The sequence below is a fragment of the Algoriphagus litoralis genome (genome assembly GCF_003259255.1).
GTDB lineage: Bacteria > Bacteroidota > Bacteroidia > Cytophagales > Cyclobacteriaceae > Algoriphagus > Algoriphagus litoralis.
The window spans coordinates 688930-746600 of record NZ_QGOL01000002.1; the positions used below are offsets into that span (position 1 = coordinate 688930).

At 43.8% G+C, this 57671-nt stretch carries 54 protein-coding genes (1 of these 54 running past the window's edge); 34 read left to right on the plus strand and 20 right to left on the minus strand.

The window, feature by feature from the left end; all coding sequences use genetic code 11:
• Positions 1-43: 43 nt before the first annotated feature.
• Both DK188_RS02935 and DK188_RS02940 read right to left on the minus strand, forming a co-directional pair.
• Entirely contained in the window at positions 44-283 is a 240-nt protein-coding gene (locus DK188_RS02935) for a hypothetical protein (RefSeq protein WP_111669273.1), read from the minus strand.
• Positions 284-486: 203 nt separating this feature from the next.
• Positions 487-1833, minus strand: a complete 1347-nt coding sequence (locus DK188_RS02940) for an MBL fold metallo-hydrolase (protein WP_111669274.1) — start codon at positions 1831-1833, stop codon at positions 487-489.
• A gap of 139 nt (positions 1834-1972) precedes the next feature.
• On the opposite strand from DK188_RS02940, the gene DK188_RS02945 reads away from it, so the two are divergent.
• Positions 1973-2482 carry a C40 family peptidase gene (locus tag DK188_RS02945; RefSeq protein WP_232825644.1) on the plus strand — a complete coding sequence of 170 codons (510 nt, stop codon included), beginning with the start codon at positions 1973-1975 and terminating at the stop codon, positions 2480-2482.
• A gap of 55 nt (positions 2483-2537) precedes the next feature.
• Here the strand turns inward: DK188_RS02945 and DK188_RS02950 are convergent, their stop codons facing one another.
• From DK188_RS02950 to DK188_RS02975, 6 genes are read right to left on the minus strand one after another with little or no spacing between them, the layout of a single operon-like run.
• Positions 2538-3143, minus strand: coding sequence for an HmuY family protein (locus tag DK188_RS02950; RefSeq protein ID WP_111669275.1), 606 nt, complete (start codon positions 3141-3143; stop codon positions 2538-2540).
• A gap of 5 nt (positions 3144-3148) precedes the next feature.
• Positions 3149-5452 (minus strand): TonB-dependent receptor, encoded by a 2304-nt coding sequence (locus tag DK188_RS02955; RefSeq protein ID WP_111669276.1) that lies wholly within the window; start codon positions 5450-5452, stop codon positions 3149-3151.
• A gap of 42 nt (positions 5453-5494) precedes the next feature.
• Positions 5495-6541, minus strand: coding sequence for a hemin-degrading factor (locus DK188_RS02960; RefSeq protein ID WP_111669277.1), 1047 nt, complete (start codon positions 6539-6541; stop codon positions 5495-5497).
• A gap of 1 nt (position 6542) precedes the next feature.
• Complete coding sequence (locus DK188_RS02965; RefSeq protein ID WP_111669278.1) at positions 6543-7346, minus strand: heme ABC transporter ATP-binding protein; 804 nt, start codon at positions 7344-7346, stop codon at positions 6543-6545.
• The gene (locus DK188_RS02970; RefSeq protein ID WP_111669279.1) at positions 7346-8404 is read right to left on the minus strand and encodes a FecCD family ABC transporter permease; all 1059 of its coding nucleotides are present in this window, start codon (positions 8402-8404) and stop codon (positions 7346-7348) included. The genes DK188_RS02965 and DK188_RS02970 overlap by 1 nt, the downstream gene beginning before the upstream one ends.
• A gap of 3 nt (positions 8405-8407) precedes the next feature.
• Positions 8408-9259, minus strand: coding sequence for a heme/hemin ABC transporter substrate-binding protein (locus DK188_RS02975; protein WP_111669280.1), 852 nt, complete (start codon positions 9257-9259; stop codon positions 8408-8410).
• A 288-nt stretch (positions 9260-9547) separates the two neighbouring features.
• Here DK188_RS02975 and atpD point away from each other — a divergent pair, with 288 nt between their 5' ends.
• Together atpD and atpC are read left to right on the plus strand one after the other, a co-directional pair.
• Positions 9548-11050 carry a F0F1 ATP synthase subunit beta gene (gene atpD, locus DK188_RS02980; protein ID WP_111669281.1) on the plus strand — a complete coding sequence of 501 codons (1503 nt, stop codon included), beginning with the start codon at positions 9548-9550 and terminating at the stop codon, positions 11048-11050.
• An 85-nt stretch (positions 11051-11135) separates the two neighbouring features.
• Positions 11136-11381 carry an ATP synthase F1 subunit epsilon gene (atpC, locus tag DK188_RS02985; protein WP_111669282.1) on the plus strand — a complete coding sequence of 82 codons (246 nt, stop codon included), beginning with the start codon at positions 11136-11138 and terminating at the stop codon, positions 11379-11381.
• Between the two features lie 109 nt (positions 11382-11490).
• On the opposite strand, the gene DK188_RS02990 is transcribed toward atpC, so the two are convergent.
• Both DK188_RS02990 and DK188_RS02995 read right to left on the minus strand, forming a co-directional pair.
• Positions 11491-12540 (minus strand): hypothetical protein, encoded by a 1050-nt coding sequence (locus DK188_RS02990; protein ID WP_157963151.1) that lies wholly within the window; start codon positions 12538-12540, stop codon positions 11491-11493.
• A 95-nt stretch (positions 12541-12635) separates the two neighbouring features.
• Positions 12636-12830, minus strand: coding sequence for a hypothetical protein (locus tag DK188_RS02995; protein WP_111669284.1), 195 nt, complete (start codon positions 12828-12830; stop codon positions 12636-12638).
• Between the two features lie 297 nt (positions 12831-13127).
• Here DK188_RS02995 and rpsU point away from each other — a divergent pair, with 297 nt between their 5' ends.
• From rpsU to DK188_RS03050, 11 genes are all read left to right on the plus strand, one after another.
• A complete protein-coding gene (gene rpsU, locus DK188_RS03000; RefSeq protein ID WP_111669285.1) occupies positions 13128-13322 on the plus strand; it encodes a 30S ribosomal protein S21 in 195 nt (64 codons plus the stop codon).
• 115 nt (positions 13323-13437) lie between these two features.
• On the plus strand, positions 13438-14322 hold the full coding sequence (locus DK188_RS03005; RefSeq protein ID WP_111669286.1) for a tyrosine-type recombinase/integrase: 885 nt from the start codon (positions 13438-13440) through the stop codon (positions 14320-14322).
• Positions 14323-14359: 37 nt separating this feature from the next.
• Positions 14360-14665, plus strand: coding sequence for a ribosome hibernation-promoting factor, HPF/YfiA family (gene hpf / locus DK188_RS03010; RefSeq protein ID WP_111669287.1), 306 nt, complete (start codon positions 14360-14362; stop codon positions 14663-14665).
• A gap of 61 nt (positions 14666-14726) precedes the next feature.
• The gene (locus DK188_RS03015; protein ID WP_111669288.1) at positions 14727-16241 is read left to right on the plus strand and encodes an ArnT family glycosyltransferase; all 1515 of its coding nucleotides are present in this window, start codon (positions 14727-14729) and stop codon (positions 16239-16241) included.
• A gap of 93 nt (positions 16242-16334) precedes the next feature.
• Positions 16335-17309, plus strand: a complete 975-nt coding sequence (locus DK188_RS03020; RefSeq protein WP_111669289.1) for a glycosyltransferase family 2 protein — start codon at positions 16335-16337, stop codon at positions 17307-17309.
• A gap of 127 nt (positions 17310-17436) precedes the next feature.
• Positions 17437-18309: a lysylphosphatidylglycerol synthase transmembrane domain-containing protein gene (locus DK188_RS03025; RefSeq protein ID WP_232825645.1), complete on the plus strand. Its 873-nt coding sequence runs from the start codon at positions 17437-17439 to the stop codon at positions 18307-18309.
• A 114-nt stretch (positions 18310-18423) separates the two neighbouring features.
• Entirely contained in the window at positions 18424-19239 is an 816-nt protein-coding gene (pyrF, locus tag DK188_RS03030; protein WP_111669290.1) for an orotidine-5'-phosphate decarboxylase, read from the plus strand.
• Between the two features lie 109 nt (positions 19240-19348).
• Complete coding sequence (locus DK188_RS03035) at positions 19349-20647, plus strand: DUF2851 family protein (RefSeq protein WP_232825646.1); 1299 nt, start codon at positions 19349-19351, stop codon at positions 20645-20647.
• A 56-nt stretch (positions 20648-20703) separates the two neighbouring features.
• Complete coding sequence (locus tag DK188_RS03040) at positions 20704-21339, plus strand: acetyltransferase (protein ID WP_111669292.1); 636 nt, start codon at positions 20704-20706, stop codon at positions 21337-21339.
• 189 nt (positions 21340-21528) lie between these two features.
• The gene (gene trhO, locus DK188_RS03045) at positions 21529-22539 is read left to right on the plus strand and encodes an oxygen-dependent tRNA uridine(34) hydroxylase TrhO (protein ID WP_111669293.1); all 1011 of its coding nucleotides are present in this window, start codon (positions 21529-21531) and stop codon (positions 22537-22539) included.
• Positions 22511-23371, plus strand: coding sequence for a nucleoside phosphorylase (locus DK188_RS03050; protein ID WP_111669294.1), 861 nt, complete (start codon positions 22511-22513; stop codon positions 23369-23371). The genes trhO and DK188_RS03050 overlap by 29 nt, the downstream gene beginning before the upstream one ends.
• Positions 23372-23382: 11 nt before the next feature.
• Here the strand turns inward: DK188_RS03050 and DK188_RS03055 are convergent, their stop codons facing one another.
• The 3 genes from DK188_RS03055 to DK188_RS03065 all read right to left on the minus strand — a co-directional run bounded on the left by DK188_RS03055 (position 23383) and on the right by DK188_RS03065 (position 26406).
• Positions 23383-23658, minus strand: coding sequence for a hypothetical protein (locus DK188_RS03055; RefSeq protein ID WP_111669295.1), 276 nt, complete (start codon positions 23656-23658; stop codon positions 23383-23385).
• A 104-nt stretch (positions 23659-23762) separates the two neighbouring features.
• The gene (locus DK188_RS03060; RefSeq protein WP_111669296.1) at positions 23763-24395 is read right to left on the minus strand and encodes a response regulator; all 633 of its coding nucleotides are present in this window, start codon (positions 24393-24395) and stop codon (positions 23763-23765) included.
• The gene (locus DK188_RS03065; protein ID WP_111669297.1) at positions 24388-26406 is read right to left on the minus strand and encodes an ATP-binding protein; all 2019 of its coding nucleotides are present in this window, start codon (positions 26404-26406) and stop codon (positions 24388-24390) included. The genes DK188_RS03060 and DK188_RS03065 overlap by 8 nt, the downstream gene beginning before the upstream one ends.
• Before the next feature lie 97 nt (positions 26407-26503).
• On the opposite strand from DK188_RS03065, the gene DK188_RS03070 reads away from it, so the two are divergent.
• Positions 26504-27220, plus strand: coding sequence for a DNA alkylation repair protein (locus DK188_RS03070; protein ID WP_111669298.1), 717 nt, complete (start codon positions 26504-26506; stop codon positions 27218-27220).
• A 109-nt stretch (positions 27221-27329) separates the two neighbouring features.
• Positions 27330-27704 (plus strand): GxxExxY protein, encoded by a 375-nt coding sequence (locus tag DK188_RS03075; protein WP_111669299.1) that lies wholly within the window; start codon positions 27330-27332, stop codon positions 27702-27704.
• Positions 27705-27893: 189 nt separating this feature from the next.
• Here the strand turns inward: DK188_RS03075 and DK188_RS03085 are convergent, their stop codons facing one another.
• Positions 27894-29807, minus strand: coding sequence for an ABC-F family ATP-binding cassette domain-containing protein (locus tag DK188_RS03085; protein ID WP_111669301.1), 1914 nt, complete (start codon positions 29805-29807; stop codon positions 27894-27896).
• Between the two features lie 227 nt (positions 29808-30034).
• On the opposite strand from DK188_RS03085, the gene DK188_RS03090 reads away from it, so the two are divergent.
• Together DK188_RS03090 and DK188_RS03095 are read left to right on the plus strand one after the other, a co-directional pair.
• Complete coding sequence (locus tag DK188_RS03090) at positions 30035-30520, plus strand: peptide deformylase (RefSeq protein ID WP_111669302.1); 486 nt, start codon at positions 30035-30037, stop codon at positions 30518-30520.
• A gap of 225 nt (positions 30521-30745) precedes the next feature.
• Entirely contained in the window at positions 30746-31690 is a 945-nt protein-coding gene (locus DK188_RS03095; RefSeq protein WP_111669303.1) for a pyridoxal-phosphate dependent enzyme, read from the plus strand.
• Here DK188_RS03095 and DK188_RS03100 read toward each other — a convergent pair.
• Positions 31687-32067, minus strand: a complete 381-nt coding sequence (locus tag DK188_RS03100; RefSeq protein WP_111669304.1) for a hypothetical protein — start codon at positions 32065-32067, stop codon at positions 31687-31689. The two genes, DK188_RS03095 and DK188_RS03100, sit on opposite strands and share 4 nt — an antisense overlap.
• A 181-nt stretch (positions 32068-32248) precedes the next feature.
• On the opposite strand from DK188_RS03100, the gene DK188_RS03105 reads away from it, so the two are divergent.
• Entirely contained in the window at positions 32249-33373 is a 1125-nt protein-coding gene (locus tag DK188_RS03105; protein WP_111669305.1) for an App1 family protein, read from the plus strand.
• A gap of 98 nt (positions 33374-33471) precedes the next feature.
• Here DK188_RS03105 and DK188_RS03110 read toward each other — a convergent pair whose 3' ends face one another.
• Positions 33472-33996 carry a hypothetical protein gene (locus DK188_RS03110; RefSeq protein ID WP_111669306.1) on the minus strand — a complete coding sequence of 175 codons (525 nt, stop codon included), beginning with the start codon at positions 33994-33996 and terminating at the stop codon, positions 33472-33474.
• A gap of 251 nt (positions 33997-34247) precedes the next feature.
• On the opposite strand from DK188_RS03110, the gene gltX reads away from it, so the two are divergent.
• The 7 genes from gltX (at position 34248) to DK188_RS03145 (ending at position 43856) form a co-directional block, all read left to right on the plus strand.
• On the plus strand, positions 34248-35786 hold the full coding sequence (gene gltX / locus DK188_RS03115; protein ID WP_111669307.1) for a glutamate--tRNA ligase: 1539 nt from the start codon (positions 34248-34250) through the stop codon (positions 35784-35786).
• Position 35787: 1 nt separating this feature from the next.
• The gene (locus DK188_RS03120; protein ID WP_111669308.1) at positions 35788-35976 is read left to right on the plus strand and encodes a hypothetical protein; all 189 of its coding nucleotides are present in this window, start codon (positions 35788-35790) and stop codon (positions 35974-35976) included.
• 83 nt (positions 35977-36059) lie between these two features.
• Positions 36060-38699, plus strand: a complete 2640-nt coding sequence (locus DK188_RS03125) for a carboxypeptidase regulatory-like domain-containing protein (protein WP_157963152.1) — start codon at positions 36060-36062, stop codon at positions 38697-38699.
• Positions 38700-38744: 45 nt separating this feature from the next.
• Positions 38745-41498: a TonB-dependent receptor gene (locus DK188_RS03130; RefSeq protein WP_111669310.1), complete on the plus strand. Its 2754-nt coding sequence runs from the start codon at positions 38745-38747 to the stop codon at positions 41496-41498.
• A gap of 32 nt (positions 41499-41530) precedes the next feature.
• Positions 41531-42181, plus strand: a complete 651-nt coding sequence (locus DK188_RS03135) for an outer membrane beta-barrel protein (RefSeq protein WP_111669311.1) — start codon at positions 41531-41533, stop codon at positions 42179-42181.
• 188 nt (positions 42182-42369) lie between these two features.
• The gene (gene aroQ, locus DK188_RS03140; protein WP_111669312.1) at positions 42370-42798 is read left to right on the plus strand and encodes a type II 3-dehydroquinate dehydratase; all 429 of its coding nucleotides are present in this window, start codon (positions 42370-42372) and stop codon (positions 42796-42798) included.
• On the plus strand, positions 42795-43856 hold the full coding sequence (locus tag DK188_RS03145; protein WP_111669313.1) for an aminotransferase class V-fold PLP-dependent enzyme: 1062 nt from the start codon (positions 42795-42797) through the stop codon (positions 43854-43856). Before aroQ ends, DK188_RS03145 begins: the two co-directional genes overlap by 4 nt.
• Before the next feature lie 129 nt (positions 43857-43985).
• On the opposite strand, the gene DK188_RS03150 is transcribed toward DK188_RS03145, so the two are convergent.
• The 4 genes from DK188_RS03150 to DK188_RS03165 form a co-directional block, all read right to left on the minus strand.
• Positions 43986-44567 (minus strand): flavodoxin family protein, encoded by a 582-nt coding sequence (locus DK188_RS03150; protein ID WP_111669314.1) that lies wholly within the window; start codon positions 44565-44567, stop codon positions 43986-43988.
• Between the two features lie 6 nt (positions 44568-44573).
• The gene (locus DK188_RS03155; RefSeq protein ID WP_111669315.1) at positions 44574-45365 is read right to left on the minus strand and encodes an SDR family NAD(P)-dependent oxidoreductase; all 792 of its coding nucleotides are present in this window, start codon (positions 45363-45365) and stop codon (positions 44574-44576) included.
• Positions 45366-45635: 270 nt separating this feature from the next.
• Positions 45636-47381: a M14 family metallopeptidase gene (locus DK188_RS03160; protein ID WP_111669316.1), complete on the minus strand. Its 1746-nt coding sequence runs from the start codon at positions 47379-47381 to the stop codon at positions 45636-45638.
• Between the two features lie 3 nt (positions 47382-47384).
• The gene (locus DK188_RS03165; RefSeq protein ID WP_111669395.1) at positions 47385-48971 is read right to left on the minus strand and encodes a M14 family metallopeptidase; all 1587 of its coding nucleotides are present in this window, start codon (positions 48969-48971) and stop codon (positions 47385-47387) included.
• A gap of 292 nt (positions 48972-49263) precedes the next feature.
• On the opposite strand from DK188_RS03165, the gene DK188_RS03170 reads away from it, so the two are divergent.
• The 8 genes from DK188_RS03170 to DK188_RS03205 form a co-directional block, all read left to right on the plus strand.
• Positions 49264-50094, plus strand: coding sequence for a universal stress protein (locus DK188_RS03170; RefSeq protein ID WP_111669396.1), 831 nt, complete (start codon positions 49264-49266; stop codon positions 50092-50094).
• 7 nt (positions 50095-50101) lie between these two features.
• Positions 50102-51352, plus strand: a complete 1251-nt coding sequence (locus tag DK188_RS03175; RefSeq protein ID WP_111669317.1) for a cation:proton antiporter — start codon at positions 50102-50104, stop codon at positions 51350-51352.
• Between the two features lie 78 nt (positions 51353-51430).
• Positions 51431-52462 (plus strand): ferrochelatase, encoded by a 1032-nt coding sequence (gene hemH, locus DK188_RS03180; protein WP_111669318.1) that lies wholly within the window; start codon positions 51431-51433, stop codon positions 52460-52462.
• Between the two features lie 153 nt (positions 52463-52615).
• A complete protein-coding gene (locus tag DK188_RS03185; protein ID WP_111669319.1) occupies positions 52616-53785 on the plus strand; it encodes a CynX/NimT family MFS transporter in 1170 nt (389 codons plus the stop codon).
• A gap of 76 nt (positions 53786-53861) precedes the next feature.
• Positions 53862-54464, plus strand: coding sequence for a DUF2179 domain-containing protein (locus DK188_RS03190; protein WP_111669320.1), 603 nt, complete (start codon positions 53862-53864; stop codon positions 54462-54464).
• Positions 54464-55171 carry a tRNA1(Val) (adenine(37)-N6)-methyltransferase gene (locus DK188_RS03195; protein ID WP_111669321.1) on the plus strand — a complete coding sequence of 236 codons (708 nt, stop codon included), beginning with the start codon at positions 54464-54466 and terminating at the stop codon, positions 55169-55171. The genes DK188_RS03190 and DK188_RS03195 overlap by 1 nt, the downstream gene beginning before the upstream one ends.
• Positions 55172-55285: 114 nt before the next feature.
• Complete coding sequence (locus DK188_RS03200) at positions 55286-56749, plus strand: IPT/TIG domain-containing protein (RefSeq protein WP_157963153.1); 1464 nt, start codon at positions 55286-55288, stop codon at positions 56747-56749.
• A 125-nt stretch (positions 56750-56874) separates the two neighbouring features.
• On the plus strand, positions 56875-57671 hold the 5' end (the start) of the coding sequence (locus tag DK188_RS03205; RefSeq protein WP_111669323.1) for a TonB-dependent receptor. Its footprint extends 1606 nt past the window's final position; only the first 797 of its 2403 coding nucleotides appear in the window; it begins with the start codon at positions 56875-56877; its stop codon lies off the right edge, out of view.

The window sequence follows — 57671 nt, forward strand, 5'->3', positions numbered from 1 at the left end:
GAAAAATGAGAAACCCGCAGAGTAAAAACTACTGCGGGTTTTTTTATGCAATCTTGATCTGATCCAAATAGAACTTCATACGGCTATGATCCCGCTCCAGGTATTCGATGCGGTCTATTTTGTCCAGCTTGTGATTGTAAAAAACCTCCACGTATTCATTGTCGAGCAAGTAGAGATTGATCTTGTGCCGATAATAGCGAATGCCCACCACAAAAGTACCCTCGATAAAGAGGGTTCTGATTTTTTGGTGGATTGGTAAAACGCTAAACTCTTCTCGACTCATATCTTTTCTATTGCTTCACTAAGACCTCAATTTAGCCAAATTGGTTCAGCTTTTTGATCGTAAAATGGATAAAAAAGTCAAGACAAAGACTTCCTCTGCGCAGCGAAGCAATTTTCAATTCGCGCTAATCACCCTATCGCGGTAAACAAAAAACCTCCGGTTTTAGCCGGAGGTTGGGTGAAGCAACTTTTTTCAGTTCCTTATCAATGTGCTACCAATTGAAATTCTTTGATCGCCTCGCTGAAGTCCAAGACTTCATTTTCTTCCAATTCTGCCGCTACGATACTAGAGCCTGCAGCAGATCGGTATCCTCCCGCACAGTGAACGACCACAGGTTTTTCTGTCGGAATCTCTTTTGCCCGCTCCCGCAATTCCTGAAGCGGAATATTGATCGAATCTTCGAATATCGGAGCGGTGGCATGTTCCTCTCTGCTACGAATATCAACGATGGTAAAGCGTTCTTTATTGGCTTTGAAGGCTTCCAAGTCGAATGAATCCCCTTTTTCAGTCATTCCGGCTGGATTTACCACTGCGCCTTTGATTAATTGTTCGTATCCGATCTTTGCAGCTTTTGTTATCAAAATCTCCAGCTCAGCTGCTGAATTTGCGATCAAGAAGAATTGCTCTTCCGGTCCGACGATCGAGCCAAGCCAAGTTTCAAATTTGCCCCCATTCATGATATTGATGGCTCCGGCAATATGTCCAGCAGCGAAATCAACATTATTTCTGGTGTCGATAACCAAGGCATCCTCTGGCAAAGTTGATCCCTCTGGCCAAATGCCCACTTGAGTAATGGATCGCTGATAGGCAGGGGCACCTTTTTTGTTCATATCGACATCGTAGCCAAAGTATTTTGGGATGTATGGTTGACCTTGAAGCAAAGAGTCCACAAATGTTTTTTCATCCAGATCGCTGAAAGCCCAGTTTGTTGCGCGCTGTTCGCCGATCGTAGACTGACGTGCATCGCTGAGGTTTTTGCCACAAAGCGAACCTGCACCATGTGCCGGGAAAACCAAGACTTCATCAGCCAAAGGCTTCAGTTTATCCTGGACGGTGTGATACATCATCTTCGCCAATTCCTCTCGCTGAGCCATCATATTTCCTGCCTTTTCTCTCAGGTCAGGCCGACCCACATCACCGATGAAAAGTGTATCACCGGAGAAAAGCGCGTGGTCTTTTCCATTTTCATCTCTCAGCAAAATGCTGATCGAATCGGGCGAATGACCCGGAGTGTGCAAGGAATGGAAAGTTACTTTTCTCATTTCGAATGAATCTCCTTCATCAAATCCAACATGTGGATATTCTGCTCCGACCAACTTGGATACATAGATCGTAGCATCCTCATTTTTATGAAATTCCAAGTGCGAACTCACAAAGTCAGCATGGGGGTGAGTTTCAATTACAGCAACGATTTTGGCATTGTTAGCTTGAGCAAAATCAGAATATTGTTGAGGATTCCGTCCAGGATCAACCAAAGCGATTTTTCCTTCGCTCAGGATGGCGTAGCTCGCATGGGCTAATCCTTCGTCATAAAACTGCTGAATATTCATAGGTATTTATTATTGATTCTAGATTTTGATACAAATGTAAAATGTCTGGCACTTGATTTCTGTGACGATCATCACTTTGGAAAAAGATCACTAGGCATTATACGGATTGCCTTGGTAAAACCAATCGTACCACTTAAACTTGGAAAACCAAAAAAGTATTCCATTGCTATCCCAAAAAGCATTTTTAAAATTCCTCCCATTTTTTCTCCTCTTGGGAATTACCATTACCCAGAGTTGTAAGTCCAAGAAGGTAGCCAAGGACAATCCTGCTTTTACTGTAATCGAAACTGCCAAAACCTACCGTGGGACTCCCTACCGATTTGGAGGAACAACGCGCGCAGGAATCGATTGCTCGGCTTTGGTTTTTCACTCCTACTACGCAGTCGGAATTAATCTTCCCAGAATGTCTGCAGATCAAAGTAAGCTGGGGCAAAAGGTAAATCTTAATCAGGTGCAGCCTGGGGATCTCTTGTTTTTTGCCACAGGCAAAAAGAAAAATCAAGTCACCCACTCCGGCATTGTCACCGAGGTGAGCAAAGGTGAGGTCCGATTTATTCATGCTTCCACTTCACTTGGAGTGACTGAAGATTACCTGAGCAATCGCTACTGGTCAGGCGCCTTTCTCTTTGCGAAGCGAATACTGGAATAAAAAAAGAGCGCCGAAGCGCTCCCTTTTACCCAGCTTAAAAAATTATCCAATGCTTTTAGAATGTTGTCGTTCCGTTAGGCTGAAGGATGTATCTAAACGTGTAATGTGCACTTGGTGTAGTCATAGGATTGAGCTCAGCTGCAGGAGGATTTCCTTTGTAGTAGCTCAGGATTTCAATTTTAGAATAGTTTCCGTCTGTAGTTTTGACTAGGATAACTCGACCGGGGATCGGTGTCACCGTGAATGTGGCTGAATTGTAATTGTACCAACCATTGCCACTTCCGGTAGGAATAGCAAACGATTCCCCTGAGTCTGTTGCGAAACTTGCCGATGCAGGGACTTCGGCTATTTCGTTAAAGATTCCTGTGACTACTGCTGCGGTCACATTTTTTGAGGCATTAACCCGGATCGTGGTTCCTTTGAAAGCCAGGTCCCAGTCTTCGTTTTCGGCTACAAGCGCATTCTCTTCCAAGCTGAAAAATTGGAATGGTTTCACTTCGGTCACTTGTCCTGTAGTGCGGTCAATGACATCATTTGGAGCTGCAAGGTCCTCCACCAAAATGGCTTCAAGAGGTACCACAGGTTCTGGAGTATCTTCTGTGCAGGCAAATGCTGAAGTGGCTAATAGTGCAATTAGGCTGAATTTGAAGGTAGTTTTCATTTATATTACTTAGTTTGAATTAGGTTTGCAAAAGGAATTTTTAGTCCGGCAAACAATACTCTGCCGGGATTAGTAGGTTCAAAGGTGGTTTGGACATTGAATAAATTGGTGGCTCCAACTTCGAGGAAAATCCCGTTTTTGAGAGTTTTGGAAGCAGTGAGGTTCACACTCACCCAACCGGGAGCGTATTCGCTTTCATCATCCAGGATGAGATTGCCGTTTAGGTCGGCAAAGCCAAACTTCCCACGATAGATTGCGCGCAGCGCGAAGTCAATTCCCGTCCACTGGTCTTGATAGTTTATTTTGATGTTGCCGCTATGTTGGCTGCGGTTGAAGAGTCCGCCATAGTCACTTCTGACTACGCGTCTGGTTCTGTTTTGAGCGTCTCTTTTGAACAGTTCCCCTGCATCAATCCGGTCCAATACTTCTGCGTCTTGGGTGTCCAAGAAGGCATATCCGACACTTAGCTGTAGGTTTCCAGTAGCTTGATAACTCAGGTCAGTTTCGATCCCTTGGGTGATTACCTGCGAAATATTGAAATACGAAAAGGCATTTTGTCCGGTGACTAACTGGGCAATGGGTGCAGTCTCGATCAGGTCATTGATGTGGTTTCGATAGGCATTTCCGACCCAGAGAAATTTGGGATTGACTTTCCAGCGGAAGCCGGTATTTAGCGCCCAAGAAGATTCAGCTTTCAGGTCCCCCAGATTAGCAGGATCCAAGAGGATTCGGGCTATGAGCCCTTCATTTTGAAGTTTTTCGATTCCCTCTTGGGCGAGAGTAGAGCCAAAGACATAATATCCAGCTGCGGCGTTGTTGAAATTCAGCAGGAGTTGCCTGAAGTCAGGTGCTTTGAAACCAGCGCCTACTGAGGCTTGCCAACTGAAATTTTCTGTAAGGCGATATTGTCCCGAGATTTTGGGACTGAGTCGGTTTCCATATTGACTATGAAAATCTGCTCTCAGACCTGAGATGATGTTCGTCTTTTTCCCCGGGTCCCACTGATGCTGGAGAAAGAGGTATCCCGCATCAAATCGATTGGTACCTTCGTATCGGGTGGCTTCTACTGTTTCGATCAGATGACCAATTCCAAGGGTTAGCAATTGATTTTCTTTGATCTGGAAATCGGTTTGCAACTCGGTACGGTGGTAGAATTGATTGAAATCCTGAAAGTCAAATATTCCACCATCCGAGTTGAATCGAGTGTCAGCAACTGTCGAAAACCAAGAACTCATCCCTCGAAGTGTCATCAGGATTTTGGAATTCGGAGTAAAACGGAGTGTAGGATTGAAGTTGAAATCTCGTCTGGAGTTGTCCAGATTTAAGAGTTCGCTTCCTGAAGTGCCTGAGGTTTCCAGCTCACCCGTCGAGTTTTCCAAGTAGCCACGGCCAAAGAGGCCGACATCCCAATTGGGATGAAGTTTTCCGTTGATTTTTAATTGAATCGTCTGAGCCTGGTAGGGGTTTTGCGTTTGACCAATTAGCTCGGGTGTCAAGTCATAACCTTCGGTACTCATGTAATCATAGAAGAGTTTGGTGCTCCATTTACCTTTGGAAAAACCAAGGTCTGCGTAGGGATTCCAGGAGTTGAAGGAGCGATGACGAAGTCCGAGATCAAGCCTAGTCTCTTCTTCAGTGGATTTAGTGATGATATTGACCACACCGGCCATGGCCTCACTGCCATAAATGGCGCTCGAGGGACCCCGCAGAATCTCTATTCGCTCGATATTGGATACTGAAATCCGGTCGAGATCAAAAGTTCCAGCAGTCCTACCAATGAGCGGCTCTCCATCAAGCAAGATCAGAATATAGTCTGAATCCAAACCTTGCATCTGCAATCCAGTGCCATGATCTCCAGAGATTTGAAGACCCGTTTGTTCGCGAAGGATCTCAGAAAGTCGAATGCCACCGGTTTCCTGAATTGATTTTTCATTCAAAACATTGACAGGTAGTGGAAGGTCTTCGACAGTACGATCAGTCCTTGTAGCAGCTACGACTACCTCCTGAAGGGAACCTGCTTTCTCCTTAAGAACAAAAATGTCCTGAGCAATCCAGTCCTCCCATGAAATTTGGAGGGGTTCGTACCCCAAAGCAAAAATCAAGATTGATTCACTTTCTGCGAGTTCAGTTTGAATTTTCCCATCTTTATCCACTACTATAGCTGGAGAGCCTTTTGCCTGCACAGTAGCATGAGGAATAGGCGAGCCCTTTTCATCCCGAATCTGCTTGACAATATCTGACCCTGCAAAAACGGAGTGAACTGTAAGAGAAAATAAGAGAATGATTTTATTAAGATTAATTCTAAACATGAGGTTAAAATTTTTGCGGGACAGGATGCCCCGCAAGGGAATTTAATTCAGACTATCTAGCAGCGCTTTCCACTCAGCCTTCTGAGGCAATCCTGGCTTTCTCAGTCCAAAAAACTGAGCTACCATTTCACCTTTCTTGTCAAAAAGTTCCAAAGCGGAGACCAAACCGTCCTCGGTATTTTTGTGAACTACGAAGGCAGAATCCACCACATTCTCATTCAGGTGCATGTTGAAATCCGGATCGAGTACATTCAACCAATCGCCCATTTGACGGACAGTGCGCACTTTCCCCTGATGGATTTGGATGTTTCCTTTATTTCCTGCGAAAATCATAATCGGCAATTGGGTTTCTGCGGCCTTTTCGACTACAGTTCTTGCGGAAAGCCGATCTACAGCATAAGCCCATTTGTCATCGATCCACTTCACGGCATCAAGTCTATTAAGTTTGTATTTGCGCAGCATACCAAAGAAATCATGCGTGTCTTTCATATTTTCCCAGTCCGACCTGAAACCCTCAAAGTCCAATCCTTCGCGGGTGGTGTACTCAGGGGATGGGAATGATTCTAGCGCCAATTCAGAACTTTGTTCTGAAGCGGTATAGGTGTTGACAAAAGCTTCATAAACATCGTCTTTGGACGAATCTTGAGGGTATATCTTTAAAATGGCTTCGCCTTCTTTGTCAAAATACTGGAGACTTTTCAGGGTCCCTCTCGGAGTTTCTGTCGTCACAGCAAAACCAAACTTCCATCCCGCAAAAAACACCCGCTGCTCAATCGGACCGATCACAGTGGCAATTTTATTTGGGCCTGCCTGATGCATTTCGATTTTCTGAAATGGTCCTTTATGTTCCAAAACACAGCCCTCGCTGCGGGTCAGGGACATGACTCGGCCAAGTTTTGGGAATTCCAAAAACTGGTCTTCAAAGTTTTCACTTAGGCGAATTACATTTTCACCGATTCCTGTAGCGAGGAGTTCCGCTTCGCTTACTTCAAGTTTGGCAGCGGCATCACGGATTCGGAGTGAAGGCTCAGCAATTTTCAGCTGATTCCATGCTTCTTTGAGCGTATTAATTTGTTGTAGGATTTCCATTTCAGGCAAGTTTAGATGTGGCTAATGAAGAATAAAATGGTGCCGCAGAAGCGACGAATAATCTCCCTGTGTTGGGGTTTTTGAGAAGTTGGATCGGATGGTCGAAGGCTCTCTCCAGAGTTTTTTCGTCCAAAACCTCTTCCACAGTTCCGATTTTGGTGATCGCGCCATTTTTGATTAGGGCGATTTTGTCTGCGTATTGAGCAGCTAGGTTGAGTTCGTGGAGGATGACCAAGATTCCGATATTTCGTGATTTGAGCTTTTGAAGAATACTTAGGACAGCATGCTGCTGCGCGATGTCCAGACTTGATGACGGTTCGTCTAGCAGGAGGTATCTAGGAAAAGGCTTTGACTCCCAGATTTGAACCAAGGCTCTTGCCAGCTGAACACGCTGTTTTTCTCCACCCGAAAGGCTGTTGAATATTCGGTCTTTCAGATGATCCGTGTTGGTCGCATTCAGGACTTCATTGATCAATTGGGAAGAGTTTTTGGTTTGCGTGCTGATCAATCCCAATTCCACCACTTCCTGAACGGTGAATGGGAAATTGACCTGAGAATGCTGAGGCATAACCGCCCGGACCGAAGCGAGATCTTTGGCCTTTAGGCTAGTGATGGTCTTCCCATTGTATTTTACAGATCCGTGTTTACAGCTGATATCGCCTGACAGAATCTTGAAAAAAGTGGATTTCCCAGCACCGTTTGGTCCGAGTATAGCCAAAATTTCACCCGGATTTACTTCCAAGCTGATCTGTTCTACGATCGGTCGTTGTTTGATACAGAAGTGTACCTTCGAGGCTTGTAACATCAGTTAGTGGATTTATTTAGGTTGAAAATGAGCCAAATGAAAAAGGGTGCACCGATCAAAGCTGTGATGACACCGATGGGCATTTCGGCAGGAATGACAATGATTCTGGAGATCAAATCCGCAAAATTCAGCAGAATAGCGCCAAGAAGAAATGATCCTGGCAGGACGAGTCGATGATCCGATCCGAATAAAATCCGGATCAAATGAGGGACAACTAATCCGACAAAACCGATCATTCCCACCATGGATACACCTGCGCCTACGATCAGCGCACTGAAAAGCAACAATTGGATTTTGACCCGCTGCACATTGACCCCCATGTGAAAAGCTTCCTGCTCACCCAAGGCAATGGCGTTAAGTTGTCTGGTATTTAGTAGTAAAAGGAGAGAAGGTATTGCAATCAGTACTATTGTTACTGGCATTTTGCTCCAATTGGCGCCTGCCAAATCACCCAAACTCCAAAAGGTGAAATTTCGCAAAGCAGAATCATCTGCAAAGAATAAGACCAATCCAATCAATGCTCCTGCTAAAGCATTGATGGCGACTCCTGCCAGAATCAAGGTGGCAGCATCATTTCTTCCTTGGGATTTGGAAAGTCTGTAAACTGCAAGTACGCAGATCAGCCCTCCGACAAATGCAAAAAGGGGCAAGCCTATCGGCTTGATCCAAGCCAAAGAAGCAGATACCGGTACCAAGACGATGAAAATTACCGCAAACAGTGCCGCGCCGCTGCTTACTCCGATCAGACCGGGCTCCACAAGAGGATTTCTAAACATCCCCTGCAAGGCGGCTCCCGCTATCCCCAATCCACCTCCGACGAGCATTGCCATCAAAATACGCGGTACTCGGATCTGGAGCAGGACATTTGCCTGCTGGACTTGGAAGTCGCCAACATTGAGTCCAATGAGGTCAAACAAAATCGCCAATGTCTGTGGCAAAGATATGCGATAGGCTCCCAAGGAAAGGGAAGCTAACAGCACCACAAGCAATGCAAGCCCAAATCCTGCAAGGATTAAGTTTTGACGCTGGGTTTTTGTATGACTCAATGAGGCGATCATCTCTTAGTTACGTACTGCTTTGGCAAGTTCCAATGCGGCTTTGCCTACTCTCGGGCCAAAACCGGATAGATACTGTCCGTCTAAGGCTACAATTTGGTCTTCCTTGAATGCGGTGGTTTGGTCTATGCCTTGGATTTTCGTAAGTCCTTCCTTTCCGCCAAGGCTTTGGATTCCTGACTCGAAAAAGACCAAGTATTCAGGATTCATGCTGACCAAAGATTCTGGCGTCAAGGGAGCAAACTCGTCAAATCCCGTGGCCACAGTCTCAATTTTCACCATGTCAAACATCTCCCTTGCAAAAGTTTTGTCCCCGGCAATGAAAACCGTTTCAGGTCCTCTGGCCATGACAAAGACTGCTTTTGGCCTGTCCTCCTGGGAGGACAGATAGGCATTTAATTCTAGGATGTCTTTTTCTATAGCGGCATTGACTTCTTCCCCTTTTTCATTGACTTCAAAAAAAGCCGCTAGATCTGTTACCAGTTTTTTGGCACCGGCTACAGAGACTGGTTTTGGGAAGCTGTGGATCTCTACTTGTGCAGCTTTGAGCTGCTCGACCACATCAGGACTGAGGTATCCTTCTTCAATCAGTACCAAATCCGGTCCAAGTGCAAGGATGCCTTCTGCTTTGATTTGGTTTCTATAGCCTATCGATGGTAGCTGTTGCATGGAAGCAGGAAAAGTGGAGGTAATATCAGTGGCGATGATTTGATCTCCGAATCCCAACTCATTGACCACTTCAGTAATTGTCCCACCCGCGGTGATGATTTTGCGTGATTCTACGCTGGTTTTTTGGGAAGTGGGAGCTTGGCAGCCCCAGAATGCTAAAGTTATAACTAGAAGAAAAGCTCTTATCATTATTTAGATTGATTATGAATTACACGGCAAATGTATTCTTATTTGGATTGAATCCAAATAAAGAATCGAAGTTTTTCAATTTGATTTTTTTATGGAAGGCTAAAAAAATTCTTGTAGCCCGATTAAGTCATGTGGTCAAATTTGGTCTGGGGAGAAAAAAATGACCTTAATTTAAAAATTGGGAGGGGCTCAGGATTAATTATCCAAATATCCTTTGGGATTAGGCTTTTCTGCTTAATTTTGCGCTCGAATTAAAAAAGCGGATCCTTTTTACATTTCAAGCAAAAAATGGCAAATATTGGAAAGATAACTCAGGTAATCGGCCCCGTGGTGGACGTTTCCTTTGAAGGCGGTAAGCTTCCTAACATCCTTGACGCACTCGAAGTGACCAAAGAAGATGGTCAGGTAGTCGTAATGGAAGTACAGCAACACCTTGGCGAAGACAGAGTAAGAACCATCGCAATGGACGCATCCGAAGGGATGGTACGTGGCATGGAGGTAAGAGACTTGGGTCAACCGATCTCCGTACCGACTGGCGAAGCTATCAAAGGAAGACTTTTTAACGTAGTAGGAGAGGCAATCGACGGCCTTCCTCAAGTGCCAGCCGGCAAAAGACTTCCAATTCACAGATCCGCGCCTCGTTTTGAGGACCTTTCTACTTCAACCGAAGTACTTTACACGGGTATCAAAGTAATTGACTTGATCGAGCCTTATGCAAAAGGTGGTAAAATCGGTCTTTTCGGTGGTGCCGGTGTGGGTAAGACGGTATTGATTCAAGAATTGATCAACAACATCGCAAAAGCATATTCAGGTTTGTCTGTATTTGCAGGTGTGGGTGAAAGAACAAGAGAAGGAAATGACCTTCTTCGGGAAATGATCGAGTCAGGCATCGTGACTTACGGTGAAGACTTCGTGCACTCTTTGGAAACTGAAGGTGGATGGGATCTATCTAAAGTTGATCTGAAAGAACTTGAAAACTCTAAAGCAACCTTCGTGTTTGGACAAATGAATGAGCCTCCTGGAGCCCGTGCTCGAGTGGCTTTGACAGGTCTGACACTTGCTGAATATTACCGTGATGGTGATGGCACTGGACAGGGAAAAGACATTCTATTCTTTATTGATAATATCTTCCGATTCACGCAGGCAGGTTCTGAAGTGTCCGCACTTCTTGGCCGTATGCCATCTGCGGTAGGTTACCAGCCTACGTTGGCTACCGAAATGGGTACCATGCAGGAGCGAATCACTTCTACTAAAAATGGTTCGATCACTTCCGTACAGGCCGTTTACGTACCTGCGGATGACTTGACTGACCCTGCCCCAGCGACGACTTTCGCTCACTTGGATGCTACAACTGTACTTTCCCGTAAGATTGCCGAATTGGGTATTTACCCTGCGGTGGATCCATTGGATTCTACATCACGAATTCTTTCTCCAGACATCTTGGGCGAAGAGCACTACGGTTGTGCGCAGCGTGTGAAAGAGATTCTTCAGCGTTACAAGGAATTGCAGGATATCATTGCGATCTTGGGTATGGAAGAACTTTCTGACGAGGATAAGCAAGTCGTACACCGTGCAAGACGAGTACAGCGTTTCCTTTCCCAGCCTTTCCACGTAGCAGAGCAGTTTACAGGCTTGAAGGGTGTATTGGTTGATATCAAAGATACCATCAAGGGCTTCAACATGATCATGGATGGGGAATTGGATCACCTGCCGGAAGGAGCATTCAACTTGGTAGGAAGCATCGATGATGCCATTGCTAAGGGTGAGAAAATGCTAGCTGAAGTAAGATAATTAGTTACTGGTTATTAGTTATTGGTGGTCTAAGGATTTCAACCTAATAACTCAATAACTTTTCACTTAATAACTAAACAAAGAAATGCAGTTAGAAATCGTCACACCTGAGAAGAAAGTATTTCAGGGAGAAGTATCAGAGGCCAGTTTTCCTGGTGCTGACGGATCCTTTCAGGTGTTGAATAATCACGCTCCGATCGTATCGGCCTTGGCCAATGGTGCGGTTTCATTTACTACGCCATCAGGCAAGCAGGCCATCCTGATAGATGGAGGAGTAGTAGAAGTAAAAGACAATGTAATTGTGGTATTGGCCGAGAAAGTAATCGGTTAAACTCCAATTCAACAATAAAAAGAAAGTCCAACTCGCAAGGGTTGGACTTTACTGGTTTTAGGGGTATAAATTTCCAAAGTTGGAAACTTTGGAAAATTTTAGAATTCTATCAATCTTCAATTTGTTTGAGAACCGCTCGCTTGATGTATTTTTCATCGTGCTTCATGAGGCTTCCTTCGTAAAAATAGAGGGTGTCATTTATGACTCCCGCTAGCATTCCGATGTCTAGGATATTCCTTGGATTTGAGGTTTCATACCACTTGTTTTTATCTTTATGATAAACTAACAGGTTTGAATAAGTGAGATTATTTGGATAATCCTCATTGTTGTTCATCCAAGTAGTGATAAATATTTTATTTCCTTTCTCGATAATTTTGTTGAAGTAATGATTACTGGGGATTTTTGTAGTTGAACCTTCACCGGAATTAAAAATATCCTGAAAAGAGATAATCTGATCCGCACTTAAAAGTTGATACTTAAAATATTTACTCTGTGGTAATGGAATCTCTTCAATAAGCTTACCGAAATTTTCTTTTTCGAACCGTTTTATAGTTCGATCATGCGGAAAGGTAAATAGCATTGAATTATCTGTAGTTGCAAATTGTAGGTAATTTAAAGGTTTTAATGAACCTTTTAACTCTTTAAAGACCTTCGGGTACTCAAGAAACGATTTGGGCTGAACTTTTCCTTCATTGTCAAATAGATAAATTAATTGTTCACTTTTATTATAGTAATTAGGATCTAGATTATCAAATAAAGAAGATGCTAATTCTATCATATATCCAGATTCCAATTTAAGAAACTTAGATCCTACAAATTTTACTTGCATATTTTCCGGAAAATTTATCCGGATTTTTCTAAGAAATTCTTGTTTTTCAACATCAAAAATTAAGATTGATTCACTTTTCATATCCAATAAATAAATTATTGGATATTGTGAAGCGTCAAAATTTGAGGGTTGAAAAGATCCTATTGGGTAATCTCCAGATGCGATCCATTTTCTTTGTTCTCCTGAAACTTTGAAAAAACTAACAGCGGGAGACTTAATTGAAGAAACAGCAATTATGCTATCACCCACCATTTTCACATCCATTTGACCATTTATAAAGTAATCTAATTCCTTAACAAGGACAGAGTCAAATATTTGGATTTCAATCAATTCAGGTATGGCGTTCTTTTCTACAGAATGCTTACAGCATGTAAGAAAAAAGAACGCCAATAAATATTTACAACGTTGTAACACTTAAGCAGGAATTATTCAGTACATAAAACTTCAGTTGGACCTCCGGGACATTGCCATGCTAAACAAGCACCACAGAGAGCATAACTACATCCGTAATCATCCCCAAAATACTCGCAGTTACTTTGTGCCATCACCGGCTGAACCACAGCAAAACTCCCCAAGACCATACCCAGTACGGCCAAAGCTAAAAACATCGTTTTTTTCATTTCATTTTTTGTTTAAATAAAAGATTGATTAAAAAGCTAGCTTAGTTAAAACTAGGAAAGCAGGAAGTATTGACCAAAAAATCAACTAAAAAATTTGCCAAAAATCTGTTAATCGGTCAAATTCTAATTGGGGGGGAGGGGGTAAAGAATTAGTTTGAGTGGTGATATGCAATATATCTATAGGTGCTGCATTTAATTTTTTAAAACTCCATACAGGCTCCTCAATTTTAAAATCTTTCAATCTTCCAATTTTTGAATAATTCTCTTACCTTTGCCCCACGAAAGGGGGTGTATACTATGATCATTGTAAACGTAAAAGAGAACGAATCCATCGAAAAAGCGCTGAAGCGTTTTAAAAAGAAGTTTGACAAGACCGGTGCGGTTCGTGAACTCAGAGCCCGTCAGGCTTTCACGAAGCCTTCTATCGTAAGAAGAGCACAGGTCATCAAAGCTGCTTACAAGCAACATCTTCGCGACGAAGAAATGAAGTAATCAGAATTGACTCCAAATACAGACGCACTTGTCCCTCAGGCAAGTGCGTTTTTGTTTTTTAATCATTTGACAAAAGTCACTATTACCTACCTGTTTTTCTGCTATCTTAAGCTTGATGATTGACTCATTTATCAACTATCTCGAATACGAAAAACGTAGCAGCCTACATACTGTGGCGGCCTACCGTACCGATTTGGAGCAGGTACAGGAGTTTGTAAGGTTATCATTTGAGCTAAATGACCTGAGCAAATGTAGCCATACTGAACTCAGAGCCTGGGTCATTGATCTCGTGGAGCAAGGGCTGACCACCACCTCTGTCAATCGCAAAATCGCCACCCTCAGATCTTTTTTCAAGTTTTTGCTCCGATCCAGACTTATTTCATCTGACCCAACGTATAAGTTAAAAACCCTTAAAAATCCCAAAAAACTCCCCGAATTTGTGCAGGAAATGACCATTGAGGCCGTTTTAGAAGAAAGCGTGTACGAAGCCACTTTTGAGGGGCAAAGGGATCGGATGGTCATTGAGTTTCTTTACCTCACAGGCGTCAGGCTTTCTGAACTCACCGGATTAAAATGGGACGATCTGAATCTGATCGAAGACCAGGTCAAGGTGCTGGGAAAAAGGAAAAAGGAGCGAATAATTCCAATTACAAAATCTTTAAAACAGAATATCATTTTGTACCGAAAAGTATTTGAGGAAAGGTTTTCAAAAATAGCGGGGAATTCCTACTTTATTGTGAGTAATCGGGGTGAGCAAAGCTATTCTATGATGATTTATCGGATCGTTAGACACTATTTGGATCTATTTGCGCAGAATTCGCGAAGAAGCCCACATTTGCTCCGTCATACCTTTGCTACCCACCTGCTGAACAAGGGAGCTGACCTCAATGCAGTCAAAGATCTGCTCGGACATGCAAGTCTGGCAGCCACCCAAGTATACACTCACAATTCCATGGAAAAACTGAAGGCTGTGTTTGAACAGGCACACCCTAAAGCGTAAATAAATCAATTGTTCAACCACTTAAATGCAACGAATTATGAAACTGCAGATGCACTCCATCCATTTTGACGCGGATCGCAAATTGATCGACTTTATCCAAAGAAAAGCGGACAAGCTGGACACCTTCTATGACCGAATCATCGATGGGGAGGTTTTTATGAGAATTGATAAAAATGAAAAAAATGAGAATAAAATAGTCGAAATCAAGCTAAATGTTCCTGGCAAGCAATTTTTTGCCAAGCATCAGGATGATTCCTTTGAAGCTGCAGCAGATGAAGCCATCGAAGGCTTGAGACGACAGATCAAGAAACACAAAGAAAAAGTAGTCTTGGTCAAACAATAAGAATTGCCCAAATTTGTACCAAACCCTCAGGAAACTGAGGGTTTTGTTTTACCCATCATCAATGAAAGGCCAGGATTCTTCTAAGTATGTTTTGATTTTTTGGGCAGTGAATATTGCCTTTGTTTTATTCAAAATCCTCTTTGCCCTCAGACCTGAACTTGATTTGTTCACAGAAGAGACTCAATATTGGCTTTGGTCCAAAAATCTCGACTGGCAGTATTATTCTAAACCCCCCATGGTGGCGGTGCTGAATTTTTTAAGCACTTCAATTTTTGGGGACACTGAACTCGCAATCCGTATTATCCCAGCTACTTTCGGGTTTCTCTCGGCTGCACTCATCTTTTTATTTACCGAGAAGCTTTACCGATCTGATCGGATGGCTTGTTGGGCTGGAATAATTTTTCTTGCCATGCCGGTTAATTTCCTGGTATTTACCTTCCATACCACGGACACTTCCATGACATTTTTTTGGCTTTTGGCATGGTTTGCGTTTTATAGGGCAGTTCATTCGGAGGGGAGAAAGTACTGGGTTCTGACGGGTATCGCCGCTGCTTTGGGAATCCTGTCCAAAAGTACAATGCTGCTCATCTTTCCAGCGGGGATAATTTACCTGCTGTTTACGAAGCAACTAAAGGAGCACTTCTGGAATTTTACGCTAATGGGTTTAATTGCCCTTTTAGGATTTATTCCCGGGATAATCTGGAATTTTCAGCATGATTTCTACACCTTCAAGCATATCGCAACCCTTGGGGGTGCTTCTGGGGAAAAAGAAAGTTTTGATTTCGGATTGATGCTCGCCAGATCTTCAGAATATCTAGGGGGACAATTGGCCATGGTGTCCGTTTTCTTTCTGCCGATTTTTTATTTTGCCATCAAGTCTTTGATTAAGACTAAAAACGAAAGGGCCTTTTTTATGGTTTTACCCGGATTGCTGACTTTTTTGGGTTTTGGAGGATTGAGTCTTTCTACTTGGATTTTGGTCAACTGGCCCGGATTTACTTACAGTTCATTTGCCGTTTTTCTGGCCCCTGTAGTCGTTGTGCTTACGGATAGATGGAGGAAATACAGCATCGGAGCCACTTTTTTGAGCATTTCACTTATTTGGATTTTATTAATACCCAATTATGGAGAATGGAAGTCCTCAGGATTTTTGAATAAAGGTGAAAAGGCACTTTTCAAACGGGTCATCGGATACGAAGAATTAGGTGCCAGAGTCCAAAGTTTAGCCGATAGCTTGGGTGGTGGGCAGCCAGTGATTTTTAGTGAAAGCTATCATACCGCTTCCGAATTGGCATTTTACATGTCCAGCCATCCTCAGACTTTGGTCATCAATATGGGAAGCCGCAAGAATCAATGGGACCTGTGGCCGGGGATGGACCGGCAGGTTGGAAATCAAGGGAGATTTGTTTTCGTAAGCAGGACAAAAGATAGTCCTGGCGACGTAGCAAAGTTTGCTAAACTCGTCCATGAAGAAGAATTGGTATATTATTTTAGAAAGGACAGCATCGGAAAATCCAAAATTCAGATCTGGGAACATCTGCTAGAGTATACACCTGTGGAGACCAATTCCTATTAATTCTTCTACGGATCCAGTATCCTACTGCTCCAGACTGGAAGTGGTCTTTGGTGGTAGGGGTTTAATTGGGTATTTTTGGCGAAATATTTTCCCATGAGCAAGCCACTTTTGTCCGTTGTCATCACCGTCTACAACGAGGAAGAAAACATCAAACCGCTACTAGATGCTACCTATTCAGCTCTATCGGAGATCGAGTATGAGATAATTCTGGTGGAGGACGGTTCCACGGATGGTACGGTCTCTGAGGTAAAAAAATATGCCAATGAGCGTACTAAACTGATTATTTTCAGCCGAAACTTTGGACAAACCACGGCTCTTGCAGCTGGAATCGACAAGGCTACTGGATCCTACATTGCCACGATGGATGGAGATCTGCAAAATGATCCAACAGATCTTCCAATGATGCTCAGCAAAGCTATCGATGAAGAATGGGATGTGGTTGCAGGTCGACGTGCCAATCGGAAAGATGGTTTTGTCCTTCGAAAAATCCCTAGCAAAATTGCCAACTGGGTAATTCGAAATACAACCAAAGTCTACCTCAATGACTATGGATGCACGCTGCGCGTGTACAAAGCTGAGATTGCGCAAAACATGGGATTATATGGTGAATTGCATCGCTTTATCCCAGTCTTGGCCAAGCAACAGGGCGCAAAAATGACTGAAGTCGATGTGAAGCATCACCCAAGGATTCATGGCACATCGAAGTATGGCTTAAGTCGCACATTTAAAGTGATGGCGGATCTGATTTTGATGCTTTTTTTCCAAAAGTATTTTCAAAGGCCGATTCACTTGTTTGGAGGGCTGGGCTTGATTTCTTTTCTGACAGGCTCCTTGATCAGTTTTTATCTATTGATCCTGAAAATACTGGGAGAGGATATCTGGGGCCGCCCAATCATGATTGTGGGTTTTATCCTGATTTTGGGAGGAATACAGCTGATCACCACAGGAATCATCGCTGAGATCATCGTGCGGACGTACTTTGAATCCCAGAATAAAAAGACCTATTCTGTGAAGTCCGTTTATCAGGGAGAAAAAATAGAAGTCAGAAGCATAAAATCAGAAAGCTGAAAAAAGTAGGCATTGACAATAGCTTCCCCTAAAAATTGAAATTGAGTTTGACAATTGCACATTCTTTAATCATCAACCAACTAACAATTAACTCTCAACCATTAACCATTAACCCTTATTCCCTCCCTTGATCCGATTCAAAAACCAACTCAAAACAGTCCTGAAGCTTATGCTCACAGGCTTGGCTTTGTACTTGGTTTTTCGGAAAATCGATACAGACCAGCTTCTCCAACTGACAAAATCCATTCAATGGCTTTGGCTGGTTCCTGCTGTTCTATTCTTTGTACTGAGTAAAATCTTCACAGCTTTTCGCCTGAATTTGTATTTTAAAAACATAGGAATTAAGCTTTCAGAAAGTCAAAACTGGCGACTTTATCTGATCGGGATGTTTTACAATCTTTTTCTCCCCGGAGGAATCGGCGGTGATGGGTACAAAGTGTATCTGCTCAATAAGGAATTTAAAACTCCAGTGAAAAAGCTCATTCAATCGGCACTTTTGGATCGATTGGGAGGATTGGTGGCGATTGTTTTCCTGCTTTTCGGTATGTTTTTGATCCTTGACATTCAGTTGGATTTTTTGGAAACCAGCCTTTGGCACGGACTGATGGTTGCAGCATTGATTTTGACCATTCCTGCTTTTTGGCTTGCGCAAAAGCTGTTCTTCTGGGACTTCTTGCCTTCATTCTGGCCTGCAAACGCTTGGTCGTTTGCTGGTCAAATTGCTCAACTCATCTGTGCGTGGTTTATTTTAAAGTCTCTAGGGATTACAGAGAATATTCTCGCTTACCAATTGGTGTTTTTACTTTCCTCTGTTGTTGCTGTGCTTCCATTGACCATTGGAGGTGTAGGTGCGCGTGAGTTGGTTTTTGTCTACGCGCATAGGTATGCGGGTATCGAAGAGACGGCAGCCGTGGCATTCAGTCTGTTGTTTTTCTTGATTTCAGCAGCTGTTTCCTTAGGAGGAGCATTTATCAAAGTTGAATTGAAAGGAAAGTCATAAATAATTGTAAATCAATAAAATATGATTTTTTCAACCTTGTAATTTTAAAATTGCAAGGATCAAGGCCCGTCTAAATTTTATTAATCTATACATTTGCCCAAATTCAAAAAACACATGACCCGCTCCGAACTTTTCTCCCAAATCCAGCAAAAATCATCCTTTTTATGTGTGGGACTTGACCCGGATTTGGAGAAAATTCCAGCTCATCTGCTATCAGAGCCCGATCCGATTTTTTCCTTTTGTAAGCAAATCATTGAAGAAACTGCTGACTTTGCAGTGGCCTACAAACCAAACATCGCCTTTTTCGAAGCATTGGGAGCGAAAGGGTGGGAGACCTTGGCTAAAGTGGCCGAGATCATGCCGAAGGATGTATTTACCATTGCGGATGCCAAACGGGGTGATATTGGAAATACCTCCAAACTCTACGCAAAGGCATTTTTTGAATCCATGGATTTTGATTCAGTGACCGTGGCACCCTATATGGGACAGGATTCCGTGACACCGTTTTTGGAATTTGAGAACAAATGGGTAATCCTACTTGCGCTGACCTCGAATGTAGGTTCGCTTGATTTCCAGTTGATCGAGGATCAAACCGGCAAACCACTTTACCAATCCGTCTTGGAAAAGAGTCAGGAATGGGGCAGTCCCGAAAACCTGATGTATGTAGTCGGTGCGACCCGAGGTGAATTGATCGGAGAGGTGAGGAAAGCTGCTCCCGATCACTTTTTCTTGGTTCCCGGTGTGGGAGCACAAGGAGGAAGCCTAGCTGAGGTCGCAAAATATGGAATGAACTCAAGCTGCGGACTTTTGGTCAATTCCAGCCGGGGGATCATCTATGCTTCTGGTGAAAAAGACTTTGCGAAAGTAGCCAGGAAAGAAGCGCAAAAGCTGCATGAAGAGATGAAGGTATTGATGGACAGGTATCTCTGAATTACGCATAATCCGCTATGGGTTTCAAACCCTTTGAGTGTTTGGCTATATCAAACCTTGACTTCTAGTTCTGAATTTCTTAATTTCCATAAACTTTTAGTCTTTGGGAATGATGAACTTCAAAGAAGATTTTTTACAGCTGGTCTGGAAGTATCAATACTTCGACAAAAAATCACTTTTTACCACAGATGGTCAGAAAGTGCAGATTATGAATGTTGGATTTCATAATCAAAGTGAAGGCCCAGACTTTCGAGATGCGACCCTAGTTTTGGATGGAGTTACCTTACACGGACATGTGGAAGTCCACCGCATGGCCTCAGAGTGGAAGCAGCATGCCCACGGCGGTGATCCGGCATACAATTCCGTGATTCTACATGTGGTGTGGGAAAACGACCAGGAGGTGCTCAGAAATGATGGCACGACCCTTCCAACCATCGAACTCAAAGGCAAAATCTATCTGGAAATCTGGAGGAATTACGAGCAACTCCTCGATTTCAAATCCGACCTTCCCTGTGCGCATGCTTTGGGAACAGTGCCCGAGATCATCCGCTTCTCCTCCCTCGAAAAAGCACTGGTCGAGCGGCTTCAGGAGAAATCAGAAATGATTTTGAAAATTCTGAATCAAACGAAGGGAGATTGGGAAGAGAGCTCATATCGTTGGCTTTTTACTTGTTTTGGCTTCAAGGTCAATAGTCAGCCGATGGGTGAATTGGCTGCATTGGTTCCGTATAAAATCCTCCAAAAACATCGAACTCAGGTCTCAGCTTTGGAGGCGATGCTCCTGGGGCAGGCCGGGCTTTTGCCAGAGAAAACCGATGAACCTTATGCATTGCACCTGAAAAATGAGTATGATTTTTATCAGAAAAAATTTGGGTTTGCGTCACCGATGCTTCGACAGCATTGGACTTTCATGGGAGCTCGGCCGACTAATTTTCCGACACTTCGGATTGCTCAATTGGCAGCGATTCTATCCAAAGCGCCAAACTTGCTTCAAGCCGTAATGGAAGACAGCCGGGAGTTTTCCAGCTTCAAAAAACTGCTTCAAGTCCCCGCATCGGACTATTGGAAGTATCATTATTCTTTTGGCAAGCCTACGGAAAAAGTGGCTTCAAAGGGCATCTCAGGCAGTTCTTTGGAGCTTTTGATCATCAATTTCGTCATCCCGCTTTGGTTTGCTTATGGCCGCTACTTCGAGCAATCGGAGTGGCAGGAGCGATGCTTTGACCTGATGCAGACCGTTCCGGCAGAGAATAATTTCATCATTCGAAAGTATGGAGAGAAGGGATGGAAAGCCGAAAACGCCTTTGATTCTCAAGGAATGATCGGGCTTTTTAGGACGTATTGCCAGCCTCAAAAATGCCTTTCCTGCAAAATCGGACAAAGCCTACTCAAGGGCCAATCCAAATGAAACTTTGCGTAAGCGAGTCATTTCCCGTACTTTTGCAGGCCAAAACCAATTAATCCATGGAAAAACCAGTGATCATTCTGGGAGCAAAAGGAATCGCACATCCTGCGCTTGAGATCTTCAATAGCAATCAAGTCATCGTTTACGGCTTATTGGATGAAGATCAGAGCCTTCACGGCACAGAAATCAATAACATTCCGGTCCTGGGAAATCCTGAAGACGAAGGTTTTCTGAAGTTGATTGGGAAAAAAACCGAGGCATTTGTCGCAGTGGATGACGTGAAATACCGGAAATTTTTGGTGGAAATGCTGATCGAAAACAGAAAGGTTCAGCCAGTAAATGCGATTCACGAGCGCGCTTATATTTCTACTGATGCAGCTCTGGGGCACGGCAATTTCATCAACGCAAATGTGACCATTGGAGCTGGCGCAAAGGTCGGAAGTCATTGCATTTTCCACACTGCTGCGATTATTGATCACAAGGCAGTGATTGGTGACTTTGTGCAGATTGGTGCAGGATCTATAGTAAATGCTGATGTGACGATCGAGGAAGGTGCATTTATTGGCTCAGGAGTCACAATCGTGGCTGGTGTGACCATTGGCAAGGGAGCGAGAGTAGGTGCTGGTTCGGTCGTTATTGGCTCCGTTGGAAAAAATGAAACCGTCTTTGGGAATCCGGCGGCAAAAATAAAATAAGTACGATTTTGGATTTACGATTTACGAGGTCCAAAGCTAACTTTAAGTTTCAGGCCTAGTAAGCATGAAATAAATAAAATGTTGAATTGATTGAATCAGAAATATTGAACACCGAATTCTGAATATCGAATAATGAAGTAAATCATAAATCATAAATCCCCAACACCCTGCCGAAACAGGGCTCTAGTTATGGAAAACACAAACAACAAATCGTACAGCATCCTGCTGTACTATTGCTACGCGCAGATCGAAAACCCAGAGGAATATCGGGAGGAGCACCACCTGTTCTGCGTCGAAAACAACATCCGAGGGCGGATCATCATCTCTGACGAGGGTCTGAATGGAACCGTATCAGGCTTAGTCGAAGACTGCGAAAAGTACATGGCCTATATCCATGCTGATCCTCGATTTGCCAAAACAGAATTCAAAATCGACTCCTTTGATAAGCATGCTTTCACCAAGATTCATGTGCGTTATAAGCCCGAAATCGTGCATTCTTCCCTTCGCCACCTAGATCCCAATGTAAAAACTGGAAAGCACCTAGAGCCGGCTGAATTTAAAGCCTTGAAAGATCAGGAGGATGTGGTCATTTTGGATGTTCGATCTAATTACGAACACGAACTCGGTCGATTCAAAAATGCCATTACGCTGGATATTGACAACTTCAGGGATTTTCCGGAGAAAGTGAAAGAGCTAGAACACCTGAAAAACAAAAAAGTCCTCACTTACTGTACAGGTGGAATCAAGTGCGAAAAAGCCTCCGCATTCCTCTTGGAACAAGGGTTCGAAGATGTGTATCAACTCCATGGAGGGATCATCAAATACGGAATGGAAGCGGGAGGTGAGGACTTTGAAGGCAAATGCTATGTCTTTGATAATCGGATCGCAGTAGAGGTGAATAAAGTCAATCCGACCGTAATTTCTACCTGCCACGTGTGCGGCACGGCCTCAGACCGGATGGTCAATTGCGCCAATCCGACCTGCAATGAGCATCTTCCGATCTGTGAAAAATGTGGTTGGGAACTGGATGGTGCCTGTTCGGTTGAATGCAAAGAAAATCCTGATAAGCGTCCTTATGATGGCACAGGATATTATCAAAAGAATACCAACGGATACAATCCTTATAAGGGACTTCACCGTAAGCCAGAAAAAGAACTCCTACAAAAAATCCATGGAAAATCGGAAAATTCCTGCGTCTGAATTGATCATCAACTCGGACGGTAGTATATACCACTTGCATTTGAAGCCAGAACATCTGGCTTCAACTGTTTTCACGGTAGGCGATCCCGATAGGGTGCCGATCGTTTCGAGGCATTTTGACCAGATTGATTTCAAAACCCAAAAACGGGAGTTTGTCACGCACACAGGATGGAAAAATGGCCAGCGAGTCACTGTCATGAGTACCGGAATGGGGACAGACAATATCGAAATCCTAATGACCGAACTCGACGCCTTGGTCAATGTTGATTTGGAAAGTCGGAGAGTCAAAGCCGAAAAAACGAGTCTTCAGATTATTCGGATCGGTACCTCAGGAAGTATGCAGGCCGAATTGCCTGTTGGAACTTTGCTGGCATCAGAAGTTGCGATAGGAATGGATACGCTGATGGCCTATTATCCAGAGTTGGAAGGGGATCAAAGTTTGGCAAAAACTATCCAGACTGAACTGGGACTTCCATTTTTGCCCTATCAAGCAGGAGCCTCCTCTTTTCTGCTGGGAAAACTTGATCAGAATTTTGTCAAAGGTGTGACCTTAACCTGCCCGGGTTTTTATGCACCTCAGGGAAGGGAACTCAGATTAAAGCCGCGATTTGATCAGATGATCGAGCGACTTTCCTCACTTAGCGTTGCTGGAAAAAGGCTTACCAATTTTGAAATGGAGACAGCGGGATACTTTGCCATGGGTGAATTACTGGGGCATCAGATGCTGAGCTTGAATGCTCTGGTAGCCAACCGGCCCTTGGGAAAATTTGATCCGAATGCTGACCAAACGATGGATCGTTTGATCCAGTTAGCGCTGAATCTATTCGTCTAAAAGAGTCGTCTTTAAGCCAGAAATTGTTGAGCAAAGGCGGGACTTTCTATCTTAAAATCTTCCCATTCGTGGTAATCGATATTTTGGATGAGGAAGCTCATGAGTTCCAAGCATTCTTGCTTGCATAGATAGATTCCAAACAGACTTTCTTTTTTATCAATACAAAAGGTTCTTTTGCTGTCGAAAATTTTTACCAGATCAGCCCAAGTCCCCAATACTAAAAGCTCATCTTGATTCTTAACAGTCTGAATGATTTTAAAGGAACCGCTTAACGATGAAATTTTCATACTCAAAAATAAGTTTGATTACAGGTTAAAATTATAGATTTAGCAGACCGCTCTCAATACGTAGAAATACGTATTTTCTATTTTCAAACGGGCTAAATTGACGTTTACCCTATGATTTCGCGATTTCGTTGCGCCCAAAGCAGAAGGGAATTATGTTTTTTTTCCAGATCCAGCTTGGTGATCATATTACTTCGGTGTTTCTCGACAGTTCGCTCAGATATAAAAAGTTTATCCGCGATCTCACGAGTCGCGTACCCTTCTGCGATCAATCTTAGGATTTTTATTTCTGAGGGAGTAAGTGGTTCAAAAACAGGTGACTCGATGGGGTTTTTGCTCCCCTCCCAGATTTTTTCACTGAAATAACTGCCGCCTTTTTTTATTATTTCTAGTGCAGAAGAAAGTTCTGTAAGTGCAAATTCTTTTAAGATGTAGCCTGAAAACTGTAGCTCTTTTGCTTTTTGAAGAAGAAATAGCTCTTTGTGGAGCGTGAGCAAAATTTTCTTTGATTCCAGTCCCTGACGGTTCATTTGCTCTGCCACTTCCAATCCAGTCATACCGGGCATTTCCATGTCCATTAAGACAATATCCGGTCTATGGATTTTGATCTTTTCGAGGAGATGGATACCGTTTGAGGCTGTGTCAAGAATTTTCAGTCCCAAATCATTTAAAAAATCACTGAGTCCTTTAAGTAAAATCGGATGATCATCAGCGATGACTATAGTGGTTTTTTCAGACATGGACAGTAAATGTAAATTGACTTCCTTTTCCTTTTTCACTGCTGACTTTCATGATTCCCTGTATTGCAGCAGTTCTTTCTTTTAGGGTTTTGAGACCAAGACTTTGGAAATCCTGATACCGCTCTGAGAAGTCAAAACCCTTACCATTGTCCTCGATTATGAGGCTAATTTTTTTGTCTGTTTCTCGTAGAATGACCCGGATTGCAGCGGCTTCAGCATGCTTTAGGATGTTATTCAAGCATTCCTGAAGGATACGATAAAGGTGAAGCTCGTGTTCCTTATTTAGTTTGCCTTTGATGTCATCGATTTCTGAACTAACAAACAGATCCGTTTCCTTGTCAATCTGCTCCAAGAGCTGTTCGGTAGCTTTGGAAATCCCCAGCTTCTCGAGCTGCATTGGGTGGAGAGATCGGGCGATCGCCCTGAGTTCCGAAATTGCCGAATCCAGCATTTGACCAGTGCTTTCATCCTGTCGGAGCGCCACTCGGTTTTTGATCAAGAGAAGACTTTGACCCAGTCCGTCGTGAAGGTCTTTGGAAATACGAAGGCGTTCCTCTTCTTGGTTGGTGAGGAGCTGTCTGGAGAAGGTTTGCTGAAGTGCTTTTTCTTTTTTAGCCTGCTGAAGGTTTTTCCAAAGAAATGCACCTACTGCTGATACGATCACCACAGAGATTATCCCGATAAACCAACGTGTCCTTGATGCTGACTTTGCTCTATTTTCTTCCAGTTCTTGCGTTTTATTCAAGATTTCGCGTTCCTTTTTTTCTGTCTCATAGAGGGTTTGATAGTAAGCAAAAGTGGCGGATTGATTGGCGGATATAACGGAGTCCTTAAACTGGTTTAACCGTGACAGAACGCGAAAACCGTCTTGAGCTCGCCCTTGATCTGCATAAGTTTCTGCCAAAAGCGTGTAGCCGCGCAGGATATGATCCAAGTCTTTTGAGTCAATAGCTGCCTTCATATATTCTTCCGCCAGCAAAGTTGCTTTGGTTGGGTTATTCCTGTTTTTCTCAATGAGCGCTTCCGCAAAGAGTCGGTTTGGATTTTCGGTACTGAAAATCGGCAAATCCGAAAAATAGGTCTTGGCCTTTTGATAGTAGTCTAGCTGTTTGGATAGGTTGTTTTGTTCTCCGAAATAATTGGCCCAGGATAGGTTGTAAACAGCGCTGAAATAATTGTGTTCCTCCCCGAAGGGCATGAGGGATTCTGCCCGTTTGAGAAATTCAAATTGCCGATCAATTTTTTGCTGTTTTCTGAAATCCTCCGCTTGATTGTAAAGCTGAATGGCGGCTTCGTAGTTTTTGTTCTCCTTTAGATGATATTCGATCAGTTTTTGTCTGATTTCAAAAGCTTCATCATAGATTCCATATCTGCTGAATAATATTGCCATGCCTCCGAGTACAAAATTTACATATTCTTGATCACCGAGGCGTTCGTAGATATTACTTGCTTTTTGATACGTATCCATGGCCTGGAGCAGGTCTCCTTGGTAATCAAACGCCTGCCCTGTAAAAAAAGTAGCATCAGCGATATAGATAGAGTCAGATTTGCCAAATCTCTTAATCGATTGCTGGTAATAATAAATTGCCGAATCGTAATCATATTGGTTGAAAAATGCTCCGCCAAGCTTAAGGTATAGGTTCCCTTTGATAAGAGAATCCTTCAGCTGAGATTCATACTGAATGGCATCTAACAGAATTGCGACTTTTTCTTGATAGGAATTTGTCCCCGGAGCATAGGAACTATAAAATGCAATCGCCCATTTGGCTAATTTCTCATAGTCTTTTCCCGTCCTGACCAAATCCAAGATTCTTCGTAGATACACTCCTGACAGGGAGTCCTCACCAGGGATTTCGCTGTACAGAGCTTCAAGGGTTTCTAGCTCATCTGCCTGAGAAAGGCCATCCTTAGTTAAAATTCGCTCGAGACTGTCTCTTGTTTGAGAAAATCCTTGGAAAAAAACCGCTGTAAAAAAGAGTAGAAAAAAAGAAAATGTAATCCACTTAGCCATGCCTAAAGATATCAATAAACGGGCATTTCATTCTGCGCATTTTTCTGATATACCGTACAAGTTTGCCGAATGGGTGATTGAAGTTTAATTTGTGTCCATGAGTGAATTAGTAAGTTTTATTATTCAGGACCTGAAGAATTCAGCATCTGCTGAAAAGGCATCTTTTTTCCCTGGTTTTTTTAAATCCCTACCAGGAGGATATGAGGAGGGAGATCAGTTCATGGGGGTTGTTGTTCCAGAGCAGCGCAAAATTGCAAAGACCTATTTTCGTGATATTTCGCTGGATGAAACCTCCGAAATGCTTCAAAATCCTTTTCATGAAGTCCGGTTGACGGCTTTGATGATGCTGGTGTATCGATTTGAAAAACTGAAATCAGAATCAGATCGAAAGGAAATTGTGAACTTTTATTTAAGCCATCTTCAGTTTGTCAATAACTGGGATTTGGTGGATAGTTCTTGCCATCAGATTTTAGGGGCTTTTTATCACAAGAAAGACAAATCACTTTTTTATGAATTGGCAGATTGTGGAGAGCTCTGGCCGCAGCGGGTTGCGATGATCAGTAGCTACCATTGGATAAAAAAAGACGATTATGCAGATGCTTTGCGATTGGCCGAAAAACTGAAAAACCATCCCCATGACCTGATGCATAAGGCAGTCGGCTGGATGCTTCGGGAGATCGGGAAGCGGGATTTTGAAGTGGAATATGAGTTTTTGAAAAGGCACTACTCCACCATGCCACGGACAGCTTTACGGTATGCGATTGAGAAGTTTCCAGAGGATTTACGGCAGGATTTTTTGAAGGGAAGGGTTTAAGGTGTTTTGCCACTAAGGCACCAAAACAGCAAGTTTTGATCTTTTTAAGCTATCCCAAAAATTAATATATTTCTGTAAATCAGTTTTTTAAAATTATTTTTCTTAAGGAATGGAAAACTATCTTTCTAAAATCATCGTCAACACCTGTTTCCAAATTCATGTCGGACTTGGTCCCGGATTACTTGAATCAGTCTATGAGGAGGTCCTTTATTATGAATTATCTCAACAAGGCTTTAAGGTGAAAAGGCAATTCCCAATACCAATAGTTTGGCAAGACATTGAAATGGAGCAAGGATTTAGAGCAGATTTAATCGTTGAAGATTGTGTATTAATTGAAATCAAGTCGGTCTCGAAAATTGAACCTGTGCATAAAAAACAAACACTTACTTATTTGAGGCTAACTGGTCTAAAACTAGGTTTGCTAGTCAATTTCAATGAAGCCTTGATTAAAGACGGAATTACTAGAGTTGTAAATTATCTTTAGCATTCTATAGATTTCTCGCAAAGTCGGAAAGACGCTAAGATTTTTTCTCTTTGCAATTCCGAGCCTTTTGTCAGAGCTAAGTTTTTTTTGAAAACAGCCTCATCGTTACCAGCCCAAAAAGAAACCTCGCAAAACGGAAAGGTGCTAGGATTTTTCTCTTTGCGCCTCCGCGACTTTGCGAGAAATACCTCAATCTTCAATCCCATCCAATTCACTCAATTCCAGCCAAGTCAATTCCAGTTCTTCGTGTTCTTTGTCGATGGCCTGAAGGCGGTTGGATTTGGTCATCAACTGGTTGACATCGGAAATTCCAGCTGTTATTTCATCTGATATTTTGGACTTTTCTGCCTCCAATTTGGCCATTGTCCCGGTTACGGTCTTGAACTCCTGCTTTTGCTTAAAGCTTGCTTTAACCTTTGGAGCAGATTCTTGCTTTTCGGTTCTCGTTTCTTGTTTCTCGATCCGTTGTTCGGAAGTCTTGGTACTAACATCTTGATACTTGCTACTGTATTCCTTTTCCCACTCCCTGAAATCGGTATAATTCCCCGGGAAATCACGGATTTTTCCCTCTCCTTCAAATACAAACAAGTGCTCGACCAAGCGATCCATGAAATATCTATCGTGAGATACGATGATCAGGCAGCCTGGAAAGGTGTCCAAGAATTCCTCCAAGATGTTTAGGGTCATCAGATCCAGATCATTCGTAGGTTCATCGAGAATAAGGAAGTTAGGATTCTTGATCAACACCATCAGGAGCTGAAGACGTCTTCGCTCGCCACCGCTCATTTTGGCGATCGGAGTGAATTGCTGCTTGGGAGGAAAGCCAAACTGGGTCAAAAATTGGCTTACCGTAATCGTCTGACCCTTGTCCAGCACTACCACTTCGGCTACTTCTTTGACCACATCGATCAGGCGCTTTTCCTCATCGAATCGGTCTTCTTCCTGTCGGTAATAGCCATAAGCGGTCGTTTGACCCACCGAGATTTTACCTGCATCAGGTTGGTTTAGACCAGTGATCATCTGGAGAAAAGTGGTCTTTCCGGCACCATTGGGTCCGACGATTCCGACGCGATCTTTTTTTCTGAAGATGTAGGAGAAATCCTTAACTAGGGTCTTATCTCCATAGGCTTTGGAGATTTTGTCGATTTCCAGAATCTTATTTCCAAGTCGCTGTGTTGAAACAGTCAACTCAATATCTCGCTCTTCGCGCTTGGTGAAGGCTTTTTCCTTAGTTTCCTCAAATGCATCTACCCGGTATTTGGCCTTGGTGCCACGGGCCTTGGGTTGACGACGAATCCAGTCCAATTCCTTCTTATAAAGGCTCTTTGCCTTTTCGATCTCGATGTCTTCGTTTTGCATCCGCTCGGCTTTCTTGTCTAAGAAATAGCCATAATTGCCTTGGTAGCGGTGGATTTTGCCCTGATCGAGTTCGAGGATTTCATTGGTGACTTTTTCCAAAAAGTATCGGTCGTGAGTGACCATGAAAAGTGAAAGGTTGGCTTTGGCTAAATAATCCTCCAGCCACTCGATCGTCTCCAAATCCAGGTGGTTGGTTGGTTCGTCAAGCAAAAGCAAATCAGGTTTCTCTAGGATGGCTTTCGCCAAAGCCACTCGTTTGCGCTGTCCACCGGAGAGCGTACCGACTGGTAAATCAGTATCATGCAGGCCAAGTTTTCCCAAGACCTCCTTTACTTGATATTCAAAATCCCAAGCTTGGAACGCATCCATTTTCTCAAAAAGATCAGACATCTTTTCCGAGTTGTCGATGCCACGCTCTGAATCCAACAAGGCCTTGTGGTAGTCCTCAATCACTTTTAGGATTTCGCTGTTGCTTTGGTCAAAGATGGTTTGGTAGATGCTGAGCGAACCTTCAAAAACCGGATTTTGATGCACATAAGCGATTTTTACGGACTGATTGATGCCGACTTGTCCGGTGTCAGCGATTTCCTGACCCATGATGATTTTCATCAAAGTGGACTTTCCTGCTCCGTTGATGCCTACTAAAGCTATTTTTTGACCTTGGGAAATGCCAAAGGATATATTTGAAAAAAGCTTCCGTTCCCCGAAAGCCTTACTGAGATTCTCAACTGAAAGGTAATTCATGGGGCAAAAGTAAGGGAAATAGGGCTATTACTTGGTATTTGAAAAGAATGAAATATGGGATATAGGAAATACATAGAAATACATTTGAAATAAGTCCTCCTTCGTCGGACGAAATATTTCCCGAAGCACATTTCACCGAGCGTAGCGAGGTATATTTCAACAGTATTACCATCTGTTTCTTAACTGTTTCTCCGCTAAAATCACCTTTCAACCATTATTTTTAACTCATGAAAACCATCCACGACATTCTTAAACTCGGTGATCCGAGACTTTACGAAGTCTGTGAACCCGTGCTAAAAACTGACCTTCCGTTGGTTCCTGAATGGACCAAACAACTCCATGAAGCCATGGAAGATATCCGACGAGTTTACGGGTTTGGGAGAGGAATTGCCGCACCGCAGTTGGGCATTATGAAGCGGATGTTTTACCTGAATCTGGATCGGCCCTACATTATTTTGAATCCGGAGTTGAAAAACCTGAGCGATGAAAAATTCGAGCTTTGGGACGACTGCATGAGTTTCCCGAATCTATTGGTGAATGTTAAGCGCCACCAATCGCTGACGTTGGAATACCGAGATGAAAACTGGGAAAAACAAAGCTGGACTGTGGAAGGCCCGATTTCTGAACTGATCCAGCATGAATTTGATCATCTTGACGGGATTCTGTGTACGATGCGGGCGATAGATGAGAAGAGTTTTCGGTGGAAAGATTAAAATGAAATACTGTTGAAATACAGTAGAAATAAACCCGACTTCGTCGGGTGAAATAGTAGGCATTCGGCTCAAATCAAAGTAAAAATGAGCCGCATTTCCCTGATTTTTCAAAGATTTTGAGCCGATTCAAGTTCTGAATCTTCAATTTGGCCCTATTTCACCTTGCGAAGCAAAGTCTATTTCTACAATATTTCCATTGTATTTCACTTCTCATATCTTTGATTCATGAATTTCCCTTCCCTCTCCGATATCCGAGCGGCGCATGACCGCATCCAGCCTTTTATTCACCGAACGCCTATTCTTACCTCTACTGCCATCAATGAAATTGCAGGTTGTGAGATCTTTTTCAAGTGCGAAAACTTCCAGAAAGTAGGAGCTTTCAAAGCTCGTGGAGCTGCCAATGCGGTCATGAAACTGAGCCCTGAAGAAAGGGCAAAAGGTGTGGCGACGCATTCTTCCGGAAATCATGCTGCTGCCCTAGCTCGTGCAGCAAGTGTGGCGGGAATTCCATCCTACATCGTCATGCCTTCCAATGCGCCCGAGATCAAAAAGAAAGCAGTTAAAGGGTATGGAGGAGAAATCATCGAGTGCGAACCCACACTCAAAGCACGTGAAACCACCCTTGAATCAGTCGTGGAGCGAACTGGTGCAGTTTTTATTCCTCCTTTTGATCACTGGGATGTGATCGAAGGGCAAGCCACTTGCGCACTGGAGCTGCTGGAAGATCAACCTGATCTGGAAATTGTCATTGCTCCTGTTGGAGGTGGCGGACTCCTTGGCGGAACAGCGTTGACAGCACATTACTTGAATCCAAGTATTCAAGTTATTGCCGGCGAACCCACCGGAGCGGATGATGCGTATCGTTCCTTCCATGCCGGGTACATTATTTCGCATACGACTACAAATACGATTGCGGATGGATTGCTGACTTCGGTTGGGAAACTCAATTTTGAGCTCATGCAGCGCTATGTCGATGACGTTTTGCTGGCGACTGATCCACAAACCATTGAAGCTATGCGTTTGGTCTATGAGCGGATGAAGATCGTAATCGAGCCTTCCTGTGCGGTTCCCTTGGCCGCTTTGCTAGCAAATAAAGATCGGTTTGCAGGTAAAAAAGTTGGTATTATCCTTTCAGGTGGAAATGTGGATTTGGGTAAGTTGCCGTTTTAATCAAAGACTCTTTTTAATATAAAGTAATTCAGGGATGTTGTAGTGAGCAGAGGAATCCCTAAAATGAAAAAGCCTCCAAAATTATTTCCAAAGAAGAAAATATAGACTAATGCGATTAAGATATGAATTAGTAGTTGCCAACTTGGTTTAATCAGTTTTTGGGAAAAAATGAAAAATCCATAAAAAACAGGATAATACGCAAAGCCAAACCACAACCCCATAAAATAAAAAGTAAAGAATTGGTCAACCCATCCTTCAAGATTAAGAGTTCTTGAGTTTACTATTGGATGGATCAATGCCGATAGACCGGATAAAACCAATTGAAATAAGAGGAAAGATGGAAAGAAAAGAATGAGTTTTTGGAAGGTTTTTGCCATTTGTTAGGAAGCTAAAAACTAAGGTCAAAATAGTTGAAAGTTGGGCTTATTTCATGTTTCTAATTTTTTCTATCTGCAAATTTTAAAGTTTTAATCGTAGCTGCAACTTTTATCATTTTACGATTTTTCAAAAGATTGATTTCAACTTTTATGCCTCCAATTAAAGCCTAATTTTGTCACGATGGCTACCAATTCATCTTCCCGTTTCAGCATTCTTCCCACACTCTATTTTTTGAAACAGCAAGTTTCCAGGCTTAAGCTATGGGTTTGGGTGAAAGTCGGATTTGTGAAAAAGGTACAAATCCAACCTTATGCAGGATATGGCAATGGAAAGGAGCTATATCTCGCGGGAAGAGTTTTAGCAGATCGAGATATCCAGGCCTCTGCGCCTGAAGATCGTTTTTGGAGGAATTTCCAAAAAATGAGAAAACGCTTTTTTACGATCGTATTTCCCGGAGTGCAGGTGGAGGGAGAGTTCCAAGGTAAAACCATCAAAGTCACCACGGACGAAGAAGGATATTTTGAAATCATACTTCCACTTGATGACTTGGAAATCCACCAAGGATGGCAGCCCATCCGATTGCGATTGCTTCATGATTTACTCGGACGAGCTACCGAGGTAAATGCCATCGGGAAAGTTTACTTTCCTGTCGCCAATCCAGATTTTGGGATTATTTCAGACATCGACGACACGATCCTGACCACAGGGGCAATGCGAATGTGGGAAATGCTGAAAGTGACTTTTACCCAAAATGCGCACACTCGGATTCCTTTTGCAGGAGTATCCGAATTCTACGATGCGCTGAGAAAGGGTAGGGATCAAATTATCAGCAATCCGATTTTTTACGTGTCCAGCAGTCCTTGGAATATTTACGATTTCCTCATGGAGTTTCTTGACGCACATCGGATTCCCAAAGGTCCGCTGATGCTTCGGGATCTTGGTTTATCAAGGGATCAGTTTATCGCCGGAAGTCATGAAGTTCACAAGCTGAAGCAGATCAATCATATTTTAAATGTGTTTCAGGACTTGTCATTTATCTTGATTGGGGATAGCGGGCAAAAGGATCCGCAGATTTACCTTGAAGTGGTGAAAACCCATCCCGGGAGAATCTTGGCGGTTTACATTCGGGATGTTTCGGGTGCAGATCTTTCGAATTTAGCGGCTGAGTTTCAGGGTCAGAATGTGGAATTAGTCATGGTCAAAGACACCAACGAAGCCGCAGCACATTCACTTTCCAAAGGATGGATTTTGCCAAGTGACACTGAAAAAATTAAGGATCAGAAGGAGGAGGATGAGAAGGACTAAGTTCAGAATTGCGAGCTCAATTTTGTTATTTAAAGAGGGTTTAAAATATTAATAGGCTATCTCAATTTTCTAGACCGCCTCTTACTATGTTTAAGTTGTTATGAAAATGCCAAGTCCTCCTGATAGACTAAATCCCAGGACTCGTTTTGCTTTTTAAATACCTTTAGCCTTAGCGTATAATTAATTTCAAACACCTCACTTTCAAGGATTATCCCGTAGATTTCTTTGTCGATACCCTCCGAAATAATTGGATAGGAATAAGAAAAAATTACCTTTTTGGCGACAAATTCTGTTGCATCTTCAAATTCTATTTTACAGTTAATAGAATCAGCATCCATTTTTGATGGATGATTTGAATTCAAAAATTCATCGATTTTATTTCTTTGATCCTCATTAAAAATCTGATTCATATCGAAACTTTCATCCAGTCTTGATTTCGAGTTGATCGGATTTAAACTTTCATAGGAGTTATTTCTCCAGCTGATCAAGTTCTTACCTAGCGATTCATAAGTGAGATTGCAGGCCAAGAAATTGATTAAATCGTATTCATTTGGACCCTTCTCCTGTATAACCGAACCTCCGGTCAGGAAAAAACTAGCAAGGATTACTTTTAGGAAAATCATTGGCGAGATATTTTTTGATCATACGGAGATTGAAGCAATCTGTATATAAGGAGGAAAGAAATAGTTAAAAATACTTATAAAATCAGAAGATAAAATTTCAAATAGTTCTTTTAGGTGATGGATTTGCTTTCCCAACATTTATACTTTCCCTTTTTTGATCTCCCATTCCCCCACATTTCCCTATCTTTGCCCCCTGATTTTGCCAAACCAAAACCCATATTTGCGGGTTTTTAGCTGAGAATAAGACATCCATGAACAGAGAAGTTCGCGTACGATTTGCTCCATCTCCTACCGGAGCATTGCATATTGGCGGCGTCCGCACCGCCCTTTACAATTACCTTTTTGCCAAAAAAATGGGAGGAAAGTTTCTCCTCCGCATCGAAGATACCGATCAGACCCGCTTCGTGCCCGGAGCAGAAGATTACATCAAGGAATCCCTGGAATGGTTGGGGATTTCCCCTGTGGAAAGCCCTTGGAATCCGGGTGACTGCGGCCCATACCGTCAGTCTGAGCGCAAGCCGATGTACATGCAGTATGCGCTTGATTTGGTCGAAAAAGGCCATGCCTATTATGCATTTGACACTTCGGAAGAACTCGAAGCGATGCGTGAGCGACTCACTGCAGCCCGAGTAGTTCAACCGCAATACAACAGCATCACCCGAACTCAAATGAAAAACTCCCTCACGCTTTCCGAAGATGAGGTGAAGTCGCGACTGGAGTCCGGTGATCCTTATGTGATCCGTATCAAAATCCCTCGCAATGAAGATGTCCGTCTCAATGACATGATTCGAGGCTGGGTGATGGTGAATTCCAGTACATTGGATGACAAGGTTCTGATGAAGTCAGACGGCATGCCGACCTACCATTTGGCTAATATTGTCGATGATCACCTGATGAAAATCACACATGTGATTCGTGGGGAGGAATGGCTTCCATCTGCACCGCTGCACGTGTTGTTGTACAGATATTTTGGCTGGGAGGCTACCATGCCTCAGTTTGCGCATTTGCCGCTTTTGCTGAAGCCGGACGGTAATGGAAAGCTTTCCAAGCGGGACGGAGATAAGTTGGGATTCCCTGTTTTTCCATTGGATTGGACAGATCCTTTCACCGGAGAAAAGTCCTCAGGGTTCCGAGAGCAAGGCTATTTGCCGGAAGGGTTCTTGAATTTTCTCGCTTTTCTCGGTTGGAATCCAGGCGACGAAAGAGAGCTTTTTACGCTTGAGGAATTGGTGGAAGCCTTTTCCGTGGAGCGAATCGGCAAGTCAGGGACGAAATTCGACATCGCCAAAGCCAAGTGGTACAATGAGCAATATCTGCGAGCAAAATCTACAGGTGAATTGATTGATTATCTTATTGCTGGCGCAAAAGCGGATGGAGCTGAAATTCCTTCGGAAAAAGCTGAGGATATTGTCAACCTCATCCGAGAGCGCGTGACTTTCCCAGCAGATCTCTGGAAGGAAAGTAAGTTTATTGTTATCGCCCCGACTGGTTTTGATGAAGAGGTAGCCTCCAAAAAGTGGAATGCGGATGCCGCAAAATTACTTGGAGAATATGCAGTTGCACTCGATACCTTTAGCGGTGATTTTGATGCTGTTTCTGCAAAAGGATTGCTGGAAACTACTGCGGAAGCTGAAGGAATTAAATTGGGAAAAGTGATGCAGGCGGTTCGCCTGGCAGTGACCGGTTCCGGTGCCGGTCCGGATTTAATGGTGGTTTTTGCTATCTTAGGTCCGGCTGAAGTGGCCAAAAGAATCCGATTTGCGTTAAGCACATTGAAAGTAGTAGCATAATATGGCAAAGCGAAAGAAAAAAGAAGACGAACCTCGGGTTCACGATGAGCTGAAAGGATTCAAGATGGAAATCAACTCCTTCGGAGAGATTTCCTCCAGTTTTCCGATTGACAAGATCAATGAGTTTCTCAACAAAAACGTAGAGGATAAAAAACTAAAAGATCGGGATGATTTGAAAACTGAAGAGTAATATTCCGAATGTTAAAAAATAAAACTAAGAGCTCCAGATTGGAGCTTTTTTTATATACTTGGGTACCTTTTACCTTTATTTCAGTGAGTAAGAATTTCAAATTTATTGGCCTACTTTTCTTCTGCTTTCAGTCAGTCCTTGGGTTGAGTCAGACCTCCCGCATTGCGGGAAAAGTCACGGATGACGCCTCTGGAATGCCAGTTCAGGATGTTCATATTTTTATTCCAAACACGACTTTTCAGGCGTTCTCGGATTCTTCCGGACGTTTTTTGATCACAGGAATTCCCGAAGGAAAATGGGAGATTCAAGTGTGGGGACATGGATGGAATGCGCATCGGCTACCCCTTGTGCTGAAAGCAGGAATTCCAAAAAACATTGAGGTCAAGCTAAACCAATCTGGAAAGGGGGATCCTATTGGAGAGGTATTTTCCAAAGGCCCTCCAGCCAAATTGATGGATCAGGTGATGGAGGCATTTGTCGGTGCAGATTTCAAAAAACGGGAAATTGGCCTGCTGAATACTGATAAACTGGTTTTTGAAAAGCTGGAGGACAAAAGCTTCAGAGTCCACTCGATTGGGCCGATTTTTTTCTCGAATAATGAAACAGGCTATTTGGTTTCAACCTATTTCCAGCCTTTTTCACTTGGTTCGGTGGAAAAAATTAAGGCTGAATACAGTTACTTCGAGTTGCCAACAGAACCGGTGAAGGAGCCGGCTTGGAGAAAGCGACGGATGGAAGTCTACCAAGAATCTCCACAGAAATACCTCTCTGATTTGATGACGGGAGTATCGGAAAGTTTTGAAGCCGATCCCAATCCGGAAGTTTCCTTCGCGGACTATTCGGGTGATTACCTTTTGAGTTTTGCGAAACCCCTTTCAGTCAATCTTCCTAGTGGGAAAAAAGGGCAATTGGAATACAGAGGGGAAAAACTGGCGGTCAAATTTAATGGAGCTCCAGTAAACGCCGAAGAACTGCTGCTCACCGGGGCTTTCACTGAAATGAATCCAATCGATGGAATTCCCACCAACTTCAATGCCGATAAGCTGATCAAACTGGCCAATTTGGAAAAGACTGCTGAGACCATGCAGGAGCGAATCTTTGTCCATACGGATCGCAGGCACTATTGGCCGGGAGAGATGCTTTACTTCAAAGCATACCTGAATTACGGTAATCCACTGATGGCAGAAGAACTGAGTAAAGTACTTCATGTGGAGCTGCTGGACAGTGGGGGGTATGTCTTGATGCATCGGGTTTTTAAGATTAATGCAGGGGTCTCTTCCGGACACCTTTCCCTGCCGGATCAGGAGTCAGGTAATTTTATCCTCCGAGCGTATACTGCCTGGGGACAAAATTTCCGCGAGGCTGATTTTTTCCAGCCTATTCAGATCCTCGGACACCAATACGAGCCCGCAGTCACCGAAATCAATGAAAGGGCAATGGGAATCGGTGTTTTCTCTGACAAGCAATCCTATGAAGGAGGTGAAAAAGTCAAGCTCAATGTGATGGCCTTCAATGCTGCAGGTAATCCAATCAATGCCAACCTTTCTGTGACGGTGTTGGATCTCAATCAGGCGGTGGCGATTCCGGAGGCGAAAAGCATGGAAGAGAGTTTTCAACCCAAAGTCGCAAAAAGACCGATCGAAGAGTTTCCCCAACATCCAGAAACCGGATTTACTTTAAAAGGACAACTTTTGGATATCGGAGGGCAGGCAGTTTCAGGCAGCATGAAAGCGTTTATCAATGGCTACACCGATGTCAGGACGCTTGGCACAGACAAATTGGGGAATTTTGAATTGCCGTCATCCAATTTTGATGGTCAGTTTGAAATAGCCTTACAGGCTACAGATCGCGATGCACGACCTGTGCGCAATATCAGCTTGGCGATCAACACTTACCCGGTCGAGGAGCTACCTGAGTTTTCTGGATTCACAGCTGTTGTGCCAAGGGGAATTCAGCCCGCTGAAGATATTGAACCTCTCCGGGATATGGAATTTGGTGAAATCCTCATGGAAGAAGCGATCATCGAAGATAAGCGTGAGATTTCCATTGGCCCGATGATTTATGGACAGCCGGATAGGGTTGTCAAGACGGAAGATATTTTTTTAAACGGTACACCCATTCAATTTTTATATCAATTGGCAGCTCAAGTGCCAGGAATGACTGTCTATGGTACTCCTCCGTCAGTTCGATTTCGGGGAGGAGAGCCTTTGGTTTTGATCAATGGAGCACCAGTTAATTCCCCAAGCGGAGGAACTTTTGGAGGAACGGGAGGAGGACAGACAGCTTATGATGTGATCAGCAATTTGGATGTACTATCCATTGAGCGGGTAGAGATCATCCGCAGATTGGTGCCGCAATACGGAGATCAAGGTAGAAATGGCCTTATTTCAATCATCCTTAAGTCTGGGCTTGATCGTACTAAAGCGATGGAAGCCAACATGAATAACTATACGATATTTAGGTTTGACGGCTATCCGATGGATCATTCCTTTGTGGAAATTGAAAAATATCGGGCAGATTTCCCCTTTTTGGACCCGTATAAGCCAACCCTGTATTGGAATCCTTACCTGATCACAGAAGAATCAAGTATGACACAGTTGATAGAATTTCAGCTGAATGAGCAATCAGGGCCGATATGGGTAGAGATCAGAGGAATTTCTGACTTGGGAGAACCGCTGCATGGGACCTTTCTGATCAACGATACGCCTACCAAGGAAAAATGAGTCAAAAATTGAATATTTACATTCGCTAAACCAACCCACTAGTTTATGAAACGAAGGACACTTTTTTTTCTATTCACCTTTTGGCTACTTGCCAACGTGGCGCATGCACAATCTGGCTCCATCATCGGAATGGTAAAAGATGCAGAAACTGGTGAAACGTTACCTTTTTGCAATGTATTCATCAATAACACCACGATCTCAACCGTCACGGATATGGATGGGAAATTCGTCCTTTCGGGTCTGGAGCCTGGATCCTTGGAAGTGGGGTTTTCCTTCATGGGTTACGTCGCTGAAACTCGAAAAGTAACCCTTAATCCCGGGGGAACACTGACGGTCAATCTGGATATGAAGCCCTTTGCGACCGAACTGACTGATGTGGAGATTAAAGCATCTAGAGATAAATCTTGGGAACGAGATTTAAACAAGTTTAAAAATCTTTTCATTGGAATCGATGATGCGGCGGCCAAAACTCAAATCATGAATCCATGGGTGATTGACTTTCCCGTAGCGACGGAAAAGGGTGCTTTTACGGCAAAATCGGATCTTCCCATCGAAATAGAAAATCGTTTTTTGGGCTACAAGGTTACGTTTAACCTCAATGAGTTTTTTGATTCTCCGACGAATTACAGAATTGTCGGAGCCGCGAGATTTGAAGAAATGAAGCCTGTTTCGGAGGCAGAGAAAACAACTTGGGAAAAAAATCGCGCAGATATCTACAAAAAATCACCGATGAATATGTTCCGCTCCATCCTCAATGGCACTCAGGAGCGAGAAGGTTTCTACCTCTATGGAGATAAAGCCGGCGGGTCAGCCAGCAGCAATATGCGGAGTGATATTTTTGCAAATGAACTGGGTAAATCCGTAGTGGAGTACAAGGCGGACCCGCTCGTGACTCCTACCAGTCCTCCCGGTCAATTCTTTATCAATCTCAAAGGGCGGATAGAAATTCATTACCAAAAGGGTTTTGCGCAAGCAAATACCTACAAAGATGCACCCTATCCCATCTCATGGCTCGAAGTGAATGGAGGCAAGGTAAAAGTCCGTGAAAACGGAATGGTCATGAACCCACAGGATTTGGTGTTTTCCGGCGATATGGATCGCAAGCGAATCTCCAACTTGCTGCCGTTGGATTACAATGCCGAGAAGGCAATCCTGCTGCAGGATCTGGCCAAAACTGCTAAAAATTATCAGGAAAAAGTCTATCTCCATACAGACAAACCCTATTACTATGCCGGTGATCAGGTCTTTTTCAAAGGCTATTTTGCGTATGGCAACCCTTATCTGCGCGATGAGCTCAGCAAGGTGCTGCATGTAGAGCTTATCAGCGGCGAACGGGATATGGTCATCGAGAAAAAATTCCAGATTCGAGACGGAATCGTCGTAGGGGATTTTTATCTCCCGGATTCATTGTCTGAGGAGAAATATTTCATCCGTGCTTACACTAACTGGATGCGAAACTACGGCCCCAATCAGTATTTTCTCCAACCCATCAGTATTCTAGACCCATACAAGCGGATCGCTCCAGAGGAGACGTTTACCTCGTGGGCTAATCAAGGAGCAGCGATCAAAGCGGATAAAGCCCAATTTGGACCGCGAGAGAAAGTGACTGTCACGCTGAACGTAAGCAACGCAAAAGGACAGGCTATTCCTGCTACTCTTTCTGTAGGCGTATGGGATGTGAGACAAGTGGTGCCTGTCAAAAGAACTGTAGAGATGGGGCAGGTCCTTGATTTGCAGGGAGTACCGGAAAGCTTGGGCTTGGATCGTTTTTCTTATCCGGTCGAAAAAAGCCTGAATCTCTCCGGAATAGTCACCGATGACAAGGGCAAAGGTACGTCAGCAGAAGTCACTGCTTTTGTCAATGATTTTCAGGGAATGATAGATATGGAATCGAAAAATGACGGAACCTTCTCCATGGAGGAAATGGAGTTTTATGGCCCAATGAAGTTGGCTTTTTCGGCTTCAGACAAAAAAGGAAAACCACTTAAAATCGACCTTTCCACTCCGCTCAAAGCACCGATTGCTTTGCCGGCAGATGCCTATTTCCCAAGATTTATCACGCTAGCTAATCCAGTGAGAATCCGTGAAATCGAAGAGGAAGTAGTGGAAGAAAAAGAGTCCAAACCCACTGGAAAACAAGCCATCTACGGGAATCCGGATTTTGTGGTACCAGGAGAAGATCTTACTAAAACTGGAGTAAATTCAGACTTGGTAAATAGTCTGGCAGGCAATGTTCCAAGTATGCGCGTGACGACTGTAGGGGCTACAGGTCAGCAGCAAATCCGAATCAGAGGTGGATCGGTCTCAGGAACTGGTAGCATGGAGCCGCTGGTCATGCTGAATGGTGCGATCATGGGTGCTTCCGGGGCCTCCAATGCGGCTGATAATCTCAGAGGCATCAATCCATTTGATATTGATCGTGTGGAGGTAGTCACCCGAATGGCTCCAATGCTGGGAGATCAGGGAAGAAACGGAATCATTGCCGTGTACCTCAAAGACAATCTGGATCAGGGAATGGATGGCTTGGCAGGACAGCCTGGGATCAAAGAGTTTGTAGTACATGGGTATCAACCTACAGGTAACTTTGTCCCTGTGGACTACGAGCAGATCACCGAAAAAGTAGAAAAAGATGACCGGCAAACCCTGTATTGGAATCCTTTTCTAATTGTAGATGAGAAAGGAACCGTAAGCTTTTCATTTTACACCAATGATTCCGAGGGTCCTGTAGCAGTCGAAGTGCGGGGATTGGGAATCGATGGTGAGGTGATCGTCGGGACGTTTATCCTCAATCAGAAATAGGTCTATTGACTAGGATTCGGTTAAATTTGAGGATGCAAAAATTTCTCGTTTTTTCCTTTCTTCTACTACTTCCATTGGGGGCTCTAGCCCAGTTGAGTGTAGGAATTAGAGGAGGATATGCCACATCTTCGTATAGCTATCAGCCTTTGGCCTCTACTCGGAGTCGGTCTGTAGATGGAATCGGTGCTCCGACCTTTGCCTTTGTAGCTGAATATTTTAATTCCAAAAACGCTGGAATAGAACTGAATCTGCAGCACATTACGCTTGGATTCAGACAGATTAACCAGTTGGAGCAGGTGAACCAGACGGAATTTTCTTACCTGAAGGTACCGGTATTGGCCAGTTTTTTTGCGGGAAGATCCGGGCGGTTTCAGATCAAATTTGGCCCGCATTTGGGGTATTTGCTTCAGGCAAAAGATATTGCTCGGGGATTCAATGATGCCAGTCCTCCTGAGATTCCAACCTATGGAGGGCCCGATGACTCGCCCAATCAATTGATGTATGGGATCACTGCAGGTGCTGGAATTTCCAAGCTATTTGGAAAAAGCACAATTTCCGGCGAAGTCAGATTTGCCTACGATTTCACCAATCCCGAGAATCAAGACAGGATTTATGACATGAGCTCCACCAATCTCGAGTTTACAATAGCCTATCTTTTTAGAATTACAGAAAAGAAGTTTTAAAGTTCATTCACCCGGTGTTGCATGCTCAAGTTGACTACTTAACTTTGACACAAAGCCCTAAAACCTATTAAAATCCATGTTGAACATGAAAACAGTAGGATTTGGCTGGGTAAAGATCTGGCTTGCGGGATTAGCCCGATGAAAAATCGGCGAGACTTAGGTAGCCATAAAAAATAAATAAAAAACACATGAAAATTCAGATCATCAACGGACCCAACCTGAACCTGCTCGGAAAGCGGGAGCCGGAAATTTACGGATCTGAGACGTTTGAGGATTATTTTGAGAACCTTCAGAGACGATTTCCGCAAGTGGAGCTTCAATACTTTCAGAGTAATGTGGAGGGGGAATTGATCAATAAGATTCATGAGGTGGGGTTCAGTTTTGACGCCATTCTACTCAATGCGGGAGGCTACACCCATACTTCAGTAGCGATATCGGACGCGCTATCAGGTGTCACCACCCCGACATTGGAAGTGCATATTTCCAATATTTACAAGCGTGAAGAGTTTCGTCACAAAAGCATCATTTCCAAATCCTGTGTGGGCATGATCTCTGGTCTTGGCCTGAAAGGCTACGAGCTTGGTGTCCTCTATTTTCTCAATTCTCCAGACCTATGATCACATTTGCTCCAGGACCATCCAAGGTCTATGACGCGCTTCCTCAATATTTGCAGGATGCTTACAATCACGGAATCCTCAGTGCCAACCACCGCAGTGGGGCTTTTATGAAACTCTATCAGGAGACTGAGCAGCTCATGCGTGAGAAGCTTCATATGCCGGAGGATTACAAGTTGCTGTTCACTTCCTCTGCTACAGAGAGCTGGGAAATAATTTCTCAATCCATCGTCGAACAGGCTAGCTTTCACCTCTATTCGGGTTCTTTTGGGAAGAAGTGGCTGGATTATGCCAAACACATCATTCCAGGGACCAATGCATTGAAGCTGGAAGCCAATCAGGCCATCGATGTGTCTGGGCTCGAAATCGGCGAATCGTATGACCTGATCGGAATTACCCAAAATGAGACAGCCAATGCCACTCAAGTTCCCATGTCGGTAATTGAAGCTATTGCCGAGAAATTTCCAGAAAAGATGATCGCGGTGGATACCACTTCAAGTATGGGTGGGATTGAATTAAACTTTGCGCTAGCGGATATTTGGTATGCTTCGGTGCAGAAGTGTTTTGGCTTGCCAGCGGGACTTGGTTTATTGATCATCTCTCCAAAAGCAGTCGAAAAAGCTGAGCGAAAAGGGGAAAAAGGCAGATACAACAGTCTGAGCTTTATGCTGGAAAATGCTGCCGGCTACCAGACACATTATACTCCTAATGTACTGGGGATTTATTTGCTCAATCGAGTCTTACAGGATATGGAAGAAATTCAGCACGTGGATGCCATCCTTCGGAATCGGATGAGAAAACTGGGAAACACCATCGCCCAGTCTGAGAAATTTAGCATGCTGGTCTCCAATGATCAAACTCGAAGTACCACCGTGATGGCCGTATCCGGATCTGAAGAGTTGATCTCAGCAGTGAAAAAAGCAGCTGAAAAAGAAGGGATGCAGCTGGGCAGTGGGTATGGACCTTTGAAGCCAACCAGTTTCCGAATTGCAAATTTCCCGGCGATCACGGATGCGGAGTTTGACCGATTGATTGAGTTTTTGAAGAATTATAAAGCTTAAGGTTAAAAAGCATTTGGGCGCTGAGTAAACTTGACCTTGAAACGCTTTTGAAACACCTCCTAAACTTGCCACTTTTAGGAGGGTGTTTTTTTAAGAATTGGGAAGCTTTTGAGAGATCAGATTCAATCTTTATTCTAATCTAGACGAATGGGACAGCACTAATTTTGCCACTCGGCTTCCAAGGCCAAATCCTTTTCTGAGGAATAATTCATCTATATTTTCACCTTCAAAAGGCCCTTCCCCGGTCACTGCAGATGCTCCAAAAGCAGCCTCAGTTTCCTCGCCTCCAGCTACAATCATCCCATAAATCAACATGGAATGCAGGATATTCAGCATAACCAGTTCCTCCCCGATTGATACTCCTCCACCAGTAGAAAATGCCGCTCCAATCTTGTTTTTCATAGGACTTCCTTCAAATGGCCAAGAATTGATAAACTCCTGGACAGCCGGAGCAATGTTGGCATTGTAAACTGGTGAACCTACAATGATTGCAGAAGCCTCTAAAAGGTCGCTTTCCTTTACTTGCTCGATGGGTAAAAGTCTTACCTCAACTTTTTCAATTGATTTAGCTCCTTCAGCAACTGATTGGGCCAGCTGTTCAGTATTTCCGGATTGGGAATAATAAGTGATAAGGACTATCGGCAATTCTTGAGAAAAAGAACTGAATACAAGCCCAATCAAAAAGGAAATAAAAAAAGTTAATATTTTCATAATCAATTATTTGGGAGATATTTTCCCAATGATATTTCTTGTCAGGCTTGGAGAAAATTTTGCGATTGTCACGAGAATTTTCCCATGTCCTGTAAAGACAAAAACCTTTTTCCTTCTTTCAATGGCTTTTACCATCACTTTAGCTGCTTTGTTGGTCGACCACATCAGGTTGGCAGGACGAGGATCTTGGCGATCGGGGTGAAATATACCTTCGTTGTCTATCCTTGTGATGTTACTTTCTACAAATCCCGGATGAATCGTAGTGCAGGAAACTCCACTTCCTTTCAATTCCACTTGCAAGGATTCCCCGATGTTTTGAACAGCTGCTTTGGATGCGCCATATGCACCAACACCTGGGTTAGGAACAAAAGCGGCAACACTTCCGATCAATGCCAATCGTCCCTTTGTTTTTCGAAGATGAGGCAATGCATATTTGCAGGTGAGCGCCAATCCAGTCACATTCACAGCCAGTTGACGATTCCAGTCTGATTCATTCAGGTCTTCAATTTTGCCTAAAACACCATAGCCAGCATTTGCAACAGCTATGTCAAGTTTGCCAAAATCTTGAATAAGTTGCGAGACACAATCCTCGATGCTTTTCGAATCCAGTACATCACAAAAATAGGCTTTGGCTTTGCCTCCTTTAGCTTCGATTTCCTTTACTACTTCATTCAGGAGGTCCTTCCTTCGTGCCGAGACGGCTACAGTTGCCCCATGGGATGCGAATTCTAAAGCGATCCCTTTGCCCAAACCAGAAGAGGCACCTGTAATCCAAACGACTTGATTGCTGTGTTTCATATTTGATTATGGCTGGTGTCCTATGAATATAATCCTAAATGGAGAATCTATTGGTAGAAATGGTTTTTTGTTAGGTAGCAAATCATTCTTCACTAGCTGAAGAAGGTAATAGTTTTGGCTCCAAAATGTAAAAAGTGCAGCCAAATAATAGTTTTTAATCTAGTTCTGGCTGCAAATGATGTGCTTTTCAAAATTTTAATTTCCTCATAAAACCAAAAAATCCCACTGGTCTGATCCAGTGGGATGTTCTAGGTATTGAATATCAATATATTACTTCTTCCAGCTTGCTTTTCCACCTTTGGCGGAATCCACGGTGATGCTGTAGTTTGATCCGGAAGACACGATCCATTTTACTTTAACCGCACTCATCCCTGGGATATTTTCCACAGCTATTTTCTCAGGTGAAGATTTTTGCTCTTTGAATTTCTTCATGTCCTCATCCTCTACCACGAAGCCAGCCACTACTTTTGCGCCAGCGATGGTCACATAGTCCGGTCTTTCGATTTTATGTTTCAAATCCTGACTGGCGTGGGTTGGCATCATTCGCTCATTGAAAATGGTCGCCGTGATGGCCTTCAATCCTCCTCCCAGATCCTCTTCCTTCACATCCATCACCGAGAGTTTAGGTGTGTGATAAGCATGGTAAATGGTGAAAGCTGCATTGCGGTGCGCATCCTGCTCTAAAAGGAATCCTGGATGAGCCCGACCAAAGTTCTTCTTGAACCCACCGATCTCCACTGTCCCAAATTGCGGATGATTGAATTCCTTGTAGGGGACAAATGCATCACCAAAAGTCAACAAATGATCTACTTTGAGTTGCTCATCCTGATTGCCTCGACCGGCTTCTTTATTGAAGTACAAGTACGATACCATCAGCTCATTGGAGTAGGTGAAGATTCCTCTGTTTCCATAAAACCAATCCAATTCTCCACCAAATACTGAATACAGATCTTTGTACACGGTGAGGTATCTATAGCCAGGGATCATTTCTTCTCCCTTTTTTCCGATAGCATCGTAGATGCGGATATCTTCCCGATTGTAGGTGTTGACATCCTCTTCTGCACCCGGACCTCTCAAGATCATCCCTCCGGAGTTGTGAAAACTCTGGGCTCCGGCGATGTTGGGATGCTTCATGACAAACTCCATCACCGATCTGTTTTCAGGTAAAGTAAATGGATACCTAAGCGCACCCCGCTGAATATAGTCTGGCTGCCAGTTCCAGCCCCAATCTCTATTGGGGTCATAGTAGCCGATTCCGTCCTCATTGACTTCACCGTCGCCGTCATTGTCCATGCCTTCCTGTCCCAGCATTTCGTATTCACCGACTTGATCTGGTCCTACGGCCATCAGTTTGCGAGGATCCAAGGGATCTTTGATGAATCGGCCTGTCTGTGACTTGCGGATCATCATCGTGATATGCCCATCACCATCGAGATCATTCATCATATCTTCTCCGGCTAGACCGTCTCCGTCATTATCCAATACGATCATACCAGATCGTGGAGAGTTGGCGGTGTTGGGTTCTTTGAAGAAGTTGTTTCTGGCGTCAGGATTAATTGTAGGGGTGATGTAGAAGGTCTTATCCTTCAGCAGTTGCTTTATAAACTCATTGTCAGCATGCATCTCGGTCAGGTACCAAGCCACATAGAGCGAAAATTCCCCGCCTTGGATTTCATTGGAGTGGATATTTCCATCGATCCACATAGCAGGTTTTTCGGTATCTTTTCCTGTGGAAAAATCCGTGATAGTCAAGGTCATGATGTCCCGTCCCTCGTAAGATTTACCGATTGATTCGATTTTGGCGAGGTTTGGATGCGCTGCTGCGATTTTTTTCATCCAGTCCCAAAGACCTTCGGAGCTATAGTAGCGATTCCAGGCAATTTCTACTTTAGGCTTATGCGGGGAACCGATCGCACGAAAATAATTTTCCTGTTGAGCTTCGGCTTGAAAAGCGCCCAGAAAGCAAGCACTCAAAGCCAAGGCAACGATTAGTTTTGTTGTTTTTAGGTTCTTCATGGCTTAGAATTTTACTGTTTGGGTTACGAATCCTGTATGGGGAGCACCGGCTTTGATTGTGATATTGCCAGATCCACGGATGATCCAGCTCAGGGTGGCCTTTTCGTAGGCTTCCATGGATTCTACCAGTTTGATTTTATCTCCAGAGACAAGATTGTCTTTGGCAGCATCGATATCGATGCGGATCTGCCTCAGCCATCGGGATCTTACTCCCATCTCTGAATGAGTTGGAAGTGGTGCATTGTTAAACAGATCAACAGTGACCCGAGTCAGACCATTTCCCAATGATTCGGTTTTCAGATTGTGAAACTCCAGTTTTGGCTGCATTTCAGCCAGTTTCAGTATGAAGGAGGTATGCTCAGCTGCGATTTCTCCTACTTTTTCAAAGGGAGGATTTACCAATACAAAAGGTTTGATGCCGCCCACTTCCACTTTTTGATTTGGGAAATCAGGGTGTTTCACCTCTGTCCAAGGGACAAATGAATTCCAGCCCAGAGAATCAGCCCAAGCGAGATAATTGACCTCTGGATTGGTCTTGCCTTTGAACTCAGGAGTCCAATAAGCAGGAGTACTGAAGCTGAGTCTGGCAAAGTGGAAATACGCCCACTGGAAGAAATCACCATCAGTACCCTGATTGCTTTGCTGGAAGGCTTTTTGGGAAACCGTCTCATTGTAGATGCCTGAGATCATTGCATTGATTGTCTGATCTTTTTCAAGGATTGAAGTGACGACTCTCTTTTTGGCATCGCCGGCATTGTATTTCAGCGGAGTGCTCAGATTGTTTGCCGGTGAAAAAGTTACAAAAGCAAAAATGTTCCACTGTTCGAAAAGGTAATCCAGCAAGGCTCTACTTTCCAATTGGGATACCGGAATATCACCTGCCAATGGCTGAAATACCGGGAATTTGTACGTCAGAGATTTGTTGAAAGCAGTGCCCTCTTGAAGATCTTCTGCAAACTCCCCGTCTTTGTCGTCATCTTTGCTTTCCTTGTAGACTCGATACTTACCGGCTTCACCTTTGGCTCGGTCTGCCTTTACTAGGACGCGTTCATCGTCTTTAGACAGGGTCCATTCGCCCATCGGATCTTCGACCCGCATCCAGGTGATCATGCCGTCACCGTTGAGATCAGAATAGCCGTTTTCTCCGGCCTTTCCATCACGATCATGGTCCATAGCCACTGCATTGCCTCTGCGCTCATATTTCAGCGCTGCATGGTATTGCTCGTAGGCATCCGGAGACATGTTGGGAAAAATGTAAAAGGTGGTCTTTTCCAGCGCGCTGCTGTTTTCGGATACGAGCTTTTCGGCAAACTGGAGAGCAAGCTCCACGCTGAGCACATGGAATCCCTCGACTCCACCTACTACGGCAATGGCGGGTTTTTGGTCTTTTGCGCCGGTACCTACTTTGAGAACTACGATGTCTTTGCCTCCCGCTGTTTTTGTAAGGGTTTTGAGCTCCACGGAGGCATTGCTACTGAGCTTTTGGAGCCGCTGGCTGACCTGACTGAGAGTGGGATAATCTGACTGGGCGAAGGTATCGCTACAGATCAAACTTCCCAGCAATAGCCCGGTGAGTAATAATTTTCGCATAGTGAAATTTGTTTCGGGTTTTTTCTGATAGAAGAAATTCAATTCCGGTGGAAGTTTAGCCAAAAAAGGCAAGAAACAATGCGTTGATATTTCATAGGTGTAGAATTTGGTTTTTAACGGCCATATCGAATGCTCTAAATTTTCGCCCCAAAGTGAAATGAAATTTTAAAGGGTATGGAAAGGAAAAGGAATCAGACTCAAGCCGATACCGGACTGGATAAGCAGTTGGAATCAAATTGGGGTTTGTGCTTTGATCAAAAATGCCGTATTTAAGAAAAATAAGCAGATTCCCATGTTTCAGAAAATTGCTCTTGCTATCGCTTTTTCCCCAAGAATGGAGGCCTTGATCGCCGAGGCCAAAAAATTGATTTCCCAATTCAAATCAGAGCTTATATTGATTCATGTGGGGATAAAAACTCCAGAGCTCGAAGCAAAATTATCCGAAATCATCGTGCAGCATGGGCTGGACACTGAGGCTGTTACCACCATCTGGACAGATGGTAAGCCAGCGAAAATGATCCTGAAAGCTTGTGAACAGGAAAATGTCGATCTATTGATGCTGGGAGCTTTGAAAAGCGAGGGTTTCATGACCTACTACCTAGGCTCAGTGGCCCGAAAAGTAATTCGGAAGGCAAGTTGCTCTGTCCTAACCTTGATCGAACCTTCGGTAGAGACATCCAATTATGACAAGGTAGTGATCAACGGAACCCAGCTGGATATTACTCCTGAAGTCATCCGGCAAGGACTTGAATTCTGTAAAACGCTAGAAGCAAAGCAAATTTCTATTCTCAATGAAATCAAGATGTATGGGCTGCTGATGGGGACAGCCAGCGAAGGGACTGAAGATGAGGCTTCGATCACCCGTAGGAAGTTGGTTCAGGATGAGATCACCTACGTAGAAGATATTCTTAAAGAAATTGACAAAGAAGGGCTGAAAATCAACATCAAAGTGACGGGAGGAAAGTGGGCTGCTGAACTAGCCAAGTATTGTGAGAAGATCAATGCCGACCTACTAATCGTCGGAGATGATCGAAGTTTGACATTTTTTGATCGGATTTTTCCCCACGATTTGGAAGAGTTGCTCAGTACTCTTCCTTGCAATCTTTTAATTATTAAGAAATAATATCTCCATGGAAACATTAAACCATAAGGAGGTTATTAATCTCCTACTTCAGCTTTCTGCTATGCTCATCATGGCAAGAGTGTTTTCTGAGATAGCCAGAAAACTCAAACAACCCGCTGTCGTGGGTGAAATCATTGCAGGAATTATCCTTGGACCTACCATTTTTGGCTCACTCTTTCCGGATTTCTTCCAGAGTCTATTTGCTAATCATGAAATGACCAATATCGCGCTAGATGGTTTTGTCCAGATCGCGGTGGTCCTTTTGTTATTTATAGCAGGCATTGAAGTCGAGCTCCAGGTGGTCTGGAGTCAGGGCAAAAATGCGCTGAAGATCGCCTTGGCTTCCATGGCCCTTCCGATCATAGCGGGTTTTGTGGTTGCCTATGCATTTCCTGAATTTCTCGGAGTTAATATCAATGACCGAGCTGTGGCGTCCACTTTCTTTGGTTTGGCGATTTCCATTACAGCATTGGCAGTGATAGCCCGAATATTGATGGATCTTAACCTGTTCAAGACCAGTACAGGACTTCTGATCATTGCTGGAGCGATGGTAGTGGATGTGGTGGGGTGGATAGTTTTTTCGGTGATTCTTTCACTTTCCGAATCAGGAAGTGGAGGGTTGGGAGTTTGGCCGACGATCGGACTGACGCTATTCTTCACTATATTCATGTTGACTCTGGGCAAGGGGCTGATTAACAAAGTACTGCCTTGGACCAACAAGAATTTGGCCTGGCCGGGAGGCTTGTTGTCTTTATCTCTAGCTATTTGCTTTCTCGCGGCCTCATTCACCGAGTTTATTGGAATTCATGCCATTTTCGGAGCATTTATTATCGGTGTGGCTTTGGGCGATTCAGAGCATTTGACAGAGAAAGCAAAGGAAATACTTCACCAGTTTATCAATAATATTTTCGCGCCCATTTTCTTTGTTTCGATAGGTCTCAAGGTCAATTTTATCGAGGGTTTTGATCCTGGAGTCGTAGGGGTGGTGGTGATCGTAGGTTTTTTGACGAAGTATTTTGGGGCCTATATCGGAAGCCGTTTTGCAGGGTTGAAGCGAAATACCTCTATGGTCGTAGGCTTTGGGCTGAGCGCTAGAGGCAGTATGGATATTATTTTGGGACTCATTGCATTGGAAAATGGGCTGGTCTCAGAATCCCTGTTCATAGGATTGGTGATTCTGGCGCTTCTTTCCAGTATTGTCTCAGGGCCATTGATGGGTTGGGCTGAGAAATTGAATTTTGCTACCAAGTCCAAATGAGTCATTTGGAATTTCAATCAGGACAAACCAAACAAAGCAGCTATTTTTGGGCTTCTAAAAGCAAAAAATACCAGTTTAATGGCTAAAAATTCTGCTAAAATCGGCGTGCTGCTCGTCAACCTAGGTACTCCAGACAGTACCAAGACAGGGGATGTTCGGAAATACCTTCGGGAGTTTTTGATGGACGGACGAGTGATCGATTTTCCGTTTATCCCTCGATGGATGCTCGTCAATCTCATCATTGCCCCATTCCGTGCACCAAAGTCCGCCGGTGAATACCGTAAACTTTGGACCGATCGTGGGTCGCCTTTGCTTTTTCACACCCAGGATCTCAAAGAAAAACTGATCAAAAAGCTGGATCCTGAAAAGTATCTTGTGGCCATGGCGATGCGCTATCAGAATCCAAGCATCGAAAAGGGCTTGGAAGAACTGATGAAAGCCAAAGTCAAAAAAATAATTGTTCTTCCTCTTTTTCCTCAATATGCTTCCGCTACCAATGGTTCTGTGATCGATCGAGTGATGGAAATCGCTAGAACATGGCAGATTATTCCTGAGATTACTTTTGTGAGCAATTACATCGACCATCCACTTTTCCTGGAAGCTTGGACTGAGTTGGGTCGGGAAGCGATGCAAAAGCACGATTACGATAAATACCTCTTCTCCTATCATGGACTTCCAGAGCGGCAGATCCGAAAAGGAAGTGTCGAAGGCTACTGTCAGCTCGGTGCCTGCTGCAACAAATATGGATTGAAAAATCAGTTTTGCTACCGGGCGCAGTGTTTTCAGACCACAAGACTGGTAGCCGAAAAACTGGGACTGCCGGAGGAAAAGGTCATGACTTGCTTCCAGTCCAGATTAGGCAAAGATCCTTGGATCAAGCCCTACACAGAGGATACGATCAAAGAATTGGCAAAAGAAGGCGTGAAAAAAGTGCTGGTTTTCTCACCGGCATTTGTGGCCGATTGCTTGGAAACGACTGTGGAAGTGGGTGAAGAATACAAAGAGCAGTTTGAAGAATTGGGTGGAGAGCATTGGGATCTGGTGCCAAGTCTCAACTCAAATGACACTTGGGTAGATTGTGTGAAGGATTTGGTGGAAAGTAGAGCTTGAATTTGAGAGATTCGAGGTGCGAAATTGGAGGTATTTGAGAACTTCTATTTGATTCTCAAATTTCATTTCCCTTTAATGACAATTTTGTAAATGGGGATCAAGTGTGAGGAAAAGCCCGTAATTCGTATTTCGTAACTCGTATTTTACCTACCCTTGCAAAATCGCCATCAACCTAACCAAGCATTTCTAATCCTCGGAATCATTCTCATTTCGATCAATTTGAGGACTTCCATTGCGTCAGTGGGGCCATTGATTCCTTTCATTCGGGAAGATTTGGAGATTTCCAATGGACTTGCAGGATTTTTGACGACGCTTTCGTTATTGACATTCGCTATATTTTCTCTTTTTGCTCCCAGTATTGGCAAAAAGATTGGCCATGGCAGAGCGATTTTTCTGGGAATTCTTCTCTTAGCCATCGGGGTAGTGGTCCGGGTACTTGGAGGAATCGAGCTGCTGTATATCGGAACCGCCCTCACCGGGATCGGGATCGTGATCGCCAACGTGCTGATGATTCCCTTTTTCAAAGCAAAACTTCCCGAAAAAATAGGTCTGATGACGGCGATTCTTTCCACAGGGATGTCACTCTTTGCGGCTGTTGCATCCGGTATCAGTGTGCCTCTGGCAGTGGATTTAGGATTAGGCTGGCGAGGTTCGCTGGCTTCCTGGGTGATTTTGATGGGTTTAGCTTTAGTGGTATGGATCCCGCAGCTGAGCAGTCGGAAGGCCGGTCACCAAGGTGATCTTCTCGAGGCCAAAAATGTCTGGAAATCCAAGCTTGCCTGGCAGGTGACACTCTTTATGGGGGCGCAGTCTGTGATGTATTTCACCATGGTGACTTGGTTGCCAGATATGTTAATCGCTCGGGGGATGAGTCCCGTGAGGGCCGGACTTGCGCTTTCGTACATGCAGGTGATTTCACTGATCGGGACTTTTTTTGTGCCCAATCTATTGATCAAGCTGAAGGAACAATCTAACGTGATTCTTGTAGTCGGAATCGGATATTTGGTTGGGTATAGCGCACTTTTCATCTACAATGAAGTCATCGCTTTCGCGGCGTTGACCATTATCGGGATTGGAAGCGGTGCGAGCTTGAGTATTGCATACACGTTGATTTCGCTGAGAACAGCCGAGGATTTGACGACTGCCAAGCTTTCGGGAATGGTGCAGTCTGCGGGATATGTTTTGGCTGCTCTGGGTCCATTGGTATTTGGAATTTCTCTGGATCTATTTGACAATTGGAACATCCTGATCTGGTTTTTGCTGCTCATGACGCTGCAGTTTATTGGATTTGGTCTTCCGGCTGGGAGAAATCGAAAAATTTGATTCGATAGGTTTCCCAGGATTTTAGAGGCCCAAGCCGGAGAAAAGCGGTATTTTTGCGCAAGCTTTTATCCTTCCTATGCAAGACCTCCTTCAATCTCTCGGAATCTCTGAAAACCTCCTCACCTATGTGCTGATGCCACTTTTGATCTTTTTGGCACGGATTGGAGACGTATCGATCAATACCCTTCGAATCATGTTTATGATGAATGGGAAAAAGAACATCGTGCCGATTTTGGGATTCTTTGAAGCGATGATTTGGCTGCTCGCCATTGGTCAGATTTTCCAAAATGTGAATAACCCGCTTTCCTACATCGCTTATGCTGGAGGATTTGCCACTGGCACGTTTGTAGGGATGGCACTGGAAGAGAAACTTGCCATCGGCCGGGTGCTGGTGCGGGTAATTACTCCTGAACCGCATCCGGAATTGCTTGAGTTTATGAAAATGAAAAACTACCGATTCACCAATTTAGGCGGGGAAGGTCGCTTCGGAAAAGTAAATCTGCTCTTTACGGTGATGAAACGTGATACGCTCCAGGAGTTTATCAATAAAGTAAAAGAGGTAGATGAAAAGGCATTCTATACCATCGAAAGTGTGAAACGGGTGTCAGAGGACGATCTCAACACGATGGAAGACCGTGCAGGATTTCGAAGCAAGTTTTTCAGTAAAGCGCGCAATTGATGGGCAATTCCTGGTTTCAGTTTCAGCAATTCCGGGTGAATCAGGATCGATGCGCCATGAAGATCAGTACTGATGCGGTCTTACTGGGAGGTTTGGCAGAGGTTTCGAATCCCCGAAGGATTCTCGATATCGGCACCGGAACTGGAGTCATTGCGTTGATGCTGGCGCAGCGATTTCCACAGGCAAAGGTGACGGCAATAGAACTGGACGAAGACGCTGCCGCTCAGGCTTTGGAAAATTTCGAAGAAAGCCAATTTTCGGATCGGCTAATACTGCTTCAAGGTCGGTTTCAAGATTTTTCAGTTGATGAGAAATTTGACCTAATCGTGAGCAATCCTCCTTTTTTTCCAGATCATCTGAAATCACCAGATGCAAAGCGAAACAAGGCACTACATACCGATGAATTGTCCTTTGAAGAGTTAATCAACAATGCAAGTGCACAGCTTTCCGAAGAAGGAAGTTTTTGGGTGATTTTACCGCCAAGGCAAATGAAAATACTAGTGGATTTGGCAGAAAAGGCCGGTCTAAATCTTAACGCTACAACCCGAGTGAAAGACCAGGAAACCAAACCAGTTCACAGGGAGATTTGTGAATTTAGTTTTCAAAGTATGGGTAAAAAAGAAGTGGAATTGGTACTGAAAGATGCGGATTCTCAGTATTCAGGTTCTTATATGCGTCTTCTAACAGGATTTTTATTGGGTTTTTGAGAAAAGTGGGATACTTTATTTTTGATTTTTGATAAAAAGTCAGGACAATTTTTCCCTTCTGTTGAATTACACCTGCTTTTTTATATTTTTGACCGCAACTACTACCACGATTTCATGCAAAGATTACTGTCACTGGGTATCATTTTGATGCTTTTGGCCGGAGGGGCTTGTACCCAAGAGGAAGATTCCACTCTCGTGGTTACCACTGAGGAAGTGGTATTCGTCAGTGGAGAAAAGGTCAGAGCATTGGGCAGGTTGATCACCGATCAGCCCATTTCTGCATCCGACCACGGTTTCCAAGTTTCCACAAGTGAAAATTTCGCTTCCCCCGTTATTGTTTCATTGGGCACAAAAGAAGGCCCAGGTAGGTTTATTGGAGAGGCGGATGGCCTGACCATCGATCAGAATTACTTTGTAAGGGCCTTTGCAACTGTAGACGGGGTGGACTTACTGGGAGAGGCTGTCCAGATCAAAACGCTAACCCCGATCATTGAGTCTTATGCACCATCTTTTGCCCGAGTCGGACAAGAAATCATAATAGAAGGCAGGAATTTCCCTGAAGGTACCCGAGTATTTTTTGGGACCCAAGAGGCTACTGTACTTCAGAATTTTTTTGAATCGAGGCTACGGGTGAGAATTCCCGAAGCTGCTGGCGAGCCAGTCGTAAAAATCCGGGTGCAGATCCAGGATTTGACCTTGGAATTCAGTCAGCCTTTTGAATACCAATCAGGCAAGTATACCCTGCTGGGCCAGTTTCCTGGAGGGCAGCGAATCTATGAAAACGTCTTTTTTGCTAACCCAAATGGGTTTCATGTTGGTCTTGGTGTACTTCGATTGGGTGCCGGATATTTCCAGGGATTCCAGCGATTTGAACCTCAATCCGGAACTTGGACAGAAGTAAGTTTTCCTTCGGAAAGCAGGGAAGGAGCCTTTGCGACATCCAATTATTTAGGAGGTGGAGCCATCGAAATTGACCGGGATGTATTTCAATTTAGACGTGATTTTTGGAAAATAAACGGAAGCACATTTACCAAGCTTCCTGATTTGCCGACCAATAGCTTTAATTCCTTAGCCTTTGAACTTAACGGACAATTGTATCTGGCAGGAGGATCTGGAGTCGGATCCAGAAGTATCCGGAAATACAATCCGGGTACTCAAACATGGACGACCCAGTCCACAACGCCAATTGATCTCTCGAATAGCCTGGCGTGGTTTACCTATGCAAACAAGGCCTATTTCGTTGCTGCCGATTCTTCTATTTGGGAATATGAACCCATTAATGATTCATGGCGGGTATTTGCCTCCTATCCTGGATCTCTGGGTAATGGGTATGGTATGGCTCAAGTCATCGGAAACAAAGTGTACATCGGACTATATCGGCGGGTAGAGCAGCTTTGGGAGCTGGATTTGAGTACAGGTGCTTGGAAGGCCAAAAATTTTATCCCAGGATTGCCACAAAGCATCAATGTAGGCTATTTCACCTCAGAAGGTCAGATCTATATTCTGAGAGCGCCGGAAGAGTCTATTGCCGGTACACTTGCCATGGAGCTTTACAGATTTGATCCCAATGGCATTTAATTCCAAACCGATGAAATCCAGCTTGAGTAAAATGGCGAATAGTGGATTGGCTATCGACCTAGAGGTATCCATCGCATGGAAGTCAGGAGGATTTGAGGTGACCAACAAAATTGAACTTTAACCACATGAAAAAAATTTTACTGCTTTTTCTCTTTTTGATGGGACAAGGAGCTTGGGCGCAGACCACTGCACCCACCAAAAGGGAAGTCATCGGTAGAGATATCGGACAGCTCAAGGGGATTAAAATATCCGGCCGGATCATCGATGAGATTTCTGGAGAGGCATTGGTAGGCGCTACGGTTACCGTTCCGGAATTAGAGATTACCAAAATTACGGATAACAACGGCGCCTTTGAGCTTATTCTGGACCGAGCCGAATACAACATTCAATTCCGATATGTAGGATATGAGACGATAGATTATCCCATTACAGCAGTAGGTGATGGAAGGATTTCTATTCGGATGCTACAGGAAGACTTCCAGTTGGACGATGTGGTGATCTTTGGTAGAGATCCGGAGAAAAACATCCGATCTACAGACATGGGAGCAATTACCCTCAGCATGAATACCATGCGTGAATTGCCTCCATTTTTGGGTGAAGTAGATATCGTAAGGTCTTTGGCCACATTGCCGGGAGTGAGCCAAGTTGGTGAAGCCTCCTCGGGGTTGAATGTTCGTGGTGGAGGTGTTGATCAAAACCTGATTCAATTTGCAGGTGCACCGATTTACAATCCCTCGCATATGTTTGGTCTATTTACAGCCTTCAACGCAGATGTGGTCAATGACGTGACACTATATAAAGCTGTAGTGCCAGCAAAATTCGGTGGTAGAAGTTCAGCCATTTTGGATATTCTTCCCAAGGCGGGCAGCGTGGCAAAATGGGGAGGAGATCTGATGCTTTCCAATTACTCCGGAAAGCTATC

Bases quoted from the DNA above. Each gene is read 5' to 3' on its own strand.
- DK188_RS03135 (WP_111669311.1), top strand. From the start codon at position 41,531: ATGCAAAAATTTCTCGTTTTTTCCTTTCTTCTACTACTTCCATTGGGG.
- DK188_RS03065 (WP_111669297.1), bottom strand. From the start codon at position 26,406: ATGGCTAAGTGGATTACATTTTCTTTTTTTCTACTCTTTTTTACAGCG.
- DK188_RS03035 (WP_232825646.1), top strand. From the start codon at position 19,349: ATGATGAACTTCAAAGAAGATTTTTTACAGCTGGTCTGGAAGTATCAA.
- DK188_RS03145 (WP_111669313.1), top strand. From the start codon at position 42,795: ATGATCACATTTGCTCCAGGACCATCCAAGGTCTATGACGCGCTTCCT.
- trhO (WP_111669293.1), top strand. From the start codon at position 21,529: ATGGAAAACACAAACAACAAATCGTACAGCATCCTGCTGTACTATTGC.
- DK188_RS03120 (WP_111669308.1), top strand. From the start codon at position 35,788: ATGGCAAAGCGAAAGAAAAAAGAAGACGAACCTCGGGTTCACGATGAG.
- aroQ (WP_111669312.1), top strand. From the start codon at position 42,370: ATGAAAATTCAGATCATCAACGGACCCAACCTGAACCTGCTCGGAAAG.
- DK188_RS02995 (WP_111669284.1), bottom strand. From the start codon at position 12,830: ATGAAAAAAACGATGTTTTTAGCTTTGGCCGTACTGGGTATGGTCTTG.
- DK188_RS02965 (WP_111669278.1), bottom strand. From the start codon at position 7,346: ATGTTACAAGCCTCGAAGGTACACTTCTGTATCAAACAACGACCGATC.
- pyrF (WP_111669290.1), top strand. From the start codon at position 18,424: ATGACCCGCTCCGAACTTTTCTCCCAAATCCAGCAAAAATCATCCTTT.
- DK188_RS03040 (WP_111669292.1), top strand. From the start codon at position 20,704: ATGGAAAAACCAGTGATCATTCTGGGAGCAAAAGGAATCGCACATCCT.
- DK188_RS03165 (WP_111669395.1), bottom strand. From the start codon at position 48,971: ATGCGAAAATTATTACTCACCGGGCTATTGCTGGGAAGTTTGATCTGT.
- DK188_RS02935 (WP_111669273.1), bottom strand. From the start codon at position 283: ATGAGTCGAGAAGAGTTTAGCGTTTTACCAATCCACCAAAAAATCAGA.
- DK188_RS03005 (WP_111669286.1), top strand. From the start codon at position 13,438: ATGATTGACTCATTTATCAACTATCTCGAATACGAAAAACGTAGCAGC.
- DK188_RS03175 (WP_111669317.1), top strand. From the start codon at position 50,102: ATGGAAACATTAAACCATAAGGAGGTTATTAATCTCCTACTTCAGCTT.
- DK188_RS03110 (WP_111669306.1), bottom strand. From the start codon at position 33,996: ATGATTTTCCTAAAAGTAATCCTTGCTAGTTTTTTCCTGACCGGAGGT.
- atpD (WP_111669281.1), top strand. From the start codon at position 9,548: ATGGCAAATATTGGAAAGATAACTCAGGTAATCGGCCCCGTGGTGGAC.
- DK188_RS03095 (WP_111669303.1), top strand. From the start codon at position 30,746: ATGAATTTCCCTTCCCTCTCCGATATCCGAGCGGCGCATGACCGCATC.
- gltX (WP_111669307.1), top strand. From the start codon at position 34,248: ATGAACAGAGAAGTTCGCGTACGATTTGCTCCATCTCCTACCGGAGCA.
- DK188_RS03015 (WP_111669288.1), top strand. From the start codon at position 14,727: ATGAAAGGCCAGGATTCTTCTAAGTATGTTTTGATTTTTTGGGCAGTG.
- DK188_RS02950 (WP_111669275.1), bottom strand. From the start codon at position 3,143: ATGAAAACTACCTTCAAATTCAGCCTAATTGCACTATTAGCCACTTCA.
- DK188_RS03170 (WP_111669396.1), top strand. From the start codon at position 49,264: ATGTTTCAGAAAATTGCTCTTGCTATCGCTTTTTCCCCAAGAATGGAG.
- rpsU (WP_111669285.1), top strand. From the start codon at position 13,128: ATGATCATTGTAAACGTAAAAGAGAACGAATCCATCGAAAAAGCGCTG.
- DK188_RS03150 (WP_111669314.1), bottom strand. From the start codon at position 44,567: ATGAAAATATTAACTTTTTTTATTTCCTTTTTGATTGGGCTTGTATTC.
- DK188_RS03200 (WP_157963153.1), top strand. From the start codon at position 55,286: ATGCAAAGATTACTGTCACTGGGTATCATTTTGATGCTTTTGGCCGGA.
- DK188_RS03155 (WP_111669315.1), bottom strand. From the start codon at position 45,365: ATGAAACACAGCAATCAAGTCGTTTGGATTACAGGTGCCTCTTCTGGT.
- DK188_RS03090 (WP_111669302.1), top strand. From the start codon at position 30,035: ATGAAAACCATCCACGACATTCTTAAACTCGGTGATCCGAGACTTTAC.
- DK188_RS03050 (WP_111669294.1), top strand. From the start codon at position 22,511: ATGGAAAATCGGAAAATTCCTGCGTCTGAATTGATCATCAACTCGGAC.
- DK188_RS03160 (WP_111669316.1), bottom strand. From the start codon at position 47,381: ATGAAGAACCTAAAAACAACAAAACTAATCGTTGCCTTGGCTTTGAGT.
- DK188_RS03100 (WP_111669304.1), bottom strand. From the start codon at position 32,067: ATGGCAAAAACCTTCCAAAAACTCATTCTTTTCTTTCCATCTTTCCTC.
- DK188_RS03060 (WP_111669296.1), bottom strand. From the start codon at position 24,395: ATGTCTGAAAAAACCACTATAGTCATCGCTGATGATCATCCGATTTTA.
- DK188_RS03055 (WP_111669295.1), bottom strand. From the start codon at position 23,658: ATGAAAATTTCATCGTTAAGCGGTTCCTTTAAAATCATTCAGACTGTT.
- DK188_RS03190 (WP_111669320.1), top strand. From the start codon at position 53,862: ATGCAAGACCTCCTTCAATCTCTCGGAATCTCTGAAAACCTCCTCACC.
- DK188_RS02960 (WP_111669277.1), bottom strand. From the start codon at position 6,541: ATGGAAATCCTACAACAAATTAATACGCTCAAAGAAGCATGGAATCAG.
- hpf (WP_111669287.1), top strand. From the start codon at position 14,360: ATGAAACTGCAGATGCACTCCATCCATTTTGACGCGGATCGCAAATTG.
- DK188_RS02975 (WP_111669280.1), bottom strand. From the start codon at position 9,259: ATGATAAGAGCTTTTCTTCTAGTTATAACTTTAGCATTCTGGGGCTGC.
- DK188_RS02955 (WP_111669276.1), bottom strand. From the start codon at position 5,452: ATGTTTAGAATTAATCTTAATAAAATCATTCTCTTATTTTCTCTTACA.
- DK188_RS03085 (WP_111669301.1), bottom strand. From the start codon at position 29,807: ATGAATTACCTTTCAGTTGAGAATCTCAGTAAGGCTTTCGGGGAACGG.
- DK188_RS02940 (WP_111669274.1), bottom strand. From the start codon at position 1,833: ATGAATATTCAGCAGTTTTATGACGAAGGATTAGCCCATGCGAGCTAC.
- atpC (WP_111669282.1), top strand. From the start codon at position 11,136: ATGCAGTTAGAAATCGTCACACCTGAGAAGAAAGTATTTCAGGGAGAA.
- DK188_RS03105 (WP_111669305.1), top strand. From the start codon at position 32,249: ATGGCTACCAATTCATCTTCCCGTTTCAGCATTCTTCCCACACTCTAT.
- DK188_RS03070 (WP_111669298.1), top strand. From the start codon at position 26,504: ATGAGTGAATTAGTAAGTTTTATTATTCAGGACCTGAAGAATTCAGCA.
- hemH (WP_111669318.1), top strand. From the start codon at position 51,431: ATGGCTAAAAATTCTGCTAAAATCGGCGTGCTGCTCGTCAACCTAGGT.
- DK188_RS02970 (WP_111669279.1), bottom strand. From the start codon at position 8,404: ATGATCGCCTCATTGAGTCATACAAAAACCCAGCGTCAAAACTTAATC.
- DK188_RS03195 (WP_111669321.1), top strand. From the start codon at position 54,464: ATGGGCAATTCCTGGTTTCAGTTTCAGCAATTCCGGGTGAATCAGGAT.
- DK188_RS03130 (WP_111669310.1), top strand. From the start codon at position 38,745: ATGAAACGAAGGACACTTTTTTTTCTATTCACCTTTTGGCTACTTGCC.
- DK188_RS03075 (WP_111669299.1), top strand. From the start codon at position 27,330: ATGGAAAACTATCTTTCTAAAATCATCGTCAACACCTGTTTCCAAATT.
- DK188_RS03020 (WP_111669289.1), top strand. From the start codon at position 16,335: ATGAGCAAGCCACTTTTGTCCGTTGTCATCACCGTCTACAACGAGGAA.